General features: G+C 66.4%; 54 protein-coding genes and 2 pseudogenes (1 of these 56 cut by a window edge). 21 read left to right on the top strand and 35 right to left on the bottom strand.

Features of this window, described 5'->3' with window-relative positions; all coding sequences use genetic code 11:
- Window positions 1–5: 5 nt before the first annotated feature.
- From ACWPWT_RS02120 to ACWPWT_RS02100, 5 genes and pseudogenes are all read right to left on the bottom strand, one after another.
- Window positions 6–1982, bottom strand: coding sequence for an autotransporter outer membrane beta-barrel domain-containing protein (locus tag ACWPWT_RS02120; protein ID WP_454278365.1), 1977 nt, complete (start codon window positions 1980–1982; stop codon window positions 6–8).
- Between the two features lie 21 nt (window positions 1983–2003).
- Window positions 2004–2075 (bottom strand): annotated as a pseudogene (locus tag ACWPWT_RS02115) (hypothetical protein); the annotation flags it as partial.
- Window positions 2076–2123: 48 nt separating this feature from the next.
- The gene (locus ACWPWT_RS02110; RefSeq protein ID WP_454278364.1) at window positions 2124–4742 is read right to left on the bottom strand and encodes a beta strand repeat-containing protein; all 2619 of its coding nucleotides are present in this window, start codon (window positions 4740–4742) and stop codon (window positions 2124–2126) included.
- Window positions 4743–5109: 367 nt separating this feature from the next.
- Window positions 5110–5280 (bottom strand): annotated as a pseudogene (locus ACWPWT_RS02105) (IS5/IS1182 family transposase); the annotation flags it as partial.
- 159 nt (window positions 5281–5439) lie between these two features.
- Window positions 5440–5955 carry a DUF4142 domain-containing protein gene (locus tag ACWPWT_RS02100; protein WP_454278363.1) on the bottom strand — a complete coding sequence of 172 codons (516 nt, stop codon included), beginning with the start codon at window positions 5953–5955 and terminating at the stop codon, window positions 5440–5442.
- Between the two features lie 176 nt (window positions 5956–6131).
- On the opposite strand from ACWPWT_RS02100, the gene ptsP reads away from it, so the two are divergent.
- The 7 genes from ptsP to ACWPWT_RS02065 all read left to right on the top strand — a co-directional run bounded on the left by ptsP (window position 6132) and on the right by ACWPWT_RS02065 (window position 15624).
- On the top strand, window positions 6132–8405 hold the full coding sequence (ptsP, locus tag ACWPWT_RS02095; RefSeq protein WP_454278362.1) for a phosphoenolpyruvate--protein phosphotransferase: 2274 nt from the start codon (window positions 6132–6134) through the stop codon (window positions 8403–8405).
- Window positions 8406–8475: 70 nt separating this feature from the next.
- The gene (locus tag ACWPWT_RS02090) at window positions 8476–9459 is read left to right on the top strand and encodes a helix-turn-helix domain-containing protein (RefSeq protein WP_454278361.1); all 984 of its coding nucleotides are present in this window, start codon (window positions 8476–8478) and stop codon (window positions 9457–9459) included.
- A gap of 87 nt (window positions 9460–9546) precedes the next feature.
- Window positions 9547–10488 (top strand): tetratricopeptide repeat protein, encoded by a 942-nt coding sequence (locus tag ACWPWT_RS02085; RefSeq protein ID WP_454278360.1) that lies wholly within the window; start codon window positions 9547–9549, stop codon window positions 10486–10488.
- A 220-nt stretch (window positions 10489–10708) separates the two neighbouring features.
- Window positions 10709–11701 carry a tRNA lysidine(34) synthetase TilS gene (gene tilS, locus ACWPWT_RS02080; RefSeq protein ID WP_454278359.1) on the top strand — a complete coding sequence of 331 codons (993 nt, stop codon included), beginning with the start codon at window positions 10709–10711 and terminating at the stop codon, window positions 11699–11701.
- Window positions 11702–11884: 183 nt separating this feature from the next.
- Entirely contained in the window at window positions 11885–13852 is a 1968-nt protein-coding gene (gene ftsH / locus ACWPWT_RS02075) for an ATP-dependent zinc metalloprotease FtsH (RefSeq protein ID WP_454278358.1), read from the top strand.
- Between the two features lie 225 nt (window positions 13853–14077).
- The gene (locus tag ACWPWT_RS02070) at window positions 14078–14959 is read left to right on the top strand and encodes a dienelactone hydrolase family protein (protein WP_454278357.1); all 882 of its coding nucleotides are present in this window, start codon (window positions 14078–14080) and stop codon (window positions 14957–14959) included.
- A gap of 35 nt (window positions 14960–14994) precedes the next feature.
- The gene (locus ACWPWT_RS02065; RefSeq protein WP_454278356.1) at window positions 14995–15624 is read left to right on the top strand and encodes a glutathione S-transferase family protein; all 630 of its coding nucleotides are present in this window, start codon (window positions 14995–14997) and stop codon (window positions 15622–15624) included.
- Between the two features lie 21 nt (window positions 15625–15645).
- Here ACWPWT_RS02065 and ACWPWT_RS02060 read toward each other — a convergent pair whose 3' ends face one another.
- The 3 genes from ACWPWT_RS02060 to pgi form a co-directional block, all read right to left on the bottom strand.
- Entirely contained in the window at window positions 15646–15813 is a 168-nt protein-coding gene (locus ACWPWT_RS02060; RefSeq protein WP_261270006.1) for a hypothetical protein, read from the bottom strand.
- A gap of 160 nt (window positions 15814–15973) precedes the next feature.
- Complete coding sequence (gene gorA, locus ACWPWT_RS02055) at window positions 15974–17323, bottom strand: glutathione-disulfide reductase (RefSeq protein ID WP_454278355.1); 1350 nt, start codon at window positions 17321–17323, stop codon at window positions 15974–15976.
- A 244-nt stretch (window positions 17324–17567) separates the two neighbouring features.
- A complete protein-coding gene (gene pgi / locus ACWPWT_RS02050; RefSeq protein WP_454278354.1) occupies window positions 17568–19058 on the bottom strand; it encodes a glucose-6-phosphate isomerase in 1491 nt (496 codons plus the stop codon).
- Between the two features lie 331 nt (window positions 19059–19389).
- On the opposite strand from pgi, the gene ACWPWT_RS02045 reads away from it, so the two are divergent.
- Window positions 19390–20148 (top strand): energy transducer TonB, encoded by a 759-nt coding sequence (locus tag ACWPWT_RS02045; protein WP_454278353.1) that lies wholly within the window; start codon window positions 19390–19392, stop codon window positions 20146–20148.
- 40 nt (window positions 20149–20188) lie between these two features.
- Here ACWPWT_RS02045 and ACWPWT_RS02040 read toward each other — a convergent pair whose 3' ends face one another.
- Window positions 20189–20779 (bottom strand): N-acetyltransferase family protein, encoded by a 591-nt coding sequence (locus ACWPWT_RS02040; RefSeq protein ID WP_454278352.1) that lies wholly within the window; start codon window positions 20777–20779, stop codon window positions 20189–20191.
- Between the two features lie 218 nt (window positions 20780–20997).
- On the bottom strand, window positions 20998–22962 hold the full coding sequence (gene sppA / locus ACWPWT_RS02035; RefSeq protein ID WP_454278351.1) for a signal peptide peptidase SppA: 1965 nt from the start codon (window positions 22960–22962) through the stop codon (window positions 20998–21000).
- A 226-nt stretch (window positions 22963–23188) separates the two neighbouring features.
- Between sppA and groES the strand changes: the two genes are divergently transcribed.
- Entirely contained in the window at window positions 23189–23476 is a 288-nt protein-coding gene (gene groES / locus ACWPWT_RS02030; protein WP_261270023.1) for a co-chaperone GroES, read from the top strand.
- A 53-nt stretch (window positions 23477–23529) separates the two neighbouring features.
- On the top strand, window positions 23530–25173 hold the full coding sequence (gene groL / locus ACWPWT_RS02025) for a chaperonin GroEL (protein ID WP_454278350.1): 1644 nt from the start codon (window positions 23530–23532) through the stop codon (window positions 25171–25173).
- A gap of 516 nt (window positions 25174–25689) precedes the next feature.
- Here groL and ACWPWT_RS02020 read toward each other — a convergent pair.
- Genes ACWPWT_RS02020 through ACWPWT_RS02010 form a run of 3 tightly spaced genes read right to left on the bottom strand, consistent with a single transcriptional unit; the run spans window position 25690 to window position 27669 of the window.
- Window positions 25690–26430, bottom strand: a complete 741-nt coding sequence (locus tag ACWPWT_RS02020; protein WP_454278349.1) for a DsbA family protein — start codon at window positions 26428–26430, stop codon at window positions 25690–25692.
- A gap of 28 nt (window positions 26431–26458) precedes the next feature.
- A complete protein-coding gene (locus ACWPWT_RS02015) occupies window positions 26459–27154 on the bottom strand; it encodes a thioredoxin domain-containing protein (RefSeq protein ID WP_454278348.1) in 696 nt (231 codons plus the stop codon).
- Window positions 27154–27669, bottom strand: a complete 516-nt coding sequence (locus ACWPWT_RS02010; RefSeq protein ID WP_261269997.1) for a DUF721 domain-containing protein — start codon at window positions 27667–27669, stop codon at window positions 27154–27156. Before ACWPWT_RS02010 ends, ACWPWT_RS02015 begins: the two co-directional genes overlap by 1 nt.
- A gap of 26 nt (window positions 27670–27695) precedes the next feature.
- Here ACWPWT_RS02010 and ACWPWT_RS02005 point away from each other — a divergent pair, with 26 nt between their 5' ends.
- From ACWPWT_RS02005 to nudC, 3 genes are read left to right on the top strand one after another with little or no spacing between them, the layout of a single operon-like run.
- On the top strand, window positions 27696–28745 hold the full coding sequence (locus ACWPWT_RS02005) for an A/G-specific adenine glycosylase (protein ID WP_454278347.1): 1050 nt from the start codon (window positions 27696–27698) through the stop codon (window positions 28743–28745).
- Between the two features lie 8 nt (window positions 28746–28753).
- Window positions 28754–30073: a serine hydrolase domain-containing protein gene (locus ACWPWT_RS02000; protein ID WP_454279872.1), complete on the top strand. Its 1320-nt coding sequence runs from the start codon at window positions 28754–28756 to the stop codon at window positions 30071–30073.
- Window positions 30070–30921 (top strand): NAD(+) diphosphatase, encoded by an 852-nt coding sequence (nudC, locus tag ACWPWT_RS01995; RefSeq protein ID WP_454278346.1) that lies wholly within the window; start codon window positions 30070–30072, stop codon window positions 30919–30921. The genes ACWPWT_RS02000 and nudC overlap by 4 nt, the downstream gene beginning before the upstream one ends.
- 126 nt (window positions 30922–31047) lie before the next feature.
- Here nudC and ACWPWT_RS01990 read toward each other — a convergent pair whose 3' ends face one another.
- On the bottom strand, window positions 31048–31938 hold the full coding sequence (locus ACWPWT_RS01990; RefSeq protein WP_454278345.1) for a prephenate dehydratase: 891 nt from the start codon (window positions 31936–31938) through the stop codon (window positions 31048–31050).
- Window positions 31939–32066: 128 nt separating this feature from the next.
- On the opposite strand from ACWPWT_RS01990, the gene ACWPWT_RS01985 reads away from it, so the two are divergent.
- The 3 genes from ACWPWT_RS01985 to ACWPWT_RS01975 all read left to right on the top strand — a co-directional run bounded on the left by ACWPWT_RS01985 (window position 32067) and on the right by ACWPWT_RS01975 (window position 34792).
- Entirely contained in the window at window positions 32067–32774 is a 708-nt protein-coding gene (locus tag ACWPWT_RS01985; RefSeq protein ID WP_454278344.1) for a c-type cytochrome, read from the top strand.
- A gap of 40 nt (window positions 32775–32814) precedes the next feature.
- On the top strand, window positions 32815–33822 hold the full coding sequence (locus tag ACWPWT_RS01980) for an NAD(P)H-dependent flavin oxidoreductase (protein WP_454278343.1): 1008 nt from the start codon (window positions 32815–32817) through the stop codon (window positions 33820–33822).
- A 151-nt stretch (window positions 33823–33973) separates the two neighbouring features.
- On the top strand, window positions 33974–34792 hold the full coding sequence (locus tag ACWPWT_RS01975) for a shikimate 5-dehydrogenase (protein WP_454278342.1): 819 nt from the start codon (window positions 33974–33976) through the stop codon (window positions 34790–34792).
- Window positions 34793–34814: 22 nt separating this feature from the next.
- Here ACWPWT_RS01975 and ACWPWT_RS01970 read toward each other — a convergent pair whose 3' ends face one another.
- A complete protein-coding gene (locus ACWPWT_RS01970) occupies window positions 34815–35216 on the bottom strand; it encodes an EVE domain-containing protein (RefSeq protein WP_454278341.1) in 402 nt (133 codons plus the stop codon).
- A gap of 141 nt (window positions 35217–35357) precedes the next feature.
- Here ACWPWT_RS01970 and ACWPWT_RS01965 point away from each other — a divergent pair, with 141 nt between their 5' ends.
- Both ACWPWT_RS01965 and ACWPWT_RS01960 read left to right on the top strand, forming a co-directional pair.
- Complete coding sequence (locus ACWPWT_RS01965; protein WP_454278340.1) at window positions 35358–35732, top strand: hypothetical protein; 375 nt, start codon at window positions 35358–35360, stop codon at window positions 35730–35732.
- Window positions 35733–35809: 77 nt separating this feature from the next.
- Window positions 35810–36091 (top strand): DUF3297 family protein, encoded by a 282-nt coding sequence (locus ACWPWT_RS01960; RefSeq protein ID WP_261269987.1) that lies wholly within the window; start codon window positions 35810–35812, stop codon window positions 36089–36091.
- Window positions 36092–36400: 309 nt separating this feature from the next.
- Here ACWPWT_RS01960 and ACWPWT_RS01955 read toward each other — a convergent pair whose 3' ends face one another.
- The 4 genes from ACWPWT_RS01955 to lipB form a co-directional block, all read right to left on the bottom strand.
- Window positions 36401–38263, bottom strand: coding sequence for an ABC-F family ATP-binding cassette domain-containing protein (locus ACWPWT_RS01955; RefSeq protein ID WP_454278339.1), 1863 nt, complete (start codon window positions 38261–38263; stop codon window positions 36401–36403).
- Window positions 38264–38440: 177 nt separating this feature from the next.
- Window positions 38441–39148, bottom strand: a complete 708-nt coding sequence (locus ACWPWT_RS01950; RefSeq protein WP_454278338.1) for a hypothetical protein — start codon at window positions 39146–39148, stop codon at window positions 38441–38443.
- Between the two features lie 248 nt (window positions 39149–39396).
- A complete protein-coding gene (locus ACWPWT_RS01945) occupies window positions 39397–39654 on the bottom strand; it encodes a hypothetical protein (RefSeq protein ID WP_454278337.1) in 258 nt (85 codons plus the stop codon).
- A gap of 68 nt (window positions 39655–39722) precedes the next feature.
- Window positions 39723–40397, bottom strand: coding sequence for a lipoyl(octanoyl) transferase LipB (gene lipB, locus ACWPWT_RS01940; protein ID WP_454279871.1), 675 nt, complete (start codon window positions 40395–40397; stop codon window positions 39723–39725).
- Window positions 40398–40574: 177 nt separating this feature from the next.
- Between lipB and ACWPWT_RS01935 the strand changes: the two genes are divergently transcribed.
- Window positions 40575–41429: a hypothetical protein gene (locus ACWPWT_RS01935; protein WP_454278336.1), complete on the top strand. Its 855-nt coding sequence runs from the start codon at window positions 40575–40577 to the stop codon at window positions 41427–41429.
- Window positions 41426–42178 carry a hypothetical protein gene (locus ACWPWT_RS01930; protein WP_454278335.1) on the top strand — a complete coding sequence of 251 codons (753 nt, stop codon included), beginning with the start codon at window positions 41426–41428 and terminating at the stop codon, window positions 42176–42178. The genes ACWPWT_RS01935 and ACWPWT_RS01930 overlap by 4 nt, the downstream gene beginning before the upstream one ends.
- Here ACWPWT_RS01930 and ACWPWT_RS01925 read toward each other — a convergent pair.
- The 7 genes from ACWPWT_RS01925 to petA all read right to left on the bottom strand — a co-directional run bounded on the left by ACWPWT_RS01925 (window position 42162) and on the right by petA (window position 47649).
- Window positions 42162–42755 carry a GNAT family N-acetyltransferase gene (locus ACWPWT_RS01925; RefSeq protein ID WP_261269980.1) on the bottom strand — a complete coding sequence of 198 codons (594 nt, stop codon included), beginning with the start codon at window positions 42753–42755 and terminating at the stop codon, window positions 42162–42164. The genes ACWPWT_RS01930 and ACWPWT_RS01925 overlap by 17 nt on opposite strands.
- Before the next feature lie 5 nt (window positions 42756–42760).
- A complete protein-coding gene (hemF, locus tag ACWPWT_RS01920) occupies window positions 42761–43600 on the bottom strand; it encodes an oxygen-dependent coproporphyrinogen oxidase (protein ID WP_454279870.1) in 840 nt (279 codons plus the stop codon).
- Between the two features lie 56 nt (window positions 43601–43656).
- Window positions 43657–44112 (bottom strand): tRNA (cytidine(34)-2'-O)-methyltransferase, encoded by a 456-nt coding sequence (locus ACWPWT_RS01915; RefSeq protein ID WP_454278334.1) that lies wholly within the window; start codon window positions 44110–44112, stop codon window positions 43657–43659.
- Window positions 44112–44648, bottom strand: coding sequence for an adenine phosphoribosyltransferase (locus tag ACWPWT_RS01910; protein WP_454278333.1), 537 nt, complete (start codon window positions 44646–44648; stop codon window positions 44112–44114). The genes ACWPWT_RS01915 and ACWPWT_RS01910 overlap by 1 nt, the downstream gene beginning before the upstream one ends.
- A gap of 235 nt (window positions 44649–44883) precedes the next feature.
- Window positions 44884–45732, bottom strand: a complete 849-nt coding sequence (locus ACWPWT_RS01905; protein ID WP_454278332.1) for a cytochrome c1 — start codon at window positions 45730–45732, stop codon at window positions 44884–44886.
- A gap of 30 nt (window positions 45733–45762) precedes the next feature.
- Window positions 45763–47046 (bottom strand): cytochrome b, encoded by a 1284-nt coding sequence (locus tag ACWPWT_RS01900; RefSeq protein WP_454278331.1) that lies wholly within the window; start codon window positions 47044–47046, stop codon window positions 45763–45765.
- An 18-nt stretch (window positions 47047–47064) separates the two neighbouring features.
- Window positions 47065–47649 (bottom strand): ubiquinol-cytochrome c reductase iron-sulfur subunit, encoded by a 585-nt coding sequence (gene petA, locus ACWPWT_RS01895; RefSeq protein ID WP_261269974.1) that lies wholly within the window; start codon window positions 47647–47649, stop codon window positions 47065–47067.
- Window positions 47650–47961: 312 nt separating this feature from the next.
- On the opposite strand from petA, the gene ACWPWT_RS01890 reads away from it, so the two are divergent.
- Window positions 47962–48474 carry a hypothetical protein gene (locus tag ACWPWT_RS01890; RefSeq protein WP_454278330.1) on the top strand — a complete coding sequence of 171 codons (513 nt, stop codon included), beginning with the start codon at window positions 47962–47964 and terminating at the stop codon, window positions 48472–48474.
- Between the two features lie 3 nt (window positions 48475–48477).
- Here the strand turns inward: ACWPWT_RS01890 and ACWPWT_RS01885 are convergent, their stop codons facing one another.
- From ACWPWT_RS01885 to radC, 9 genes are all read right to left on the bottom strand, one after another.
- Window positions 48478–48927 carry a MaoC family dehydratase gene (locus ACWPWT_RS01885; protein WP_454278329.1) on the bottom strand — a complete coding sequence of 150 codons (450 nt, stop codon included), beginning with the start codon at window positions 48925–48927 and terminating at the stop codon, window positions 48478–48480.
- Between the two features lie 12 nt (window positions 48928–48939).
- The gene (locus ACWPWT_RS01880; RefSeq protein ID WP_454278328.1) at window positions 48940–50292 is read right to left on the bottom strand and encodes an alkaline phosphatase family protein; all 1353 of its coding nucleotides are present in this window, start codon (window positions 50290–50292) and stop codon (window positions 48940–48942) included.
- 86 nt (window positions 50293–50378) lie between these two features.
- Complete coding sequence (locus tag ACWPWT_RS01875; RefSeq protein ID WP_454279869.1) at window positions 50379–50771, bottom strand: BLUF domain-containing protein; 393 nt, start codon at window positions 50769–50771, stop codon at window positions 50379–50381.
- Window positions 50772–50850: 79 nt separating this feature from the next.
- Window positions 50851–51951 (bottom strand): redox-regulated ATPase YchF, encoded by a 1101-nt coding sequence (gene ychF / locus ACWPWT_RS01870; RefSeq protein WP_454278327.1) that lies wholly within the window; start codon window positions 51949–51951, stop codon window positions 50851–50853.
- Between the two features lie 220 nt (window positions 51952–52171).
- Window positions 52172–52366, bottom strand: coding sequence for a hypothetical protein (locus ACWPWT_RS01865; protein ID WP_261269969.1), 195 nt, complete (start codon window positions 52364–52366; stop codon window positions 52172–52174).
- 156 nt (window positions 52367–52522) lie between these two features.
- A complete protein-coding gene (locus tag ACWPWT_RS01860) occupies window positions 52523–53125 on the bottom strand; it encodes a TIGR02466 family protein (protein WP_261269968.1) in 603 nt (200 codons plus the stop codon).
- A complete protein-coding gene (gene pth, locus ACWPWT_RS01855) occupies window positions 53122–53697 on the bottom strand; it encodes an aminoacyl-tRNA hydrolase (RefSeq protein ID WP_261269967.1) in 576 nt (191 codons plus the stop codon). The genes ACWPWT_RS01860 and pth overlap by 4 nt, the downstream gene beginning before the upstream one ends.
- A gap of 84 nt (window positions 53698–53781) precedes the next feature.
- Complete coding sequence (locus ACWPWT_RS01850; RefSeq protein ID WP_454278326.1) at window positions 53782–54747, bottom strand: glycosyltransferase family A protein; 966 nt, start codon at window positions 54745–54747, stop codon at window positions 53782–53784.
- Window positions 54748–54823: 76 nt separating this feature from the next.
- Window positions 54824–55256 carry the 3' portion of a RadC family protein gene (gene radC / locus ACWPWT_RS01845; RefSeq protein ID WP_454278325.1) on the bottom strand. It continues 257 nt past the right edge of the window, so 433 of the gene's 690 nt are visible here — the last part of the coding sequence; the start codon falls outside the window, past its right edge; the stop codon is at window positions 54824–54826.

Raw genomic sequence — 55256 nt, 5'->3', positions numbered from 1 at the left:
CGACGTCAGAATGCCAGCGTGATCGCCGCCTGTGCGCCGTGGTCGCTCCACTGCGATGCGAGACTGCCGGCATAGGACACGCGAACCCGCGCCCGACCGATTTCGGCTTCGATCCCCGCGTCCATGATCGCGGCGTCTTTGGGGAGCGTCGCGCCCGCAATCCGAAATGGGTTGCCGCCCGAGACGAAGCGATTGTCGGTCACCGAGGCCAGATCGCCCCAGCCATGCTGCCATCCGCCACGGCCTATGATTCGCGTACCACTGCCGACGGGAATGCGGACATTCGCTCCGGTCGTCATGAAGCGGGTTTCCATCCCGTGTCGGCGAACCGCGAGAGCCGCGACACCGCCCGTTTCGGTGAAGCCGTCGGATACCACGCGGACCTGCGCGAGCTGGACGAAGGGCGCGAAGTCGAGCGGGCCGTTCGACAGGTCATAGGAAACGCCGCCGAAGATCTGTCGGGTCGTGGCGTCGTATCGGCCACGCTGCACGGTCGCGCCGCCGAAGTCGACGCGGCGATCAGCATGGACGCGGTGCCAGGTCGCGCTGACGCCAGCCTGGAATTGCAGCGAGTCGCGTCCGTATCCGACGACCCCGGCCACCCCCCAGCCATCGGCCGCGGCATAGGCAGCACGCGGACCGGCCGCCTGGTCGGACCGTGACACCGTCCCGGCGACACCAACGAAGGCGCCGTTCGCGGCATAGCCGACACCGAGCACGGCTGCGCTGCTTTCCATTTTCGTCGCGACGGACTTCGCCTTGCCCCATCCCGTCTTCGTCGATGCGATCGGAAAGACACCCTGCGCGGACGATATGGGCGCGGAAGCGGCCATCGCATCGCGAACGCTGCGTGCATTGCTGACCAGGGCGGCAGAGGTGCTGGCATAGATGTCGCCGGCCAATAGATCGAACGACTGGCGGGCCGTATCGGCGGATTGCACCAGCACCCGGTCGAAGATCGGGCTGTCGGCGCCTAACGTCTCCACGGCATTCGCGGTCGCAGCCTGGTTCGGCGTCGCGGCGACGGCAGAGAAATCGATGTCGTTGCGCGATAGGACCAGCGTCACCGCCGTCGCGCCATAGGTCAGCCGGGGCGACAGGAACGCCAGGTTCGACGTGACGACACCGAAGGTGCCGTTGATGCCGCCCGCGCTGGTCAGGACGGTGTATTCGGTGCGCGGCTGATAGGTTCCGTTTTCCGCGAGCACTTGGACGCTTGCGGTCCGTGCGATCGTCGTCACGCCGGTCGCATCGATCCGGTCGGCTCGACCGGCCGCGTCGACCTCGACTTCGAATACCGATCCGGCGCCGAACGTCAGGTTGCCGGCCACCGTCAGTCGACCGATGGAATTGCCCGGGCCGATCCGGCCGCCATTGGCGGACGTGCTGCCGACGGACCCGTTTCCGCCAAGCGTACCGCCGCTTTCCAGTTGGACGGCGGAAACCAGCGATCCGTTTGCCTTCAGTACGCCGCTCTCGACGGTCGTGGTCCCGGTGAAGGTGCTGGCGCCCGTCAGGTTCAGCGTCCCGCCACCGCTCAGGCGAAGGTTGCCGGTGCCGGCAATGGTTCCGGCAAATGTGCTCGACGCGCTCTGGTTGATCGTCAGGTCGCCGCTGCCGAGCGCGACCGTGCCGCCGGATGTCCCGGACAGGCCGGCGATGGTCTGGTTTCCGGCCAAGGACAAGGTGCCCTGTGACACGTCGAACTTCGCCGATGGTTGGACCGCGCCGGCAAGGACGACCGACCCACCGAAAACCTGTGTGGTTCCGGTAAAGTTGTAGGCACCGGAGAAGGTCAGGACGCCGTTGCCGTATTTCTCGAGCTTGCCGGTGCCGGAGAATGCGCCCTTGAAATCGTAACTGTCGCTGCGGGCGAAGACGAAGCTGCCGTTGTTGACCAGATTGCCCGTGAAACTGCCGCTGGTGCCGCCGTCGCCGAGGATGAAGCTGCCGCTGCCGGACGTCGCGACATCGCCCGCCATCGTCCCGGTTAGACGCAAGGTGCCGTTCGAAATGCTGGTTCCGCCACTATGCCGCAGAACGTCGCCCGCAACATTTAGCGTGCCCGAGCCGATCAGCGATACGGCGCCAGTCCCCGTGATCGACGACAGGTCGGTGCCGAGCTAGACCGTGTCGGCGAAGTTCAGGACCAGTCGCCCGTCGTTGCGAATGAACTCGGCTTGCACCGGCAGCACGCCGGCGCTGCCGGTAACCGAATTCATCTGCAATGTGGCGTTCGCAGCGATAGTCAGGCCCAGGACGCTTCCGACCTTGCCGCCGGTGTTCCAATAGCCCTGCGAGACATTGAGCGCGGTGAAACCATCCAGTCGCTCGACGATCTGTGGCCCGACCGATTGCGTGCTGGTGCCCAGCAGCGTTACGCTGTCGTTGCCGCCGCCGCCTGAGATACCGCCGAATATCTTCGATCCGGTGCGAAGGAAGACCTGATCGTCGCCGCTGCTTAGACGGACGCCCAGAAAGTCTTCGAACTGCCCGATAGTACCGGAATTGGATAAAATCGTCGGAGCGCCGGTGACGATCGATGGTGCGGCCGCGCCATAAATCGTTCCGCGATTGTCGATGTTCCCGCCGCGGCTTGCGACGATTGCCGACGTGCCGTTGCTGATGATCGCACCGTCATTGACGATCTTCACCTCGTCCCGGCTTTGCAGTGCCGTGCCAGCCGAAATGATGGCTCCGCTGGAGAGATTTTCCAGCGTAAGGCTTCCTGACGCATCGATGCCCAAGGCGCCGGCTTCGATCATGCCCGAATTGCTGATCGTCCCCGACGCCAGGTTGAACACGACGCCCGAACCATCGCGGCTGTAGATGTTCGAGCTGTTCGTCAACGTACCGGTCTTGCCCGATTGCTGCTGGTTGGACAGGACCACTGCTGCCGTGCCGCCTTCGATCCGGCCGCTATTGTTGATGTCGCCGCCGCCGGCCAGCAGGATGCCGTATCGCGCGCCGGCGATGCGACCGCTGTTCGTGATCGTCCCGATCTGCGCGCGACCGCTGTCGACGCCGGGATACCATTGCAGCTGAATGCCATCGGTCGTCGTTCCGTCCAGGCCTTCGATCACGCCGGTGTTGCGGATCGTCCCGCCGCCGAAGATCGCGAGCGCGTCGTCGGTGCGACCGCGGATCGTGCCGCTGTTGGTAATGTCCGTATCGACCGACACCCACGCCAGCCGCGTCGTGCCGTTCGCGTCGGTCACCGGCAGTTGGGTGGTGACGATGCCGTGTTCCTGGCCCTCGATCAGCCCGGTGTTGCGGATGACCGCGGTCGACTGCACGCGGACGCCAGCCTCTTGCGCTTCCGATGTCGTGGCACGCACGCCGGTGCCGATGATCGATCCTGCATTGTCGAGCACCAGCTTGCCCGCCTGCGCTATTAGGCCACTGCCCGATCCGGTCAGGCTATTGCCGGCGTCCACTGAGACGGCCAGCGCGCCGCTGCCGTTCAACAACGCGCCGGCGAACCGTTCTCCGCCGGATGCCGCCACGGCCCCACGGACCTTGAGATCGATGGTTCCACCCGCTGTTGTCGCCAGATCGATCGCATGGGCGGCCCCACCGGAGGCTTGAACGGCGGCCACGGTCGCCTGCAGCGCGCCGCTCGTCGCCCGCATCCGCACGCCCGACGCGCCGGCGCCGGACGTGCGGATCGTGCCGGTGCTGTCGACCCGGCCGCTGCCACTGGTCGATACGGCAAAGATGCCGTGCGCATTGCTGCCGGATGTAGTGACGTTCTGGCTGGCGATCGTCACGCCGCCCCCGTCGCCGCGACCATAAACACCGATGCCGTCGCTGCCGCTGGTGGATACGGTGCCGCTCTTGATCGTGGCAACGCCGGTCGTACTGGCCGCTACGCCCCACGCGGACACGCCGGCGACCGTCGTGGTACCGGCGTCGATGGTAATCGCCCCGCCGCCCGTCGAGATGCCGATCACGCCATCGGCCGTGATTTGACCGTTCAGTATATCCCGCCGCGCGGTCGAGGTTGTGCCCGCTACGATAGAAATGTCGCCGGTGCTGGTCCGTGCGAACACTCCGACGTCGCCGCCGGTGCCGACCGTCGTGGACGCGGCATTGATGCGAACGGCCCCCGAAGCACCGTATATGACGATGCCTGGCCCGTTCGGCGTCGTAATGCGGTCGCTGTCGATGTCGACCCGGTCGCCGGCCCAAACGTAAATGCCGGCGTTCCCACCATTTTGGCTACTCGTCGTGATCGAGCCGCTCTTGATGCTGATCGGACCCCGATGATCGACGAGGATGCCCATGCCGCCAGCACCATTGACGCTGATCGACTGACTGACGATCGAAAGCATATCCGTGCCGCCGCGCGCGGCGCGCAGGCCAAATCCCGGGCGAACGGCGTCAGCGACGACAATACCGGACGAATTGACACCCTCTGTTGAGATCGAGCCGCTCGCGACGTTGATGGTGCCTGCATAAGCGGTCTGACTGTCAAAACTTCTGACGAAGATGCCCGGTTGCTGGCCCTGCGTCGTCGTGATGCTTGTGCTGTCGACCGTGACGGGGGCCGTGGCCGGGCGACTGCGCGCATCCACGGCGATGGCCTGACCGCTTTGCGCCACCGCCGAACCCGGCGACAATAGCGTTCCGCAAAGCGCGCTGCCAGCGAGCAGGGCGGCCCCGAGCGATCGCGTACGCTGCGAACCGAAGAATATGTTGCGGCTGCCGTCAGGAACCGACGTGGCCGATGGGCTGTGCATATCAATCCCCCCGCAAAAGCTGGAACCAGGAGCGCGCTTTGGCTTGCCTGGTTCGCAATGCTGGATGTGATATTGCTGCCCACATGTGGCGTCATATCTCGATCAGGATATTGACCGAACATCTAGCGGAAATTCTTGAATCGTCCTGTGCGAGCAAGAGCTTGCTTGTCGCTGCCTTGCAAGGGCCAGCTTCGGTTGTCGGCCGCAACTCTGCGGACTCTTTTAGCCGGATGTGAATTCACTCGATCGCACGCTGTCCCAGCAGGGTCCCGTACGATCCGATCGTGTTGAAGACGTTGGGGTGCAGAAAGGAGGCAAGCTGCGGCTGGGTTGCACGGTACAGCGCCGACCGGCTCAGGCGGGTAGTGGCTATGTCGCGGGCCCCTTCGTGGATCGAACGGATGACCTTGCGCACGGGCATGTTGGGCGTTCAGCGATCCTGCAGGGTGCAGCCGCCACAGTCCTGCTGTCGCGCGCGATAGCGGATGAAGCCGTCCTGGCCGACATCGTGCCGGACGGTCACGAAGTTGCAGTTCCTAGAATGCTAGACGGTGACTCATCCGCGTTGGGCGTGGGATGGGGGGCGCAGCTGACCGCACGACCTGGGGGTGCGGATGCTGGCGCTGGGTGCCGATACCATTTTACCATCGCTTCGCGGCGTTCCCTCCCCTGAGCCAGGCTCGGGGAGGGGGCAGGCTCAGGGCTGCATCTGTTGCAGCATCTGGATATGTTGCTGCACGATCGGCACCGCGCTCTGCGCGCTGGTCTTCAGCGCGGGCTTGTCGCCATTCGCGGCGAAGCTCTGGTGCAGGTCGAGCGCGGCCTGATGCGCGGGCAATTGCTGGCCGATATATAATCGGTCGAAGTCCTGGGCGGAGGCGCGGCGCAGTTCGCCGATCGACGCCTCGGCAGGGCCCAGCCTGGGCGGCGTGGCCGACAGGCCGTCCTGCTTGGCGGCGCGGACGGCGGCGGCGGTCGTCTTCTGATGGTGGTCGATCATCATCTGCGCAAATCGCCGGACATCGGCGTTACGCGATTTCTGCAGCGCGATGCGGCTGGAGGTGATCTCGTACAGATCGCTTGTCCCGGCGGCCTTCACATAGGCGTCGGCTTGCGCCTTGGCCTCTGCGGGCGGCGGCGGAGGTGGGGTCTGCGCGATGGCCGGGGCAGCGGTGACCCCCAGGGCAAGCGCGACGGATAGGATCTTGGGCATGATGCTCTCCCGTGACGAATAGCCAAACCAACCGGCCGCACTCGCCGCTGTTCCAGATAAATATCTGAGATATAATGCAAATCAGCATCTTTATTTGGGGTGCCTGCGACATTGAACCCCGGCGCTGCGATATTAGCACATGACACCGCCGCATCCCGTCTGTTAGCCCTGTCGCCATGCCCGTTTCGGCCGCCGCATCCGCCCGCGAGATCCTCGTTCGCCTGCACGACGTCATGGCGTCGCGCACGCCCGCTCAAGCCAAGCTGAACCAGGTGGTTCAGATCATCGGCGAGGCGATCGGCAGTGAGGTGTGCTCCATCTATCTGCTGCGCGAGGGCGTGCTGGAACTGTTCGCGACCCGCGGTCTGGCCGAAGAGGCGGTGCACGTCACCAAGATGGCGCTGGGCGAGGGGCTGGTCGGCACCATCGCCGAGGATGTCGAGGTGCTGAACCTCGACGAAGCGGCCAGCCACCCCGATTTTGCCTATAAGCCGGAAACGGGCGAGGACCGGTTCCATAGCTTTGCGGGCGTGCCGATCATCCGGCGGGAACGGGCGGTGGGCGTGCTGGCGGTACAGCATACCGACCCGCGCAAATATGCCGATGTCGAGATCGAAGCGCTTCAGACTGTCGCGATGGTGCTGTCCGAGCTGATCGCCAATGCCGGGCTGATCGATGCGGCGGGCGCGGCGGGCGCGCGGCCGCAGATGACCGCCTCGATCCGCTTGAGCGGCCAGAAGCTCGTCGACGGCATGGGCAGCGGGTTCGCCGTCTATCACCAGCCGCGCATCGTCATCGAGCATACGGTCGCCGAGGACATCGATGCCGAGCGTCGCCGCGTCTATGCCGCCTTCGACAAGATGCGCGAACAGATTGATCGCATGGCGCGCGAGGCGGAGTTCGGTGTCGGCGGCGAGCATGTCGAGGTCATCGAGACCTATAAGATGTTCGCCTATGACGAAGGCTGGGCCCGCCGGATCAACGAGGCGATCGACAGCGGCCTGACCGCCGAGGCCGCGATCGAACGCGTGCAGCAACGTACGCGCCAGCGGATGCGCCAGATTGACGATCCGCTGCTCGCCGACCGCATGCACGATCTGGAGGACCTGTCCAACCGGCTGCTCCGCATCGTGTCGGGCCAGATGGGCACGGCGGCGCAACTGGGGCTGCGACAGGACACGATCCTGATCGCGCGCAATCTGGGGCCCGCCGAGCTGCTGGAATATGACCGTCGGCGGTTGAAGGGTGTCATCCTGGAGGAAGGGTCGCTGACCGCGCATGTCATCATCGTGGCGCGGGCGATGGGCGTGCCAGTGCTGGGCCGGGTCAGCGATGTCCGCCGCCAGATTGCGGATGGCGACCAGTTGCTGCTCGACGTGACCGAGGGCAGCGTGCTGGTCCGTCCCACCTCCGCGATGGAGGAGGCGTTCGAGGCCAAGCTGACGCTGCGCCAGAAACGGCGAGCGGCCTTCGCGGCTCTGCGTGACGTGCCGCCGGTGACGAAGGACGGGCACCGCGTCACCCTGATGGTCAATGCGGGTCTTCGCGACGATGCCGCCGCGCTCGACACCACGGGCGCGGACGGGATCGGCCTGTTCCGCACCGAATTCCAGTTCCTCGTGTCCGCCACCCTGCCGCAACGTGAGCGGCAACAGCGGCTGTACCGCGACGTGCTGGAGTCGGCGGGCGACCGTCCCGTCGTGTTCCGTACCATCGACATCGGCGGGGACAAGGCGCTGCCCTATCTCAACACCGCCGATGGGCATGAGGAGAATCCGGCGATGGGCTGGCGCGCGCTTCGCCTCGCGCTGGAACGGGACGGGTTGATGAAGGCACAGGCCCGCGCGCTGATCGAGGCGGGGGCGGGGCGGACGCTCCACATCATGTTCCCGATGGTGTCGGAAGCCTGGGAGTTCGACGAGGCCAAGGCATTGTTCGAGGCGCAGCGGGCATGGCTGGGCACGCGCGGGCGCCGCCTGCCACTCGATGTCCGTTACGGCGCGATGCTGGAGGTGCCGGCGCTCGCCGAACAGCTCGACCTGATCCTGCCGAATGTCGATTTCCTGTCGATCGGCACCAACGACCTGACCCAGTTCCTGTTCGCCGCCGATCGCGCCAATCCGAAGCTGGCGGAGCGCTATGACTGGCTTAGCCCGTCGATCCTGCGCTTCCTTCGCCGCGTGGTCGATCCGGCGCGTGCGGCGGGGGTGCCGGTGGCCGTCTGCGGTGAAATGGGCGGGCGTCCGCTGGAGGCGATGGCGCTGATCGGCCTGGGCATCGAACGCCTATCGATCACCCCTGCGGCGGTGGGGCCGGTCAAGGCGATGATCCGCTCGCTCGACCGTTCGGCGATCGCCGAGGAGATGGCGCGGCTGCTCACGCATCCCGTTCGCGACATGCGTGGGGCGCTTGGTGCCTGGGCTGCGACGAACGGTGTGGAATTGGCCTGACCCTGGCCGGGGCCCCGCGTTGACTTGAGCCCGGGGCTCTGAAAGAACGACCGCGATCATGGGGTGGGCCATGGTCACTTCGGAGTTGAGAATGGACGAGGTCAATCCCGGCCACGATGCCGCACCAGCGGCACCTGCCCGCGCCGGTGACGTCCTGCGCATGGCGCGTGAGGCGCAAGGGCTATCGCTGGGCGATATCGGCGCTCGCACGCGCATCCCCAGTCGCCATCTCGCGGCGATCGAGGCATCCGATTATCAGAGCCTGCCGTCGGCCACCTATGCGGTCGGCTTCGCCAAGGCCTATGCCCGTGCCGTCGGGGCGGACGAGGTTGCGATCGCCCATGCGGTTCGCGCCGATGTCGATCGCCTCGGCCGTCGCACGACCGAATATGTGCCGCAGGATATTGCCGATCCGGCCCGCGTGCCCTCGCGTGGCCTGGCGATCATCGGCGTCGGGCTGGCGCTGGCGGTGCTGATCCTGGCGGGGCTGTGGTATGGCACCGACCTGTTCCGCCGCGACCGCACCGCGCAGGAAGTTCCCGCCGCGACCCCGCTCGCCAATGCGACCGAGGCGGCACCCGCGCCCGCGCCAAGCCCGACGCCGGTAACCGGCGGCAAGGTCGTACTGACCGCCAAGGGCGAGGTGTGGCTGCGGGTCTATGACGCGGACAACAAGACGCTGAAGATCGGCACGCTCCAGCCGGGCGAGCAATATGAGGTGCCTGCGGATGCCAACGGGCCGCTGTTGAATGTCGGTCGTCCCGACAAGCTGACCGTGACGCTGAACGGAACGGCGCTGCCGCCGCTGGGCGACGGATCGCGTGCAATCAAGGATGTGCGACTGGACTCCAGCGCGATTGCGGCGCGGCTGTCGGGGGCGCCTGCGCCTTCCGCGACCACGACGAGCCCGGCCCCGAGCCGTAATGCACCGCGCGACCGGCCGGCGCGGCGCTCCTCCACGACGGGGGCGGGCGATGCGGGTGGCGCAACCCCGGCCGCAGCGGCACCTGCGCCGTCGCCGACGACCGCCGCCACGGCTCCGGCGGATTTGTAAGGGGCCTTGCTTTCAGGCTGGAGACAGCCGCGACGGGGTAGGATATTCCCGTCCTTTCAACACCATGCCCACCGGGGGGTGAAGCCGATGCGTAATCTTTTGCTGGCCGGGGTCGCGGCCGTGATGATCCTGCCGACCGCCGCCACCGCGCAGTCCAATGTCGAGGGCCGCGTCGGCAAGCTGGAAAGTGAAATGCGCGCGGTCCAGCGCAAGGTCTTTCCGAACGGAGCGGGGGGCTATGTCCAGCCCGAGATCACCGCGCCCCAGACCCAGGCACAGGCCCCCGGCGTGCCCGCCACCAGCGCGATCAGCGACCTGACCGCGCGCGTCACCTCGCTGGAAGAACAGATGGCGAGCCTGACCGGCCAGATCGAGCAGAACGGCTTTCGCACCCGCCAGCTCCAGGATCAGTTCGACGCGTATAAGCGCGGCACCGAGGCGCGGCTGAAGGCGTTGGAGTCTGGCCCCGCGCCGATCGCGCCAGCGGGGCAGAGTGCGCCGCTCGACCCGTCCGAGCCCGCCGCGCCCAGCGGCCCGCGCCCCGGCAAGACCCCGGCGGCTGCATCGGTCGTCACCGGCGATACCGCCTCGACCACTCCGGCAGCGGGTGGTGCGGCGGTCGACAAGCCCTCGACCGGCGATCCGGCGGAGGACGCCTATCTCTATGGCTATCGCCTTTGGACCGCCAAGCGCTATGCCGAGGCGGAGACCCAGTTGAAGAAGGTGGTCACCGACTATCCCAAGAGCCGTCGTGCCAGCTATGCGCAGAATCTGCTGGGCCGCACCTATCTGGACTCGGGCAAGCCCAGCCTGGCGTCGATGGCCTTTTACGAGAATTACAAGAAATTCCCGGACGGCGAACGTGCGCCCGACAGCTTGCTCTATCTGGGCCAGGCGCTGACCAAGCTGAACAAGTCCGCCGATGCCTGCAAGGTCTATGACGAACTGACCGACGTGTATGGCGCGAAGATGTCGGCATCGATGAAGACGCAGGTCGTCAGCGGTCGAAAGGCCGCCAAGTGCGAGTGATCGCATAATATTCTCGCCTCGAAAGGGGGCGGGGGACTGGCGGAGAGGCATGGCGGGTGCAGGCTTCCGGCGCGGCGCTGACAACCCCTCTACCCTGTTGAACAAGAGCCCCCTGGCTTGTGGAGGGGGATTGGATCGGGCGGGCCGCTCGTAAAATCTCTTGCGCCCGTCCCCCGGAAGGGCCAGAGCGCCCACGTCCCTGACCAGTTTTGAGAGCATCATGGCCACCGATGCCACGGCCGTCGATCAGATTGCGCGCTTCGCCGCCGATCTGACGCTTCTTCACGATCCTTCTTGCCATGCCACGCCGTTGCTGCTGGCCGTATCGGGCGGGCCCGACAGCATGGCGATGCTGACCCTGGCGGCGGCGGCCTTTCCTGGGAAGATCGCCGTGGCGACGGTGGACCACGGCCTTCGTCCCGAGGCGGCGGACGAGGTGCGGATGGTGGCGGAGCATTGCGCCGGGCTGGGCGTGCCGCACCATGGCCTGCACCCCGCGACGCCGATCGCGGGGGCGAGCATCCAGTCCCAGGCGCGGGACGTGCGCTATGCGTTGCTTGCGGCGCAGGCGCGCGCACTCGGTGCACCGGTGATCCTGACCGCGCATCACGCGGACGATCAGGCGGAGACCTTCCTGATGCGCGCGGCGCGTGGGGCCGGGCTGTCGGGCCTCTCGGGTGTGCGGGCGCGTACGGTGATTGCGGGGATGACGATCTTGCGGCCGCTGCTCGACTGGCGGCGGGCCGAGTTGCGCCAGATCGTCCGCCGGGCGGAGGCCCCCTTTGTCGACGATCCTGCCAATCACGATCCGCGTCACGATCGCACCCGGTTCCGCCAGTTGCTCGACGGACATGAGTGGCTGGGCGTGGCGCAGCTCGCCCGCGCGGCGCAGCAATTGGCCGAGGCGGACAGCGATCTTCGCGCTACCGTCGACTGGCTGTGGGAAGAGCGGGCGAAGATCGATGCCGACAATGTCCGCATCGATGCCGCGAATCTGCCGCGCGAACTGGGCCGCAGGCTGGCCCGCCGCGCGATCGGAACGGTGCACGTTGCCGCGGCGATCGAGGCGCCCGGCTGGACCGAGGGCGCCAATATCGAGAAGTTGCTCGAGTCGCTTTATGAAGGTCGCCGCGCGACCCAGGCCGGTGTGATCGCGAGCGTCCGATCGGGGGTATGGCGCTTCCGCCCTGCCCCGCCTCGCAGGACGGGGTGATTCCCCAGGCGGCGTAGGTGGGGCGAGGCGGAGGGGCGCAAGGCTTGCCGCTTTGGAAGCTGTTTCCCCCGCGCTTGCCGACGGTGGGAATAGTCTCGGTCCGCCGATCACAATGATCGGCGTTGTTCCATTGCCATTAACCTCGTCATGCCTATCTTGGAGCATGAAAGGTATCCGGCACCGATGAACGATAACGACAAGCAGCAGAGCCCCGATCCCAATGGGGGCGGCAACCCCTGGATGAAGAGCCTGTTGATCTGGGTGGGCATCCTGATGGCGCTCGCCCTGTTCGTCAGCCTGTCGGGCGCGGGATCGTCGGCGCAGAGCGGCAACCAGATCGAATATTCGACCTTCCTCGACAAGGTGGACGAGGGGACGGTGAAGACCGCCGTCATCTCGCGCGATTCGATCACGGGCACGCTGTCCTCGGGTGAGCGGTTCAAGACCACGCCCGTCCCCGATTCGCAGCTCATTCCACGCCTCCGCAAGGAAGGGGTAACCTTCACCGCCAAGACCGAGGAAGCGCCCTCGGTATGGATGCTGATGCTCTATAATTCGCTGCCCTTCATCCTGTTCATCGGTATCGCCTTCTTCGTTCTGCGCCAGATGCAGAAGGGCGGCGGCGCCAGCGGTGCGATGGGCTTTGGCAAGAGCCGCGCGCGGATGCTGACCCAGAAGGAAGGCAAGGTGACCTTCGACGATGTGGCCGGCATCGACGAAGCGCGCGAAGAGCTGCAGGAAATCGTCGAGTTTCTAAAGGACCCGTCGAAGTTCGCCCGGCTGGGCGGCAAGATCCCGAAGGGCGCGCTGCTGGTCGGCTCGCCCGGTACCGGCAAGACGCTGCTCGCCCGCGCGATCGCGGGGGAGGCGGGCGTGCCCTTCTTCACCATTTCGGGTTCGGACTTTGTCGAGATGTTTGTCGGCGTCGGCGCCAGCCGCGTGCGCGACATGTTCGAACAGGCCAAGAAGAGCGCCCCCTGCATCGTCTTCATCGACGAAATCGACGCGGTGGGCCGCCATCGTGGTGCGGGTCTGGGCAATGGCAATGACGAGCGTGAGCAGACGCTGAACCAGCTTCTGGTCGAGATGGATGGTTTCGAGGCCAATGAAGGCATCATCATCATCGCCGCGACCAACCGTCCCGACGTGCTCGACCCCGCGCTGCTGCGTCCTGGCCGCTTCGATCGCCAGGTCGTGGTGCCGCGCCCGGACATCGACGGCCGCGTGAAAATCCTCGAAGTCCATATGAAGAAGGTGCCGCTGGCCCCCGACGTCGACGCTCGCGTCATCGCGCGCGGTACGCCGGGCTTCTCGGGCGCGGACCTCGCCAATCTCGTCAACGAGGCCGCGCTGATGGCGGCGCGCAAGGGCAAGCGCCTGGTCGCGAATGCCGAGTTCGAGGAGGCCAAGGACAAGGTCATGATGGGCGCCGAGCGTCGGTCTATGGTGATGACCGAGGACGAGAAGCGGATGACCGCCTATCACGAGGCGGGCCATGCGATCATCGCGCTGCACGAACCGGCGTCGGACCCGATCCACAAGGCGACGATCATCCCGCGCGGTCGCGCGCTGGGCATGGTGATGCGCCTGCCGGAGCGCGACTCGTACAGCTACCACCGCGACAAGATGTACGCGAACCTAGCGGTCGCCATGGGTGGCCGTGTCGCTGAGGAGATCATCTTCGGTTACGACAAGGTGTCGAGTGGCGCGAGCGGCGACATTCAGTACGCCACGGGGCTGGCGCGCGACATGGTCACCAAATGGGGCATGTCGGACAAGGTCGGACCCGTGGAATATGCCCAGCCCGAGGGCGAAAGCTTCCTGGGTTACTCGTCGAGCCAGCCGGTGCGCATGTCCAACCAGACTGCGCAGTTGATCGACGACGAGATCAAGTCGATCGTCGAGGGCGGCCTGCATCGCGCCAAGCATGTGCTGACCGAGCATGTTGATCAGCTTCACCTGCTGGCGGGGGCGTTGCTCGAATATGAGACGCTGTCGGGCGACGAGATCAAGAAGCTGATCGCGGGCGACGATATCGGTCGCGACGATCCCAAGGCCAAGACCGTGCCGATCGCGAAGGCGGGGACTTCGATACCCAAGACCCGTCGCGGCACGGGGCCGTTCGGCTCGCCGAGCCCGCTGGGGGCCTGATTATCCTGCAAGTGACGAAAGGGCCGTTCCCAAGAGGGAGCGGCCCTTTTCGTTTGGGCGGCTCCGTGGCCTTGACGCCGCTCGGGCTGAACGGGTTCGGAGGCCCGGTGGCGAGGATGTCGATCGACCCTAGCCCTCTGAACATACGCGGTTTACAGTTCCACCACCGGCCACAAATACGCCACCGCAAACGGCGGAACGGTTGGCCGAAGGGAGGAAGTCCGCATGACCGATGCGTTGCACGACCAGGCCGTCCGGATTTACGACGCCTTCACCCATGAGCATCACGACCGCCGAACCCTGCTGCGCCAGATGACCGCGCTGGCGGGGTCGGCCGCGGCGGCCGAAGCGCTGATCCTGGGGATCGCCGCCAGCCCGGCGGCGGCGGCGATCGTCGATCCGCATGACACGCGCCTGCGCATCGACCGGCGAGAGGGCATGGAGGCGGGCGCACGGTCGGCAGCCTATATCGCGGCCCCCAAGTCCATACGGAAGCGTTTGGGCTCCGTCTTGGTCATTCACGAGAATCGTGGCCTGACCCCGCATATCGAGGATGTGACGCGCAGGCTGGCGCTGACCGGTTTCCACGCCATCGCGCCCGACCTGCTCGCGCCACAGGGCGGGACGCCCGCCGATGAGGATCGGGCGCGCACGCTGATCGGCTCGCTCGACTATGATCTGGCATTGGCCCAGGCGCGTGCGATGATGGCGCATGCGGCGGCTGACGCATCGGGCACGGGGCGGGTCGGTGCGGTCGGATTCTGCTGGGGCGGTGCGTTCGTCAACCGGCTGGCGGTGGCGGCGGGCGCTGCCCTGGCGGCGGGCGTGGCCTATTACGGGCCAGCCCCCGCGCCGGCGGAAGCGGCGAAGGTGCAGGCCCCGCTCATGCTCCATTATGCGGGCAAGGACGCGCGGGTGAATGCGACGGGCGAACCCTGGGTCGCGGCGCTGCGAGCGGCGGGAAAGCCGGTAGAGGCGTACACCTATCCCGGCGTCGACCATGCGTTCAACAATGACGGTTCGGCCGAACGCTATAATGCCGCCGCCGCCAAACAGGCTTGGGACCGGACCACCGCCTTCTTGCACCGTCATCTCGACCGGGCATAAGCTTAGCGCAAAATGCCGCCCGCTGGAGAGACCCTATGACCGCCGACCTGACGCTCTATACCAACCCGCATTCGCGCGGGCGCATCGCGCGGTGGATGCTGGAGGAGACGGGCGCGGCCTATGACGTCGTGGTGCTCGACTATGGGACGACGATGGTGGCGTCCGAATATCGTGCGATCAATCCGATGACGAAGGTCCCCGCCATCGTTCACCGGGGGCAGGTGGTGACGGAGACGGCGGCGATCTGTGCCTATCTGGCCGAGGCGTTTCCTGATGCGGAACTGGCGCCGTTGCCCACCGAGAAAGCCGCCTATTATCGCTGGCTGTTCTTTGCGGCGGGGCCGTTGGAGGCGGCGACGACCAATCGCGCCTTCGGCGTGACGGTGACGCCGGAACAGCAGCGTATGGCGGGATATGGCGATTTCGATCGCGCGGTCGGCGTCATCAGCGATGCGGTGGCGAACAGCTCCTATATCGCGGGCGATCGCTTCACCGCAGCGGATGTCTATGTCGGATCGCAGATGATGTGGTTCACGCAATTCGGCCTGATGCCGAAGACCGATGCGATCATGGCCTATATCGGCCGCCTCCATGATCGCCCCGCGCATTTGCGCGCGACGGCGCTGGACGATGGCCAGGACGAGGGCGGATCGGCAAGCGGCTGACGGCGCGGGCGACGCGTCCGGTCACGCCGACTCGCGACGGCTTTCCAGCTCTTCCTTGGCGGCGCGCAGCATGTCGAGACCGGCGGCGATATGATTGCCCGCCAGCGGCATGTTCAGGGCGTCGGCGCCGTCCATCGCGGCCTGCGCATGAGAGATAACCAGTTCGAACGACATGATCTGATCACGCATCACTATTTCCAAGACGATCGGGCCGCAGACGATTGCCGGCCCTTGGCGCTACACAATGTCGCATGAATACACAGCGATAATGTTTCACGCGATATATAAATGGGCGTGAAGAGCCATCATATGCCCTGCGACGGGACAGTCGCAGGGCAAGGGGCAAGGTTCAGCGCATCAGCACCAGTTCTTCGGCCATGGTCGGGTGCAGCGCGACGGTCGCATCGAACTGCGCCTTGGTCAGCCCCGCCTTGACCGCGACGGCGGCGGCCTGGAGGATTTCGGGTACATCGGGGCCGATCATATGCAGGCCGACGACCCGGTCGGTATCGCCGTCGCACACCATCTTGTAGAGCGCCCGCTCGTCGCGTCCCGCCAGCACATTCTTCATCGGGCGGAAGTCGGAGGTGTAGACCCGTACCGAGCCCAGCTTCTGCTTGGCTTGGGCTTCGGTCAGGCCGACGCCCGTCATCGGCGGATGGCTGAACACGGCGGCGGGGATACAGTCGTAATCGACCTTGGTCGGCTTGTTGCCGAAGATGGTGTCGGCAAAGGCCTGTCCCTCGCGGATCGCCACGGGGGTCAGTTGCACGCGGTTGGTTACGTCGCCGACCGCATAGATGCTGGGGCAGGTCGAGCGATTGTCCTCGTCCACCTTGATCGCGCCCTGATCGTCCAGTTCGACCGCGGCGGTTTCCAGGCCCAGGCCATGCGTGTTGGGGACGCGCCCGGTGGCGAACATGACCAGGTCGACCTCGATCGGGGCATGGCCCGACATGGAGACCAACAGCGAGCCGTCCGCCTGCTTTTCGATCCCCTCGAACGTCGCATCGAAGCGGAAGTCGATCCCCTTCATCATCGAAATCTGGAGCAGCCGGTCGCGAATGGTCAGGTCGTATCCGCGCAGGATTTCCTTGCTGCGGTTGATCAGCGTAACGTGCGCGCCGAACTGGTGGAAGACGCCCGCGAACTCGTTCGCGATATAGCCCGCCCCTGCGATCAGCACGCGCTTGGGAATGCTGTCGAGATGGAAGGCCTCGTTAGAGGTAATGCCATGCTCATGCCCCGGACAGGAGGGCACGGCGGGGTGGGCGCCGACCGCGATCAGGATACGCTCGGCGGTCTTCTCGGTGCCGTCGGCCAGACGGACGCTGTGTGGCCCGGTGACGACCGCGCGCTGGTCGATGATCTCGACATCATGGCTTTCCAGCGTCTTCTTATAGGCGCCGTTCAGCCGATCGACCTCCGACAGGACATTGTCGCGCAGCGTTTCCCAGGAGAATTCGCACTCGCTGGGCACCTGCCAGCCGAAGCGGCGGGCGTCCTTCAGGTCTTCGGCGAAATGCGCGCCATAGACGAGCAGCTTCTTGGGCACGCAGCCGCGAATGACGCAGGTGCCGCCGACCCGATACTCCTCGGCCACCGCCACGCGCGCGCCATGTGCTGCCGAGACGCGCGACGCACGCGTACCTCCCGATCCCGCACCGATGACGAACAGGTCATAGTCATACTCAGCCATGGGATCGGTTTCTCCGGGAATGCAGATGCTCGGGTGTGTGACCCGCCTAAAAGCACAACGGGGGACGCCGAGCCAAGTTCAGCGTCCCCCTGACAGTGATCGAAAACTCAAAATTCCTTCCCCTGACGGGGAGGTGGCAGCGCGGAGTGCTGACGGAGGGGGGCTTCCACCAAGGTCTTTCCTTGCGGCACGCCCCCTCCACCAGCTTCGCTGGTCCCCCTCCCCGCGAGCGGGGAGGATGCGCTTAGCCGAACGCCCGCTTGATCAGGTCTTCGGTCGAGGGATCGAAATCCTGACCGCCCTGGTCCGCCGCCTTGGCCATTTCCTTGCCCAGCTCGACGCCAAACTGGTCGAAGCTGTTGATGCCAAGCAGCACCCCGTTCACGAACACGCGATGCTCGTAAAAGGCGATCAGCGCGCCCAGCGTGCGCGGGTCGAGCGTTTCGAGCAGGATGGTCAAGGACGGACGATCGCCCGAATAGCTGCGCGCGGGGTCATCGACCGTCTTGCCCTTCATCAGCGCGGCGCCCTGCGCAAAGGCGTTGAGCAGCAACTGGCGGTGATGCTCGTCGCTCAGCACGTCGCCCGGCTCGACCACCGCGATGAACTCGACGGGGACGAGGTGGGTGCCCTGGTGGAGCAGCTGGAACACCGCATGCTGCGCATCGGTGCCGACCCCGCCCCAGGTGATCGCGGCGGTGGGACGGCCGACCAGCTGGCCGTCGACGGTCACGCCCTTGCCGTTCGACTCCATCTCCAGCTGCTGGAGATAGGAGGGGAGGAGGCGCAGACGCTCGTCATAGGCGAACGGCGCACGCGTTTCGGCATGGCGGACCTGGGTGTAATAAAGGTCGGCAAAGGCGGCGAGCGCGGGCGCGTTCTGCGCCAGGTCGGTCAGGCGGAAATGGCGGTCCATCTCGGCCGCGCCTTCCAGCAATTCCTCGAATGCGTCCCAGCCCAGGCCGAGTGCGGCGGGGAAGCCGATGGTCGACCAGAGCGAATAGCGGCCGCCGACCGACTCGGCAAAGGACAGGATGCGCGTCTCGTCCACGCCCCATTCGACCGCCTTGGCGGGGTTGGCGGTCAGCGCGATGACGCGGCCATAGGGGTCTTCCACGCCGTGCTCGGTCATCCACTGGAGCGCGGAGGTGGCGTTGAGCATCGTCTCGGTGGTGGTGAAGGTCTTGGACGCGACGACCAGCAAGGTGGCGGCAGGGTCGAAGCGCTTGAACACCTCCTCCAGCGCCACGCCGTCGACATTGGAGACGATCGCGACGTCATAGCGGTCGCTGTCGCGGCCCAGCGCGTCGACCAGCAGGTCCGGGCCCAGCGCTGAGCCGCCGATGCCGATGTGCAGCACGTGGCGGATCGGGCCCAGCGCCTCGGCCTCGATCGCGTCGATGAGCGCGCGCATCCGGGCGTGCGACTGGCGGGCGGTGGCGACGCTTTCGGGATTGCCTTCGCCACGCTCGGCGGTGTGCTCGACCGCACGACCCTCGGTGACGTTGACGACCTCGCCGCCGAACAGCGCGTCACGCTTGGCAGCCAGGCCGCTGGCCTTGGCGAGTTCGGCGAAGGCGGCGACGGCCTCTGGCGTCAGGTGGGTCTTGGACCAGTCGAAATGGATACCCGCCACGTCCAGGCTGAGCGAGGCCAGCCGATTGGGATCACTCGCGAAAAGATCGAGAAGCGGGGTCTGCGGAAGCGATTCGATCGTCGACCAGTCGGCAGCCATGATGCTTGTTCCTTTCTAGCGTGCCCCCAAGGGGTTCACCCATGGCGTTAGACAAAGCCGGGCCGCAAAGCCAAGCCTTAGATTGGTATGGTCGAGACAGGAAGGGACGCATAACGGGCAGAAATTTACGATTTCGGTTGGGCGGCGGAAACCGTCATGTCATCCTCTCCGCCGATGGGCCGGTTCGGTCGTCCTGATGGGAGAGGGAATGATGCGCCGTCGAATGGCTATGGCGTCCGCAGGGATCGCCGCGATTCTAGGGGTGGTCGCGCCGCCTATTCTGTACGCCGCGGAACCCAAGCCGCCCATGACGCCGACATCAAAGTGGAATATGAACTACGCCCCGACCGAATGCCGCCTGTTGCGGACCTTTGGCGAGGGTAAGGATCAGATTTTGCTCCAGATCGCCCGCTATGATCTCCGGGACGAGCTGGAGATGGCGCTGGCCGGACCGCATATCCCGCCCACCGACGATAACGTCCCCGTCACGGTGGCGACGACGACCTTCGCGGAGGTTCCCGGCATCCAGGCGCAAGGTTTCGCTGCCATGCGCAACGTGCCGTCGCAGCTGCGTTTCCGCCCCGATATCGATCTTCCCAAGGCGCTGCGCAGCGATGTCGCGGCAGGCAAGCCGACGATGCTGACCATCAATTTTGTCCGGCGCTACAATATCCAACTCGACCTGGGATCGATGAAGGGCGCGCTCGGCGCGCTGGACCAATGTTCCGACGACCTGATCGCGTCCTGGGGTCTTGATCCCGTACAGCAGCGGCAGCTCAAAACCGGACCCGAGCCGCGCGAGAGCCCGCTGAAATGGTTCCGGCCGGACGATTATCCGGCGGGGCTGAGCCAGATGGGGATGGGCGGCGCGGTGATCATTCGGCTGCTCGTGGGAGCGGACGGCAGCGTCGAGAAATGCGTCGTGACCAAGGCGGGCGGCGACAAGGCCTTTCAGGACGCGACGTGCGAGGCCGCGACGAAGCGCGCCAAATTCAGTCCCGCCATCGCCGCCGACGGCCAAGCGGTCAGATCCGTATGGATCAAGCGGATCAACTGGAAGCCGGGCGGGTCGTTCTTCGTGTTTCGCTGACGCATGGCGGCGGGCCCATCGGGCCCGCCCTGCCACAGGGTCAGCGGTGCTTCACCGCCACCGGGTCCCGCACCACGCCGACATCAGCGAATCGCTTCGGCTCGGCGGGGTGGGGCGCGGGTTCGGCCAGTTCGCGCTGCCAATAGCCGACATCGATCCAGCGGCCATGCTTGTGACCGACCTCGCGGAAGACGCCCGCACGGCGGAAGCCGACCGCCTCGTGCAGCTTGATCGATCCGTCATTGGGCAGCGCGATCACGCCCATCGCCTGGGTGAAGCCTTGCGCGGTCAGCGTGTCGACCAGCGCCTCATAGAGCAGCCGCCCGATGCCCGAACGCTGCGACACGTCGGCGACATAGATCGTCGTCTCCACCACCCAGCGATAGGCCTCGCGCTCGCGGAAACGCGCGGCATAGGCATAGCCGATCACCGCATCCTCCCGGCCCTCTTCATCGGCCAGCGTCGCGACGATCCAAGGATAGAGACCGTCCGCCCCCTCCATCCGCGCGCGCATCGCATCGGCATCAGGGGCCTGGGTCTCGAAGGAGACGACGCCCGCCAGGACATGGGGTGCATAGATGGCGGCGATGGCGGCGGCGTCATCGGGGCGGGCGGCGCGGATGGCGATCATGGGGGCAGCGTCTCCAGTAGCGATGGGCCTGCCTAGCGCGGGGACCGATGCTTCGGAAGAGGCCAACGTCCTTTGCCTCTTTGCGCTAAACCCCTCCCGCCATTCGCACGGAGCGAAGTCGAAGTGCACGCCCTGCGCTTTGCGGCGAGGGGATTCCCTTGGCCTTCGACTTCGCCCAGGCTGAACCGATATGGGGAATGAGGGCGCCGGGGATCAGATCAGAGCCCCAAGCGCGCGATCACCATATCGAGCAGCCGCTGATCGCCGACCTTCGCCATCGGTCCCATCGCGCCGCATTCCAGGCAGCGTGCCTGCACCGACCCGCCACGCACCAGGCGCGCGACATCGCCCAGCGCGCGTGCCGCGACCGCACGGCGTTCGGCCGCAGCGATGGCGAACACATCGCCACCCTGCTGGCTGTCGTCATCGTCGCTCCCGAAACCTTCGGCCAGCATGGCGGCGAAGCCGGGCTTCTTCTCCAGATATTCCGGATAGACCTTGGCGGGGTCCAGCTTGGCCCGGCGGGCGGCCTCGGCGATGGCGTCGGACAGGTTGCCGAAGCGGTCGACTAGGCCGATCTGGCGCGCGGTGCCGCCGTCCCACACGCGGCCTTGCGCGATGGTGTCGACCTTTTCCGGCGTCATGTGCCGCGACTGGGCGACGCGGGTCAGGAACTGGCGATAGCCATTCTCGATGCCGGCCTGCAGGATCGTATCGAGCATCGGCGTCGTGCCGCCCCAGACGTCGGGCTGTCCGGTCAGCGGGGTGGTCTTCACTCCGTCGGTGGTCACGCCGATCTTGGCCAGCGTGTTCTCGAAGGTCGGGATGATGCCGAAAATGCCGATCGACCCGGTGATCGTCCCGGGCTCGGCAAAGATCATGTCACCCGGCGTCGAGACCCAATAACCGCCCGACGCGGCTAGGCCGCCCATCGAGACGATGACCGGCAGCTTCTGCCGCTTGGCCTCCAGGATCGCCTGGCGAATCTGTTCGGACGCCAGCACCGAGCCGCCCGGCGAATCGACCCGCACGACCAGCGCCTTGAGCGATTTCTTGGCCAGACCGTCGAGCAGTGCCTTGGACACCGTTTCGCCCGCCGCCGAGCCGGGGCCGGCTTCACCATCGACGATGTCGCCCGCGATGGTCAGCACGCCGATCGCATCCCCCTTGGTGGGCAACGGATTGGCGCGCACCCAGGATGCGTAAGAAATGGTGCGGAACGCGCCTGCGGGCTTGTTCGACTCGACGCCCGCGATCTGGGCCACGCGCTTGCCGAACGCCATGCGGTCGCCCAGCTTGTCGACCAGTCCGGCCTTCAGATTCGCGTCGGCGATACTGCCGTTCGCCGCCAGCACCGCACGGTCGGGCTGCGACAGGAAGCCATCAATCTGTGCCTTGGGCCGGGCCTTGGCGACGGCCTCGCGCCACTGGGCGAACAGAGTGCCGTACAGCGCCTGCGACGCGGCGCGCGCGTCGGGGCTCTGGTCGGTGCGGATATAGGGCTCGACGAACGACTTGAACTTGCCGACGCGATAGACATGGGTGTTGACGCCCAGCTTGTCGATCAGCCCCTTATAGTAAAGCTGGTTGCCGCCCGGCCCCGCGAACAATGTGCCGCCCAGCGGATTGACCCAAATCTCGCTGGCGTTCGACGCCAGGCGATAGGCTCCGTCGGTATAGGCGGTGGCATAGGCCAGCACCGGCTTGCCGCCCTTGCGGAAGCGCGCGATCGCATCGCCCACCTCCTGCAAGGTAGCCGGATAGGCGCCGCCGAACGCGTCGAGGTCGAGCACCAGCACCTTGACCCGAGCATCGCCCTTCGCCGTATCGATCGCGCGGACCACGTCGCGCAGGCGATATTGGCGTGGCGTGTCGCCGCCCGACAGCAGCGCGAGCGGGGCGATCGTCTCGGGCTGTTCGACGATCGGGCCGTCCAGCTTGAGCAGAAGCGCGCCGTCGGTGATCGGCTTGGTACCCGGACGCGCGTTCAGCGCCGCGAAGATCAGGCCGAAGAACAGCAGCATCGCCGCCAGCACCAGGAAATCCTTGATCCCGACCAGCAGCCGCCACGCCGCCTTGACGATCCGCCAGCCGCTGCGCTTGCCGCGTTTGCGCCCCGGTCGGCTGAAATCCTGGTCGAGCGGGGAGGCGGGCGGATAGGCGTCTGCGCGGGCGTCGGTCATCCCACATGGCTAGCCCAGCCGTGATAACGGGGCAATGGCCCGTATTGTGGGGCCAATACAGGCGCACTTCCGCCAGGATTTTGTTCCCGCATTCGGGGCGGTCCGTCGAAATTTTTTGTTCGGGGTCGTTGACGGGCTGAACCGGCGTTCACATATCCGGGGCGTTGGCACTCCCACCCGGCGAGTGCCAGAAAAGTGTAACAAGCCAGATTAAAGGGACATGGCAATGAACTTTCGTCCGTTGCACGACCGCGTTCTCGTCCGTCGCGTCGAGGCCGAGGAAAAGACGGCTGGCGGGATCATCATCCCCGACACCGCCAAGGAAAAGCCCCAGGAGGGCGAAGTCGTCGCCGCCGGTTCGGGCGCGAAGGCCGATGACGGCAAGGTCACGCCGCTGGACGTCAAGGCCGGCGACCGCATCCTGTTCGGCAAGTGGTCGGGCACCGAGGTGAAGGTCGATGGCGAAGACCTGCTGATCATGAAGGAATCGGACATTCTCGGCATCATCGGCTGAGCCTGATCCTTCTCCCGTTTTTCTGACAATTCCAGATCGAAAGGGTAGCCACCATGGCAGCCAAGGAAGTCAAGTTTTCGCGCGACGCGCGTGAGCGCATTCTGAAGGGCGTCGACATCCTCGCCGATGCCGTCAAGGTCACGCTGGGGCCGAAGGGCCGCAACGTCGTGATCGACAAGTCGTTCGGTGCCCCGCGCATCACCAAGGACGGCGTTTCGGTCGCTAAGGAAATCGAACTCAAGGACAAGTTCGAGAACATGGGCGCCCAGATGGTGCGCGAAGTGGCGTCGAAGACCAACGACATCGCCGGTGACGGCACCACCACCGCGACCGTCCTCGCTCAGGCGATCGTCCGCGAGGGCATGAAGTCGGTTGCGGCCGGCATGAACCCGATGGACCTGAAGCGCGGCATCGACATCGCCGTCGCCAAGGTGACCGAGGACATCAAGTCGCGCTCGAAGCCCGTTTCGGGCAGCCAGGAAGTTGCCCAGGTCGGCATCATCTCGGCGAACGGCGACCGTGAAGTCGGCGAGAAGATCGCCGAGGCCATGGAAAAGGTCGGTAAGGAAGGCGTCATCACCGTCGAGGAGGCCAAGGGCCTCGAATTCGAACTCGACGTCGTCGAGGGCATGCAGTTCGACCGTGGCTACCTGTCGCCCTACTTCATCACCAACCCGGAGAAGATGACGGTCGAACTCAACGACCCGTACATCCTGATCCACGAGAAGAAGCTGTCGAACCTGCAGGCGATGCTCCCGATCCTGGAAGCCGTCGTCCAGTCGGGCCGTCCGCTCCTGATCATCGCCGAGGACATCGAAGGCGAAGCGCTGGCGACCCTGGTCGTCAACAAGCTGCGTGGTGGCCTGAAGGTCGCAGCGGTCAAGGCACCGGGCTTCGGCGATCGTCGCAAGGCGATGCTGGAAGACATCGCCATCCTGACCGCAGGCGAGCTGATCTCGGAAGACCTGGGCATCAAGCTCGAGTCGGTCACCGTCGGCATGCTGGGCACCGCCAAGCGCGTCACGATCGACAAGGACAACACCACCATCGTCGATGGCGCGGGTGATGCCGAAGCGATCAAGGGCCGCACCGAGGCGATCCGCGCGCAGATCGAGAACACCACCAGCGATTACGACCGCGAGAAGCTCCAGGAGCGTCTGGCCAAGCTCGCTGGCGGCGTGGCCGTGATCAAGGTCGGCGGTGCGACCGAGGTCGAGGTGAAGGAGCGCAAGGACCGCGTCGACGACGCGCTGCACGCGACCCGCGCGGCCGTCGAAGAGGGCATCGTCCCCGGCGGTGGTACGGCGCTGCTGTACGCGACCAAGGCGCTGGACGGCGTCAAGGGCATCAACGACGACCAGACCCGCGGTATCGACATCGTTCGCAAGTCGCTGACCGCGCTGGTTCGCCAGATCGCTCAGAACGCCGGCCATGACGGTGCGGTCGTGTCGGGCAAGCTGCTTGACCAGAACGACACCTCGTTCGGCTTCAACGCGTCGACCGACACGTATGAGAACCTGGTTGCTGCCGGCGTGATCGACCCGACCAAGGTCGTCCGCACCGCGCTCCAGAACGCGGCGTCGGTGGCCGGTCTGCTCATCACCACGGAAGCCACCGTGGCCGAGCTGCCGGAAGACAAGTCGCCCGCCATGCCCGCCGGCGGCGGCATGGGCGGCATGGGTGGCATGGACTTCTAAGTCGGGTTTCACGAACCGGCGGGGCTTCGCCTCGCCGGGGACCGGACCGGCCTGTCCTTGCGGCACAGCCAAAAGAAAGGGCCTGGGGAGCGATCCCCGGGCCCTTTTCTATGTGCCCTGCACGCCACCCCCATTCAGCCTGAGCGAAGTCGAAGGCCACGGGACTCGCTCGGGGTTGCAGGCGGGGCATGCACTTCGGCTTCGCTCGGTGCGAACAGGGTGGGATGAGAATGGCCATTCCATAGACGTGAGGCGAATGGCGTGACCATGACTGTTTATGCCACCCCGGCGAAGGCCGAGATCCAGTAGCGGTTCGGCTGATGGCGCGTTACGCAATGCCAAGAGTGCGCTGTCGAAGGGTGTGAGTAGGCCTTCCACGCGACGTCCGACGTCCCCCCGAACGTAACGCAACTGGACCCCGGCCTTCGCCGGGGTGGTCTTCGTTTGGTGGAAAACAAAAAATGGCGGCCGGACCTTCGCCCGACCGCCTTTCCTTTGACCCGAAAGCCGTGCCGCTTACGCGCCAGCGTTCTTCAGCGCCGCCTGCACGTCCGACCAGCTGATCGCGCCCTTGAGAGGCTTGCCGTTCAGCAGGAAGGTCGGGGTGCCGGTCACCGTGCCGTCGGCGCCGCGATCCTGGGTCTGCTTGGTCAGGCGATCGATCTGCGTCATGTCGCTCAGGCACTGGCGCGCCTTGGCTTCGGGAATGCCGCGCTGCTTGACGAAGTTGATCAGGTCCATCTGATCGGCCAGCGCCTTGATGACGTCGACCGGCTTGGCGTTCTGGAGCTGCTGCTGCATCGCGGGCGACATCGCCTGCAGCTTGTCGTTGAAGCCCTGCTGCGACTGGTACATCTGTTCCAGCACCGGGAAGAAGGTCGCCTCGCCCGCGCAAATGCCGAGCAGCGCGGGCGGCAGGTCGGGCGCGCCGTGGATCAGGAACTCGCGGAATTCCCAGCTTACCTTGCCCGATTTGACATAGGTGTTGGTCAGCGGCTCATAACCCTCGCGCGCGAAGGCGCCGCAGGCCGGGCACAGGCGCGAGCCATATTCGACCAGCTTGATGGGTGCATCGGGATTGCCCATCACATAGCCCTCGGCGGTCTTGCTGACGACCTGGGTCCAGTCCTTGCCCGCGGGGGCCGCGATGGCGGGCAGCGGCGAGGCGGCGGGGGCCGTGCTGTTGGCGTCGCCATTGCCACCGCCGCAGGCGGCCAGCGCGAGCGGAAGGGCGAGAAGGAGAAGACGAGACTTCATCGACATATGCTCCGAGGAAAAGAAGAAATTAGCGGGCGCCCGCCGCGCGCAACAGCGGCAGCAGCTTTTCCCAGGTGAAGACGCCCATCGCCTGCTTGCCGTTGATGAAGAAGCCCGGCGTGCCCTCGATCGTATCGGGCGCGGAGGTGGTCAGCGCGATCACGCGGTCGGTGGCGGCGCGGTCCGACAGGCAGGTCGTGATCTGCGCATCGCTGAGCCCCGCGCTCTTGCCGATCGCGGTCAGGCCGGAGCCGTCCGCCTCCGCACGCATCTGCGCGGCGGGCGGATAGGCGCCGATGCGCTGGGCATTGGCCTGATCGAATTCCATGCCGCGCTTCAGCCAGTCCCGCTGCTGCGCGAAGATCGTGTCGGTCAGCCCGGCGAACTTCGGCGCGCCCCCGCAACGCGCGATCAGCGCGGCGGCGAGGTCCAGACGGTCGCGGATATAATGGCGAAGCTCGATGCTGGTCGATCCCGACCGGACCATCTGCCCCTTGAGAATGGGGGCCGATTTGACGGTGAAGTCGGCGCAGTGCGGGCAGGTGTAGCTGACATATTCGACCAGCTTCACCCGCGCGGCCGGATTGCCGATGACATAGGCACCCGCTGGCGTCTGGGTGATGTGGGTCGTCCAGTCGGTCCTGGCTCGCGCCTGCGCGGCATCGGCGGCCCCGGCGGCGGAGAGGGTAAGGCCGAGCGCGGCCAGCGACAGGAAGAGACGCATCACGACACCTTGGGAAGGCCGCGCGTCGCAGCGACGCCCGCGGCAAGCGATTCGAGCACGGCGCGAAGCTCCGGATCCGCGATCTGGCGCAGCCCGTCGCCCATCTCCGGCGGAATCGGCTGGGGCTTGGGCGGCGCGGCGCGGCGGGGGGCGGCCATCGGCAATTCGCCCTGCCGTATCTGCAATCGCGCGACCGCCGGATAGCCGAAGAAGCGATTCACCCGCTCGATGATCTCGGGGGCGATATGCTGCATCATCGGCGCATGGGCCCCGCGCACCACCAGGGTCAGCACGCCATTCTGTTTCTCACCCTGCGGAAAGCGAATCGATTCGGGCGCACTGGCGGTCGACAGGCGCGGGCCGACAATGTCGGGCCAACGGCTGACGATCGCGCTTTGGACGAAGCCGAAGCGGCGAAAGGCCGCACCGCCGATCGCGGGCAGCAGTTCGGATACCGCACGGGGGCGATTCGATCGGGGGGGCGGCTCCTGGGGGGCGCGGACGCGCTTGCTCATGTCGCGCTCCATGCCATAGCGGGCGGGTGGACGCCAAGCATTCATCATCATCCGATACGCCCGCCGCCCGGTTGCTCGCCTGGTACGACCGGCATGCCCGCGACCTGCCCTGGCGCAGCCGTCCGGGGGAGACGCCCGATCCCTACCGTGTCTGGCTGTCCGAGGTCATGCTGCAACAGACGACGGTGGCGGCGGTCGCGCCCCGCTTCACCGCCTGGACGCAGCGCTGGCCCGATGTCGCGAGCCTGGCGGCGGCGTCGGACGAGGACATCATGGCCGCCTGGGTGGGGCTGGGTTACTATGCGCGCGCGCGCAATCTGGTGAAGGCGGCGCGGGCGGTGGTGGCCGAGCATGGCGGCCGCTTCCCCGCGAGCGAGGCGGCGCTTCGCGCATTGCCGGGACTGGGGGCCTATACGGCGGCGGCGGTGGCGGCGATCGCGTTCGGCGAGCGCGCGGTGGTGGTCGACGCCAATGTCGAGCGCGTCGTCGCCCGGCTGTTCGCCATCCGAACCCCGCTGCCCGCCGCACGCCCGGCGATCCGCGAGGCGACCGATCGCATCACCCCGGACATGCGCGCGGGCGATTTCGCGCAGGCCATGATGGATCTGGGTTCGTCGATCTGCACGGTGAAGAAGCCGCAATGCCTGCTCTGCCCGATCGCCATGGATTGCCAGGCGCGGGCGGAGGGGATTGCCGAGACATTGCCCGCCAAGGCGCCGAAGAAGAAGCGCCCTTATCGCCACGGAACCGTCTTCTGGATCGAGCGCGAGGGACAGGTCTGGCTGGTCCGCCGCCCGGACAGGGGGATGCTGGGCGGTATGCGCGCGCTGCCCACCGGGCCATGGGAGGATGACCGCCCCGGACTGGTGGATGCGCCGGGCGGGGGGCCGTGGACCATGCTGAACGAGACGGTGGTCCACGGCTTCACCCATTTCGAGCTGGAATTGGCGCTCGCCAAGAGCGAGGGCGAACCGGATGATTCGGCGGCGGGTGAATGGTGGCCGATCGCCGAATTGGGAACCGCCGGCCTGCCCACGCTGTTCGCGCGAGCAGCCGATCGATTGAAAGGGGCCTGAAGCCGATGATGCGCCGTGTGATGATGACGGGCGGGGTGATGCTGACCCTGCTGAGTGCCACCGCCCCGGCGCAGGTCGCGCCGCAAAGCCGACCCCAGGCACGAACCGCCGTCCCGCTGCCCGCGACCCAGGCGTTGTTTGACAGTTATGTCCGCACAGGCAAGATGCCGGGCATCGTCGCCGCGATCGGGATTCAGGGCCAGCCGCCGGTGTTCGTGTCCGCCGGGCGGACGGGTATCGAGCCGAACGCGCCGGCCGTCACCCCCGACAGCCTCTGGCGCGTCTATTCGATGACCAAGCCGATCACCGCCATGGCCGCGATGATCCTGATCGAGGAGGGGAAGCTATCGCTCGATCAGCCGCTGTCCGACATCTATCCGGCCTATAAGCAGATGCGGGTGCTGACCAATCCGCAGGCTTCGCTCGACAGTCGCCCGGCGACCAAGCCGATCACCATCCGCGAGCTGCTGACCCATACCGCCGGGCTGGGCTATGGCTTCAATGCCAAGGGGCCGCTGCTCCAAGAATATGAGCGGTTGGGGCTGATGCCCTTTGCGGCGAATGCACAGGTCGAGGCCAAGGTCCGCCCGACCCGCCCCGCCACGCTCCAGCAATTCGCCGAGCGCGCCGCCACCGTACCGCTGGTCGCCGAGCCGGGGACGCAATGGAGCTATTCCATGAGCCTCGACATCCTGGCGGCGGTGGTCGAGAAAGTGTCGGGCATGTCGTTCGAGCGGTTCGTCCAGACCCGGCTGTTCGCGCCTCTGAAGATGACGTCCAGCTATTGGCAGGTGCCTGCATCGGCGGCGAACCGGCTGGTCAGCAACTATACTTTTCTGGGCGATACGATCGTGCCGGTCGATCCGGCGGCGACGTCGGTCTTTCGCCAGCCGCCCAGCTTTCCTTATGGCGGCGCGGGGCTGGTCATGTCGGCGCGCGATTATGACCGGTTCCTCCAGATGCTTCAGAATGAGGGCCAGGTCGACGGCGTCCGCGTGATGAAGCCAGAGACGGTGCGGCTCGCCATGTCGAACCTGTTGCCCCCGGGCGTCACCTTCGGCGGCGTCGCAGGAACGACGGGCGGCGCGGCGGGGACGGCGGCGATGGGTTACGGCGCGGGCGGTTCGGTGACGCTGGCCGACCCGCCGGGCGGACCGGGCAAGGGCCCCTATGGCTGGGGCGGGGCGGCGGGCACGGTGGCCTATGTCGATCCGACGCGGCATATGCGCGGGACGATCATGGTCAATTACTTCCCCGCCGACAAATATCCGCTGCGCCGCGATGTGGCGGCGGCCTTGTATCAGGATCTGGGAAGGGCGCGTCCGTGACGATCGGCTTTACCGGCGGGCGGCTCAATCGTGCCGATCCGCTGCGCCATGATTCCGAAGGCTTTGCGGCCGCGCTGGCCGACCCGGCGGCGCGGTTGCTGATCCTCGACGGCTATCAGCCCGAGATGGCGGACGGGCGGCTGGCATGGACCCGCGTCGCCCCCGAAGCGCAGCCCGAGGACCATGTCCTGTTGGGCATCGAGGATGGGGTACCGCATTTCGCGCGGCTGTCGCCGGAACCGGCGGTGGGCCGCTCGTTCGAGATGATCGCCGCGCTTCACGCGCTGGAGGCGGGGGAGGCGGCGACCTATGCGGCGGCACGCTCGGTGATCGACTGGCATGCGCGGCATCGTTTTTGCGCGCGGTGCGGCGCGGCGACCGAGCCGTTCCGGGCCGGCTGGGGGCGGCGGTGTCCGACTTGCGGCACCGAGCATTTCCCGCGCGTCGATCCGGTCGTCATCATGATCGCCGAGCATCAGGGGCGCGCCTTGCTGGGGCGGCAGCCCGCCTTCCCACCCGGGCGCTATTCGGCGCTGGCGGGCTTTCTGGAGCCGGGGGAATCGATCGAGGAAGCGGTCGCACGCGAATTGTTCGAGGAAGCGGGCGTACGGGTGGAGAATGTCCGCTACGTCGCCAGCCAGCCCTGGCCGTTTCCATCCTCGCTGATGATCGCATGCGTCGCGACAGCGGTGGATGACCGCCTGACCATCGACACGACCGAGCTGGAGGATGCGATCTGGGTTCCACGCGATGAGGTTCGCGCGGCTCTGGCCGGGGATTCGTCGCGCTTCGGCGTGCCGCCTGCCTATGCGATCGCGCATACATTGTTGGAGGCCTGGGCACAGTAAGCCTCCCCGGTACGGGGAGGGGGACCAGCGAAGCTGGTGGAGGGCGCGTACGTCAGGGGACGTCCTTTGTGGAAGCCCCCCTCCGTCAGGCCTGCGGCCGGCCACCTCCCCGTGCCGGGGAGGATATCATCCCCGCTGCCGCGCCTGGGCGTAGGTGCCGAGCATCCGCACCCATTTGCTGTGGAACCCCAGTTCCTCGATCGCACGGTCGAAGGCGGGTTCGCCGGGCTTGCCCACCACGTCGCAATAGAATTCGGTCGCTGCGAAGCTTCCCCCGCGCTGATAGCTTTCCAACTTGGTCATGTTGACGCCGTTGGTCGCGAAGCCGCCCAGCGCCTTGTAAAGCGCGGCGGGGATGTTCTTCACCTCGAAGATCAGGCTGGTCATCCACGGCCCTTCGCCGACCGGCGGCTGGCTGCCCCGCGCCAGCGCGACGAAGCGGGTCATGTTGCGCTCGCCGTCCGAAACATCCTCGGCCAGCAGGTTCAGCCCATAGAGCTTGGCGGCGCTTGGCGGGGCGAGGGCAGCGACGCACGGGTCGCCCATCTCCGCCACCCGCGCCGCCGCGCCCGCCGTATCGGCATAGGCGATGGGGCGGATGCCATGCGCCCGCAGCCAGTGGCGGCATTGGCCCAGCGCCTGCGGATGGCTCATCGCCTCGACCAGTCCGTCGCGCGAGCCCGTCGCCATCAGCGCATGGCGGATCGACAGGAAATGCTCGCCCACGATCGCCAGCCCGGATTCGGGCAGCAGGAAGTGGATGTCCGCCACCCGCCCGTGCAGCGAATTTTCGATCGGGATGATCGCGCGGTCCGCCTTGCCGCTCTTCACCGCATCCAGTGCGTCGGCGAAGTCGAAACAGGGCAGCGGCAATCCGTCCGGATAGGCCTCGATCGCGGCGACATGGCTGTTCGCGCCGGGCGCACCCTGAAAGGCGACGGCGCGTTGCGGCTCGGCCAGCGCGGCGTTCGTCATCGCCTCGACGATCGGGCGGGCGGGGGCGGCGTAGTTTTCCATGGGCCAGCGGCGTAGAGGCGGGGCGGCATGCGATCAAGACGGCAAGCCCAGAAGCAAAACTTGCCGTCCGCGAAAGCCGCACCTAAGGTCCGCGTTCAGGAGAGATATTGGCGGGGCAGCGAAAAGCGATGGACCTAAAGACCAATACGATCGCGGGATGGGTGCTGGGCGCGGCAGGCGTGGCACTGGGCCTTTCGATCGTCGGCGGCATGATCTTCCACGACGAACGGCCGGAAAAAATGGGCTATGCAATCGAGGGCGTCGAAGCCGAAGGCGGCGGAGGTGCCGCGGCGGAGGTGCCGATCGCATCGCTCCTGCCCACGGCGGACGCAGCCAAGGGCGCGGAAGTGTTCAAGAAATGCGCCGCCTGTCACACCATCAATCAGGGCGGCGCAAACGGTATCGGCCCCAATCTCTATGCCACCATGGGCGAGGCGATCGCGCAGGGCAAAGCAGGCTTCGCCTTTTCCGACGCGCTGAAGGCGGTCGGCGGCAATTGGGACTGGGACAAGATGAACGCGTGGCTGACCTCCCCGCGCAAATTCGCCCCCGGCACTAAGATGACCTTTGCGGGTCTTTCGAATCCGCAGGACCGCGCGAACGTGATCCTGTACCTCAACCAGCAGGGATCGAACCTGCCGCTGCCCGCGGCCCCGGCCGCGAAGGAACCGGCGGCGGGCGAGGCCCCGGCCAATGGTGCCGACGCGGCGGTCAACAGGGTCGAGGAAGACGTGCGCGGCGACACCGGATCGATCGCCAATACCGGCACCCCTGCCAAGGGCGCGCCTTCGGTCGATCCGCAGGCTGCGATCGAGGGCGCCAAGGCGCCCCACTGATCCGGTGCATTTCGCCGATCTGATCGCGCGCCTGCCCCTTATGCAAGCGCCTATGGCGGGGGTTTCCACCCCGGCCATGGCGGCGGCGGTGAGCGAAGCCGGTGGTCTCGGTGCCATCGCGCTGGGCGCGGGCGACGCGGATCGGGCCGCCGCGACGATCGCGGAGACCCGCGCCCGGACGGAGCGGCCGTTCAACGTCAATCTCTTCGTCCATGCCCCGCCCCGCCATGATCCGGCGCGCGAGGCGGCATGGCGCGAGGCGCTCCGCCCCGCCTTTGCCGAACAGGATGCCGAGCCGCCGGGCACGCTGCATAGCATCTATGCCAGCTTTGCCGAGGACGACGCGATGCTGGCCATGCTGGTAGAGATGCGGGCCCCGGTGGTCAGCTTTCATTTCGGGCTGCCCGATGTCGGGCGGATCGCGGCGTTGAAGCGCGCCGGATGCCTGTTGCTGGCGAGCGCCACCTCGCTGGCCGAGGCGCAAGCCGCCGAACGTGCCGGGGTCGATGCTCTGGTCGCCCAGGGTTATGAAGCCGGGGGGCATCGCGGGGTTTTCGATCCCGACGCGCCTGACGATCGGCTGGGGACATTGGCGCTGACCCGTTTGCTTGCGGCGCGGACGGCACGGCCGGTCATCGCGGCGGGCGGGATCATGGACGGTGCGGGGGTGTCGGCGGCACTGGCGCTGGGGGCAGTGGCGGCGCAATTGGGAACGGCTTTCATCGCCTGCCCCGAAAGCGCAGCGAATCCGGCCTATCGCGCGGCCTTGATGGGGCCGGGGGCCGCACACACGGTCATGACCCGTGCGATCTCCGGTCGGCCCGCGCGCTGTCTGCCCAATCGCTTCACCGCACTGGGCAAGCATGTGTCCGTCACGCCCCCCGATTATCCCATTGCCTATGACGCCGGAAAGGCGCTCCACGCCGCCGCCATGCTGCGCGGTGAGCATGGCTATGGCGCGCAATGGGCCGGGCAGGGCGCTTCGCTGGCACGGGCCATGCCGGCGGGAAATCTGGTGCGGGCCATCGCCGGCGAGATGCGGCGATAGGCTCTCTCCGCGCGGCCCATGCTGACCGCTGCATACCGGATCATCGGATGACGGGGTGCGCCAACGCAATGTCCTGACGCCCGAAGCCACGGGAAACCATCCGGAAAACAACGGGGATGCACCCGCCCCCGTCCTCCGCTAAACCCTGCCCATGACCACAAAGCCCCCCATCGGTCGCGACACGCGGCTGTGCATGTCGCTGTCGGCGCGTCCCGGCAATTTCGGTTCGCGGTTCCACAACCGGCTCTACGAGCTGACCGGGCTCGATTATGTCTACAAGTCGTTCAGCACCACCGATCTGGCGGCGGCGGTCGGCGGGATTCGGGCGCTGAACATTCGGGGCTGCGCGATCTCGATGCCGTTCAAGGAGGCGGTGATCCCGATGCTGGATGGCCTGGCCGGTTCGGCAGCGGCGATCGACAGCGTGAACACCATCGTCAACGATGATGGGCGGCTGACCGGGTATAACACCGATTATGCCGCCGTGGTCGAACTGATCGCCGACATCGACCGCGCGACGCCCTTCGTCCTGCGCGGATCGGGGGGCATGGCCAAGGCGGTGGCGGCGGCGCTGCGCGATTCGGGCTTCGACCGGGGCACCATCGTCGCGCGCAACGAAGCGGCGGGGCGGGGGCTGGCCGAGCTTTACGGCTTTGGCTGGGCCGCCGAATTGGGCGAGGGCGCGCCGCTGCTCATCAACGTCACCCCGATCGGCATGACCGGGGGCAATGCGGATCAGCTCGCTTTCCCCGAGACGATGATCGGCCACGCTGAGATTGCCTTCGACGTGGTGCAATATCCGCCCGAGACCCGTTTCCTCGAAACCGCCCGCGCCATGGGCAAGCGGGTCATCACCGGGACCCAGGTCGCGACGATCCAGGCGCTGGAGCAATTCATCCTCTACACCGGCGTCCGGCCGACGCCGGAGCAGGTGCGGGAAGCCGCGGACTACGCCCGCAGCCTGGGGTGATCCCCCTCGGTTCGCGACAGGATTACAGCCCCGCCATCGCCATCAGGAGCGTCCATTCCGCCTCGCCCACCGGTGAGACCGACAGACGCGACTGGCGGAGCATCGGCAGATCGGAAAGCCCCGCCTCCGCCTTCATGGCCGCCAGCGTGACGGCTTTGGGAAGCGCGCGGTCGGGCGCGACCTGCACCGAGACCCAGCGTCCATCCTCGCCATCGGCCCTGGCCGTGCGGGTGATCGTCGCAATGCCGACCGCCGCCTTGTCCTTGCCGCTGTGATAGAAGATCGCTTGGTCCCCTACGGCCATGCCGCGCAGATGCTTGGCGGCGGCGGCGTTGCGTACCCCGTCCCATTCGGTCGTCCCGTCGCGGACAAGATCGTCCCAACCGTAACTTTCCGCCTCCGACTTCAACAGCCAATGGGCCATGTCGCTGCCTTCTCCTGAACCCTGACTAAACGCCACATTCCACAGCCATTCAGCCCGATAGCATTAGGGAAGGCAACACGGACGCAATGCGGCGCGTTTTGCCATCAGGCGGACCGGGCGTTTGAGTATCGGAGGTTCGAGATGAACGGAATGTTGAAGAAGGTGGGGATGGGCGTCGCGCTGGCCGCGACCGCGCTGACCGCTGCGGCGCCAGCCGAGGCGCAGCGCTGGGGCGGCGGCTATTATCACCGCGATCGCGGCGGCGATGCGGTGGCGGGCGCGCTTCTGGGCGGTATCGTCGGCCTGGGTGTGGGCGCGGCGATCGCGAGCAGCAACCGCCCGCGCTATGTCGATCGCGGCTATTATTATGATCGCGGTTACGATCCCTATTACGCACCGCCGCCCCCGCCGCCGCCGGTGGCGTACCAGTATCGCAGCTATGCGCCGCGCTGCTGGAACGACTGGCGCTGGGATCCCTATTGGGGCCGCAGCGTACCGGTTCAGGTCTGTAACTAAAGCCTGTGGCGGCGTCGGATCACTCCGGCGCCGCTTTTTCTTGGCAGCACCCACGAGTCGGCGTTAAGGCGCCGGGCATGACCAATACCGTTCCCGATCGCCTGTCCACCAACCCGGACAGCCCCTATTTCGACCAGGACCTGCTCCAGCGTGGCGTGGGCATCCGCTTCAAGGGCAATGAGCGCCGCGACGTCGAGGAATATTGCATTTCCGAAGGCTGGATCCGCGTCGCGCTGGGCAAGAAGGTCGACCGCCATGGCCGCCCGCTGACCCTGAAGCTGACCGGCGAGGTCGAGGCGTGGATCGAGAATCCGGCGCAGGACGACGCCGCCGAGGATTCGGAAGAAACCGAAGCGTAATTACTGGGCGTACCCCGGCGAAGGCCGGGGTCCAGTTGCTGGGCGCTATCGAGGGTGGGGTGTCGTTGCCTCCCACTCGCCGGATAGCACGCCATCGACTTGCCCGAAACTGGGCCCCGGCCTTCGCCGGGGAACAGAAGGAAATTTGGGGAGGGCATTCCCCAAACCCCCGTTCAGGCTGAGCGAAGTCGAAGCCCACGGAGATCCCTTAGCGCACTTCGACTTCGGCGCGACGCGCCGAAGTTTATCCTGAGCGGTTGGCTTGCCAGCCCGCCGAAGGGCTCAGTGCGAACGGAGGAGGCGAGCGGCTTACGCCGCCTCCATCGCCTCGCCGGCTTCCATCCAGCGCGCTTCCGCATCGGCCAGCTTGTCGACCACCTCGGCGCGGCGCTTGTTGAGTTCGCCCATCGACAGCCTGGCATGGCGCGGTTCGGCCGCCGCCGGGTCGTTCATCGCCTTGTCCAGCGCCTCGCGTTCGCGGGTCAGCTTGGCCATCTCGTCCTCGATGCCACGCAGCGTCTTCTTCATCGCGTTGAAGCGTTCGCGCTGCTCGGCCGAGGCCTTCTTGCTCGCCGCACGATCCGCCTTGGAGGCGGCATCGCCCTGGCCCGCATCGCCCTTCAGGACGAAGGCGATATAATCGTCCAGCGACCCGTCGAACTCCTTCGCCGTGCCGTTGTCGACCAGCACCAGCCGGTCGGCGGTCATTTCCAGCATGTGGCGATCGTGGCTGACCAGCACGACCGTACCCTTGTACATGTTGAGCGCCTGGACCAGCGCCTCGCGCGCATCGACGTCGAGGTGGTTGGTCGGCTCGTCAAGGATCAGCATATGCGGCGCGTCGCGGGTGATCAACGCCAGCGCCAGGCGCGCGCGCTCGCCGCCCGACAGCTTGCCGACCTTGGTCGTCGCCTTGTCGCCCGAAAAGCCGAACCGGCCCAGCTGCGCACGCACCGCCGCCGGGGTCGCGCCGCGCATGATTCGGGTCATATGCTCCAGCGGCGTATCGTCGGTGTCGAGTTCTTCGACCTGATACTGGGTGAAGTATCCGACCCGCATCTTGCCCGACGAATTCATGTCGCCTTCCATCGGCGTCAACTGCGCGGCGAGCAGGCGGGCGAGCGTCGTCTTGCCGTTGCCGTTGCGGCCCAACAGCGCGATCCGGTCGTCCGGGTCGATGCGCAGATTCAGCCGCTTCAGGATCGGCGTCTCCGCATAGCCCACGCTCGCCAGGTCCAGCGTGATCAGCGGCGGGCGCAGCTGGTCGGGATCGGGGAAGTCGAAGGACAGCGACGGGTCGTTCGCCATCTCGGCGATCGGCTGCATCTTCGACAGCATCTTGGCGCGGCTCTGTGCCTGTTTGGCGGTCGAGGCGCGGGCCGAATTGCGCGCGATATAGTCCTGCAATTTGGCGCGCTGCGCGTCCTGATTCGCCTTGGCGGCGGCGAGCTGCGCCATCCGCTCGGCACGCTGGCGCTCGAACGAATCATAGCCGCCGGGGTACAGCGTTACCTTGCCGCCCTGGAGATGCAGGATATGGTCGACGACATTGTTCAGGAAGTCGCGCTCGTGGCTGACCAGCAGGATCGTCGCGCGGTAGGATTTGAGGAAATCCTCCAGCCACATCACCGCTTCGAGGTCGAGGTGGTTCGACGGTTCGTCGAGCAGCAGCACGTCGGGGGCCGAGAACAGCAGGGCCGCGAGCGCCACGCGCATCTTCCAACCGCCCGAATAGCTGGACAGCGGCCGTGCCTGCATCGCCTCATCGAAACCCAGGCCCTGCAGAATGCTGGAGGCACGGGCGGGCGCGGTATAGGCGTCGATCGCGATCAACCGCTCATAGATGTCGCCCAACTTTTCCGGATCGCTCTCGGTCTCGCTGCGCTCCATCAATTCGGCGCGCTCGATGTCGGCGGCCAGCACCGTCTCGAACGGGGTAGCGGTGCCGTCGGGCGCTTCCTGCGCGATATAGCCGAGCTTGGCGCCCTTGGGCATTTCGCAGGCGCCGTCATCGGCCTCCAACTGGCCCGCGATCACGCGGACGAGCGTGGACTTGCCCGCACCGTTGCGACCGATCAGGCCGACCCGGCTGCCGGGAGGAAGCGCGGCGGATGCGCCGTCGAGGATCGTGCGGCCGCCCAGGCGCACGGTGATGCCATTCAGATTGAGCATGGGCCGCGCCTAGCAAATTCCGGCGCGAAAGGGGAGGGGGCGCTTATCCGGTCCGCCAAGAGGCGGCGGCAGGTCGTCAGGACCGCCGCCAGCGACCCTCCGCAAGGGGCGTCACCGATGGGAGCGCCCCTGCGCCGCCGTTCCTCCTCCCCAGGCCACGCCCGGGGAGGACCCGGATCAGCGTGCGGCCAGGCTGGTGCCGCCGGCGGGGGGCCAGTTCTGCGCGCCGCACTTCTTGACGACCCACTGCGCCTTCTTGTTCCAACACGACGCATCGAGGCGCGGCATCGTCACGGCGACATGTTCGCGGCCGATATAGCGGGGGAAGCGCTGCTCGCCATAAGGGGTCAGGCTGTTCCGCAGTTCGCGCATCCGCTCGACCGCCAGTTCGCCCAGATGCCCGCGCGGGGTGAAGACCGCCGCATGCGCGATCGATCCCGCCGTCTGGCAGAAGTTCAACTGCGCGGCGACCGCCGCGAAGCTGGAATAGGTGCGCGTGCCATATTGGTCGAGCGCCATCTGCCCTTCGCGCGGGGTCTTGCTCGTCCGCTTGAAATAGGCGCCCAGCGTGTCGAACGCGCCCTTCAGCTCGACATCGTGATCCTTTAGGATCGCGTTATAATTGGCGACGGTCGAGAGCATCGGCTCGAACTGGCATTGCAGCGCCGCGACGTTGAGCGCCGCGCGCATGTTCCACAACAGGCCCGCGCGCAATTCCGCCGGGTTCGCGCCCGGAAGCGGCTGCCCGATGCCGGGCTCGTCACCCCGGACCGGCTTGCCTTCGAAATTATAGGACTGCAGGAAAAATTGCGCCGATGCGGGTGCCGCGGCACCCATCCCCCAAAACGCCACGCCGGCAACCAGCGCGGTACGCACCACCTTCATTGTGTTCCGATCCTTCCCCCGTAGGGCCTTCGAGCGTCCCGAAACATAACGCTTTACCGGTTTTTTCCCAAACGGAAATCGAGGGCCCAGCCCAGGGTTGCGATGAGCGGTGTCGTTACGGAAAGGTAGCGAAAATGGCGGACAGCCTGGGACTGGGAAAGGGCGGCGGGAGCCGGAATCGCCAACGAAAAGGGGCCGCCCGGTCGCCCGGACGGCCCCTTGCATGTCAGGGATGACCCCGACGATGATTACATCGCGTTGGTCGCGTTGGTCATCATCGTGTCGTTGGCCATCATCATGTCGTTGCCCATGGTGTCATTGGCCATCATGCCGCCGTCGACGGCGGTCATGTTGTCGGTGGCGGTGTCCATGCCCTCGGAGGCGTTCATTTCGGTGGTCATGTTGGCGTCGGTGGTGTTCTCGGTGTTCGAGCCGCAAGCCGAAACCGCGAGCGCCGCGCCGGCGATGATCGAGCCCGTCAGGACCTTGGAGATGATTGCACGCATTGGAAGCTCCCTTGATATTAAGGATTTGGAACGGCTTGCTGGCCCTATTACCCAAATCGGGGTGGACATTAATCGGATACCGCCCGGTCCTCAAGTGTCGTTTTATCGGACCCGCCCAGGGTCCTGAGGAACGCCGGAAAGGTGAACGCAAGCGCCTCGTCAAAGGTTTCCAACGACTTGACGCCGTTTAACGCAAAAAGACTGGTGACGGGAAACTCGGGCAGGCCGCACGGTACGATTCCGCCGAAATGCGACAAATCGGGTGCGATATTAATCGCGAAGCCGTGAAGCGTGACCCAGCGACGCACCCGAACGCCGATCGCGCCGATCTTCGCCTCCGTGCCGCCATCGCGTGTCCAGATGCCGACGCGTCCGTCCACGCTGAAGGCATTCACCCCCAGTCGGGCGAGCGCGGCGATCAGCCAGTCCTCCAGCCCATGGACGAATTGCCGCACGTCCCGCCCACGCCGGTTCAGGTCCAGCACCAGATAGCCAGTGCGCTGTCCGGGCCCGTGATAGGTGTATTTGCCGCCGCGCCCGGTTTGGAACACGGGAAAGCGCGGATCGACCAGATCGACCGGATCGGCGCTGGTTCCTGCCGTATAGACCGGGGGATGTTCGAGCAGCCAGACCAGTTCGCGCGCCTGCCCCTGCGCCACGGCGGCCGCACGCGCCTCCATCTCGGCCAGCGACTGGTCATAGGGCGTCAGGCCGGGGCTGATCCGCCATTCGATGTCGGGCATATCGGGGATGGGTGCGGGGCTTTGGGTCACGATCGCGGCTATCTGCGCCCGCCATCGCCATGATGCAAGCGGGGGCGATCAGCCCGTTGGCCGTCGCCATGGCGTTGCGCCCTGCGATGGGCTAGGCAGCGATCGATCGCCCGGACGGGCGAAGGCGTCCGGACCAAGGGAGGAACGATGACCGTCAGGATCGGATCGGTGTGGGACAGCACCCAGCAGGTATTGGCGGGCCGTGCCGGCATGTTGATACCCTTCGCCGCGATCGGCTTCGTGTTGCCCGGTATATTGCAGATTCTGATCCTGCCGAACGGCAGCGTTTCGCCGGCGGGCAATGTCTCCGGCCTGGGGCTGGTGCTGACCATCGTGTCGTTGGCGCTGGGAGTATGGGCGCAATTGGGGATCATGGCGCTGGCGACGCATCCTTCCACCACGACGGCGGAGGCGTCGCGCGCCGGATTCCAGCGTTTCCTGCCCGTGCTGGGACTGGCGCTGGCGATCGGGTTCGTGTTGGCGCTGGTGGCGCTGGTCCTTATCGTGGGGCTCGTCGCGTTTGGCTTCGACTTCACCGCGATGATGGCGGTCAACGGCGACCCGTCCCGGATGCCGCCCATGCCGGGCGGGGCGGCGCTCTTCCTGCTGGTCTATGCCCTCGTCATCGTGCCGCTGGCGCTCTGGCTGGCCGCGCGGCTGATGCTCACCTATGCGGTGGCCCTGAACGAGCGGGTCGGTCTGGGCGCGTTTCGCCGCTCGATTGCGCTGACGCGGGGCATGACCTGGCGGCTGATCGTCGTGTCGCTGCTGTTCCTGATCGTCATGTCGGTGTCGGGCCTGGCGGTGCAGGGCGTGGCGAGCGCCCTATTCGGTCTGGTCCTGGGCGGCGACAAGCTGTGGCTGGCGCGGGCGCTGACCGCACTATTGGGTTCGGTGGTCAGCGCGGTATTCATGACGCTGGCCTATGTCTTCGTCGCGCGTCTCTATGTCGCGACGGCGGGCGAGCAGGCGCTTCGAAAGGACGGTTCGCCGCAATCGTGATGGGATTGGATGTCATTGCGACCCTGCGGGACGCCTGGGGCCTGTTCCGCCGGGATCGTTCGTTGCTGCTCCGGCTGGCGGGGCCTTTCCTGTTCTGGCCCGCCTTCGCGCTGGGGCTGCTGGTCCCGACGCCGCCCTTGCCGGAGGAAGGCGTGGGCGAAGCGACGGCGCGTGCCTCGGTCTGGATCGACTCGGTCGGGCAATGGGCAAGCCATTATGGCGGCTGGTATTTCGCCAGCTATGTCGTCGGCCTGATCGGGACGGCCGCCTTGCTGGCCCTGTCGCTCAGCGGGGGGCGGGCGACGGTGGGCGAAGCGCTGCGTGGCGCCGTGGCGATCGCGCCGCGCTATCTGCTCGCGATGATCCTGGTCGCCCTGCCGGTCGGCGCGGGGATGCTGCTCTATATCCTTCCCGGCCTGTATGTTGCGGGGCGGCTGCTGCTCGTCGGGCCGGTGTTGCTGGCGGAGCGGCGGATGGCGGCGATGGCGGCGCTCGCCCGTTCGATCAAGCTGACGCGCGGCGTCGGGCTGCCGATGGCGGCGCTGTCCTCCTGCACCTATCTGGGCGGGATGATCGCGACACAGCCCTTTCTGACGCTGATCGATCTTTCCAAGGGCGATGGTCCGGGCAATCCGGTGGCGATCGCGCTGCTTCAGGCGGGGGCGGCGGCGGTCGCCATGGCGGCGGGCCTGGCGCAGGCGCTGATTGCGGTGGCCGCCTATCGCCGGCTGGTCAATCGACAGCTCTAAGCCGGGGGATTTGCGGCGCCGCGTCCTGGGGCAGCAGGCCTAGGTCGCGGGGATCCGAAAACGTCTCGATCGCCCGGCCAATGGCGGTGAAGCCCTGCCGCCGGTAGAAACCGAGCGCGGCGGGATGGTCGAGCGTACAGGTATGCACCCATACCCGCTCGACCGCCGCGGTCCAGGCGCGCATCAGGGCCTGCGCCATCAGCCAGCGGCCATGGCCTCGCCCGGCCAGTTCGGGGATCAGCCCGAAATAGGCGATCTCGCATTCGCCCGTCTGGCGGTGGTCGAGTTCGAGCAGGCCCACCTCGATCCCTGCCCGGTCGACCACGGCAAAGACCGAGACGGCGGGGTCATGGATGATCGCGGTCAGCGTCTCGTCGCTCATCACCAGCCGCGAAAACCACAGCCAAGGGGCACCGACGCGCGCGAACAGCGTCCGATATTTGGCGGGATCGGGCTGGACCCAGGCGACCAGGCTCAAGGGCGCCTCGGGCAGGGGGCGCGGCCGCGGCCGCTCGCGCATTTCGAGTGTGGTGACGATGGTCGCGACTTCGCCCGGATCGACGGGGATCAGCGCCATGGCTTTTACTCCCAGGTCGCGAGTGGGGGCAGGCTCATCAGGATGGCGTCGATATTGCCGCCCGTCTTGAGCCCGAAGAGCGTGCCCCGGTCATAGACCAGGTTGAATTCGGCATAACGCCCCCGCCAGGCCAGCATCGCCGCGCGGTCCGCCTCGGTAAAGGGCAGGCCCATGCGCCGCCGGACGATGCGCGGGAAGATATCGAGAAACGCCTCGCCGACATCGCGGGTGAAGGCGAAGTCACCCTCGAAATCGCGTTCCAGATGATCGTAGAAGATGCCGCCGACGCCGCGATGGACCTGGCGGTGGGGGATGTAGAAATACTCGTCCGCCCATGCCTTAAAGCGGGGATAATGGCCCGGATCATGGGCGTCGCATGCCGCCTTCAGGCGCGTGTGGAAATCCTCGGTATCCTCCGCGATCGGCAGGGGAGGGTTGAGGTCGGCGCCGCCGCCGAACCAGCGCTTGGTCGTTGTCAGGAAGCGGGTGTTCATATGCACGGCGGGCACATGCGGGTTCGCCATATGCGCGACCAGGCTGATCCCCGTGGCGACGAAACGCGGATCGTCGCCCGCGCCGTGGATCGTCTTGGCGAAAGGCCCCTCGAACGTGCCGCCCACGGTCGAGACATTGACCCCGACCTTTTCGAAGACACGGCCCTTCATCACGCCGCGCACCCCGCCGCCGCCGGCTTCCCCGCTGGGGTCGACGCGGTCCCAGGCGGTATAGGCGAAGGCGGCGTCCGATCCGGCCTCTCGCTCAATGGCTTCGAACTCGGCGCAAATCCGGTCGCGCAGGGACTCGAACCACTGGCGGGCGGCATCCTGCTCGGCGTCGAGGGCAATATCGGGGGTGCGGCTGGTCACCACGCGGTGGTTCGGGCCAGGGGCGGGGCGGGGGGTCACCCCGCGATATTGTCCCACCCCGTCTGGCGGCGCGCCTCCGCGAGCAAAATACCGCCGGTGATCGCAACGTTGAGCGAGCGGACGCCGTCGCGCATCGGCACGCGGACCCGGATATCGGCCGCGTCGTGCACCGCGCGCGGCACCCCGGCGCCTTCCGAGCCGAGAAGGATCACATCATCGGGCCGGAACGTCATCTCGGGAAGCGGCACGGCTCCCAGCGTCGTCGCCAGCACGATCCGCCCCGACGTCGCGCCGCGAAAACCGTCCCAATCGGCGTGGCGGACCACCTGCGCCATTGCCGCATAGTCCATCGCCGAGCGTGCCAGCGCCCGGTCCGAATAGGGAAAGCCCATTGGCTCGATCAGGTCCACGGCCACGCCGAAACAGGTGGCGGTGCGGATCAGCGTGCCGACATTCCCCGCAATGTCAGGCTCATAAAGCGCGAGCCGCATCAGTGACCCGGAAAGGCGATCAGCGAATCGACCATGATCCCCTCGGCGCGCAACGCCTCCGCACCGCCCAGATCGGGGAGGTCAAGCAGGAACTGAGCCTGGCTGACCACGCCGCCCGCCTTGCGCAGCAGCCGGAGCGCGGCGCGGGCGGTGCCGCCCGTGGCGATCAGGTCGTCGACCAGTAAGATGCGGGCGCCGGGGACCAGGGCGTCCTCGTGCATCACGATCCGGTCCTGGCCATATTCCAGCGCATAATCCTCCGCGATGGTGGCGCCGGGCAGCTTGCCGTCCTTGCGGATCAGCAGCACGCCCGCGTTCAACGGCACGGCCAGCGCGGCGGCGAACAGGAACCCACGCGCCTCGACCCCTGCGATCAGGTCGACGGGACCGCGCGTTGCCGCGACCATCCGCTCGATAGTCTGTGCGAAACCTGTCGGGTCGAGCAGCAGGGGGGTGATGTCGCGGAACTGGATGCCGGGCTTGGGGAAGTCCGGGATGGTGCGGATCAGGGCTTTCAGATCGTCATGGGCGTTCATGCGGGGCCTCATGGGCTTGCGGCGGGCAGGGGTAAAGGGGGCAGTCCAACCCTCCGTTCAGCCTGTGCCCGGTCGAAGGCTAAAGGAGTTCCTGTCCCAAGGGGGCGGTGGAGCGTGAGGGGCGTGGCCTTCGACTGCGCTCGGGCCGAACGAAGGCAGGGAACGCTCCTCACGATAAAAAGGGCGGCTTCCCCTCGGAAAACCGCCCCGGTCCCTCACCTTTTCAAATCCGGCCTCAATGTTTCACGTCGCGCCAGACATTCTGATACGCGCCCCAGGCCAGGAAGCAGAAGATCAGGATGAAGATCACCGCCCCGATCCCGGCCGCGTGACGCGATTCCAACCTGGGTTCGGCGGTCCAGGTCAGGAAGGCGGCGACGTCCTTCGCCATCTGGTCGCGGGTCGCCAGCGTGCCGTCAGTATATTGCACCTGCCCGTCCTGGGTCAGCGGCGGCGGCATCGCGATGTTGAGGTTTGCGAAATAGGGGTTGTAGTGCAGCCCCGTCGGCGTCTTGGCATCGGGGAATTTGCGCAGCAATTCGGCGGGCTGGTTGCGATAGGCATCGGGGCCGATCAGCGAATAGACGTAATTGGTGCCGTCATGCCGGGCCTTGGTCATCAGCGACAGGTCGGGCGGCAGCGCGTTGTTGTTCGCCGCACGCGCCGCGACCTCGTTGGCGAAGGGCGATGGGAAGCGGTCGGCTGGCACATTCTTGCGGGTCGTCGCCTCACCCGTCTCCGGGTTGATGCTGGGCTGTTCGATCACCCACTGGTTGGCGATCGCCTTCACCTCGGGTTCGCTATAGCCCAGATCCTTCAGGTCGCGGAACGCCACCAGCCGCAGCGAGTGGCAGGCCGCGCAAACCTCCTTATAGACCTGGAAACCGCGCTGGAGCTGGCGACGGTCGAACCGGCCCAGAATACCGTCCGAGGCCAGATGCGCGGGTTTCGGGTGAAGGTGGAACTCCTCCTCGGCGGTCGGCGCGGGCGGGTCGGAGACGAGCCCCGAGACGCTGCCCCACAGCGCGATCGCCAGGACCAGGGTGAAGGCCGCGCCGACCAGGAATGCGATGCCACGAACCATGTCGTCAGAATCCTCTCTTATCGGTTCGCGTCAGGCCAGGGCCGACTTGGTCGGTGCCGTGCCGCCATGTTTGGCCAGCACCGCCTCGGTGATCGAATGGGGCAGCGGGGCGGGCCGCTCCGTCCGCGCGATCCAGGGCAGGATCACCAGGAAGTGGAGGAAATAATAGGCCGCGGTGATCTGGCTGAGGATGATGAAGAAGGGCGTCGCGGGCGATCCCCCGCACCAGCCGAGCAGCAGCACGTCCGCCGCCAGCACCCAGAAGGCGACCCGCGCCTTGGGCCGGAAATTGCTCGACCGTACCGGCGAGCTGTCGAGCCAGGGGAGGAAGAACAGCAGCAGGATCGATCCGAACATCGCCAGCACGCCCCACAGCTTGGCGGGCAGGATGAAGTCGGCGGTGAAGGCGCGCAGGATCGCGTAGAAGGGCCAGAAATACCATTCGGGCACGATATGCGCGGGCGTCGAGAGCGGGTTGGCCGGGATGTAATTGTCCGGATGGCCCAGATAATTGGGGAAGAAGAACAACAGCCCCGCAAAGACCAGCAGGAAGACGCCCAGCCCCACCGCATCCTTGGCGGTGTAATAGGGGTGGAAGGGCACCGTATCCTGCTCGCCCTTCACATCGACGCCGGTCGGGTTGTTCGACCCCGGAATGTGCAGCGCCCAGATGTGCAGGATGATGACGCCCGCAATCACGAAGGGCAGCAGATAGTGGAGCGAGAAGAAGCGGTTGAGCGCGGCATTGTCCGGCGCGAAACCGCCGAGCAGCCAGATGCGGATGGTGTCGCCGACCAGCGGGATCGCCGAGAAGAAGCCCGTGATGACCTGCGCGCCCCAGAAGCTCATCTGCCCCCAGGGAAGCACATAGCCCATGAAGGCGGTCGCCATCATCAGGAGGAAGATGACCACGCCGAGCAGCCACACCATCTCGCGCGGGGCCTTGTACGATCCGTAATAGAGGCCGCGGAAGATATGGGTGTAGACGACGATGAAGAACATCGACGCGCCGTTGGCGTGGGCATAGCGCAGGAACCAGCCGGCGTTCACGTCGCGCATGATCCCCTCGACCGAGTCGAAGGCGACACCCGCATTGGCGGCATAATGCATCGCCAGCACCACGCCGGTGATGATCTGAATGGCGAGCGCGGCCCCCGCCAGCACGCCGAAATTCCAGAAATAGTTCAGATTGCGCGGCACCGGATACCCGGCCCCCACCGCATTATAGACGAGGCGCGGCAGCGGCAGCTTCTCGTCCAGCCAGCGCATGACCGGCTGCTTGGGTTGGTAATGCTTGGCCCAGGGAAAGCTCATGGTGTCGATCCTCTCCCTTTAGCCGACCGTGACGACGGTGTCGGAGTTGAAGTTATAGTCGGGCACGAACAGGTTCTTCGGCGCCGGACCCTTGCGGATGCGGGCGGCGGTGTCATAGGCCGATCCGTGGCAGGGGCAGAAATAGCCGCCATAGGGGCCTTTGTTCTCACCTTCGCCCGCGCCAAGCGGCACGCAGCCCAGATGGGTGCAGACGCCCAGCGTGATCAGCCAGTTCTTCTTGCCCGGCTTGGTCCGTTCCTCCAGCGTCTGGGGATCGCGCAGGTCGGACAGCGGCACGGCGTCCGCCTCGGCGATTTCCTTGGGCGTCAGGTTGCGGACGAACAGCGGCTGCTTGCGGAAACTGGTCTTGATCGCCTGGCCGGGTTCGATCTTGGACAGGTCGACCTCGGTCGTCGACTGCGCGAGCACGTCGGCCGAGGGGTTCATCTGGTTGATCAGCGGCAGGACGATCGCCAGTGCACCCACGCCCGCAAAGGACACGGCGGCGATGTTGATGAAGTCGCGGCGGCGGGGATCATGGACCTCTTCCTCGAATGGCTCCGGCGCCTCGCCGGGGGGTACGGTGTTCTCCGTCATCGCCATTCGTCCTGTCCCTCCACCTGGTTCGCGTCCGCAAACGATACGCCGTGACGGTCGTGCCGGATTGTCCCGGTCATGCGCCGCCCTCTCAACTGGTCCGTCCTTGATGAACGGTGTTTCAGGTTAGCCTTGCTTGACCTGTTTTGCCAATCCCCTTTGGACCCGTGTCCGGGAGCGCTCCGCCCGTTCAGGGGATATGCATGCGCTGCGGCGCAGGAACCATGGCGCGACGCGGCGGGTTGATCGTCGATCGACGCGGATGACGGACCCCTGCCGCACCCGCATGGCGACAGGCCAGGGATATGGAGAGCGAGGATGGGCCTCGGCAAGACGGGTTGGGCCGCGCTGATGGCGGCCGGTTTGCTGGCACTGGGCGGATGCACCGACGGCTATGGCTATAGCGGCGTCTCGGTCGGGTCCGGCTTCGGCGGCGGCTATGGTCCCGGCTATTATGGCGGTTATGGCGGCTATGGATATGCGCCGTCCTATTATGGCTGGTATAACGACTTTTATTATCCGGGCACCGGCGTCTACGTCTATGACCGCTATCGGCGGCCCTATCGCTGGAACGACGGACAGCGGTCTTACTGGGAGGGGCGGCGCAATGCATGGCGTGGCGGGCCGATCCGGGATCAGTGGCGTGGCTGGGGTCGTAGCGGCTGGCGTGGCGACAATTGGCGGGGCAATGGCTGGCGGGGCAACGGAGCGGTCGCGCCCGCGCCCGGCGTGCCGCGGGCCGAAGGATGGCGCGGCAATCGCGGGACGCCCGGCGGCTGGCGCGGCGGCCCGCGACCGGGTGGCCCGCGTGGTCCTCGCGGACCCCGCTGAGGCTCAGCCGGTCGGCCGCGCCCGGATCATGACGGTGGGGCGGAAGCGCGTGACCGCCACATCGTCCTGATTGTAGACCGTCAGATCGCTGACCACGAAGCCCATGTCCGGGCGGCTGGCCGAGCGGCGTGTTTCCAATACGCGGGTCTCGCAGCGTAGCGTATCGCCGGGATAGACGGGCTTCAGCCAGCGAAGCTCGTCGATGCCGGGCGAGCCCAGGCTCTGAAAGCCGATGTCTCGATAATAGGCGACGATCATCGCCATCGTCATCGACGCGGTGTGCCAGCCGCTGGCCGACAGCCGCCCGAAATGGGTGGCCGCCGCCGCTTCGTCGGACAGGTGAAAGGGCTGGGGATCATAGCGCGCGGCAAAGGCGATCACCTCGTCGCGATCGACATGGCGGGTGCCGAACCGTGCCACGTCGCCGACCACCATATCCTCCAGCCAGATCACGACCGTCCTCCCTTATCGCCGCAGAACGCGCCGGAAGGGGGAATCGGTTCCGTCCAGATCCTTGCCCGGCGGCAGACCGATCAGATCGCGCAGCAGCGGTGCAATATCGACATTGTCGAACGGCGCCAGTTTCATGCCCGCCCGAAAGGCCGGACCCTGCGCGATGAACAGCGCCGCCATGCTGGGGTCGGCATTGTCATAGCCATGGGTGCCACCGGCAAAGGGCTTTTCGGGGGGCTTGGCCTTGATGGTCCACCCCGCATCGGCAAGGCAGAAATACGGGGGGATGCGGGGGTTGCGGCCATAATGGAAGCGCGCCGGAATCTGTTCCTTGCGCCAGCAATCGATATGGTCGTGATGGCCGAGCAAACGGCGCTCCAGCGCCGCCTCATGCCCCGGCACCGCGCGCAGCGTGGCATAGGGGCCGTCCTCGATCAGCACAGAGTCGGCGGGATCGGTAAAGCGGTCGAGCGCCACGACCCGGTCGCTGGAAATCGCCGCCATGCCGTGATCGGCGACGATCACCAGATTGGCGGGCTGCCCCAGTTCGGCCAACCCGGCGAGCAATCGGCCGATCGCCTGGTCGACGCTCCCGATCGCGGCATTGACCACTGGTGAATCGGGGCCGCCCTCATGACCGGCGGTATCCACCTCATCGAAATACAGCGTCAGGAAACGGGGGCGGGTGGACGAAGGCCGACGCAACCAGTCGATGATCGCATCCACCCGCTGACGGTCGGAGACGCTCTGATTGAATTGCTGCCAATCATGCGGGCGCGTGCCGCCGGTGACCAGATGATGGCCGTCGTTCTGCATGGTGCCGCCCCAGGCGACGTTGGAGCCGGGCCAGAACATGGTGGCGGTCGGAATGCCTGCCTTTTCCGCCGCGACCCAGATCGGCTCGGCGCTGTTCCACCAATAGGGCTGGTCCGACGACATGGTGAAGCGCTCGTCGGGATGCTCCGTATCGGTGAAGCCGTTGGCGACGATCCCATGCCGGTCGGGAACCACACCGGTCACCAGCGTCCAGTGATTGGGGAAGGTCTTGGACGGGAAGGATGGGCGCATCGTGGCGCTCACGCCTTCCGCCGCCAGCCGCGACAAATGGGGCGTCAGACCCCGCCCCAGATAATCGTCACGGAAGCCGTCGATCGACACCAGGATCGTCACCGGCGCGCGGGCTTCGGAAGGGGAGAGACCGGGCTGGGAGCCTGAGGTCGGGACCGCTGCCATGGCGGGCGGCGTCGCGGCGCCGATGGTCGACAGCGACGGCGGCGTATAGGGATAGGCGCAACCGGCGAGCAGGGTCAGTGCGAGCGTGGCGAAGGGGAGTTTGGTCACGGGGTGAGGGTCCTTTCGGACCATCCCGATAACGCGGCCATGTCACAGTGGCGAGACTCGATGGAGCGCGGCGGTCCGTCGCCACCCCCGGCGGGGGCGATTCCCTGAGATCAATCCAACGGGAAGAAGCGGCGAATCTCGTCGTCGCTGTTGCGCAGCAGCAGGCGGAGCCGCGCCTGGGCGTCGCCCGGATGATCGCCCGGCAGGCCCGCCATTGCCCAGTCGCCGAATTCCGTCGCGTCGGTCAGGCGATCGTCGAGAATATGGATTTCGGTATGGCGCGGGTCGCCCTTGATCCGCTCGAAGGCGTCGCCGACGCTGTCGACCGGCCCTTCCAGCAATTGCAGATAGCGGCCCTTTTCGATCCACAGAATCCCGGAAATGCCGTCCATGCCGTTGTTGCGGCGAGAGACGCTGAGGATCGCCTGATGATCCGCACGACCATTATCACCCACGGCCAGGCTGCTATAGATAATGCGGCGAATCGGGTTAACCTGGATCATCATGACCAAGTAATGTGTGGAAAACGCACTGCAAGGTTCGATGCGCCGGTCGATCCGTTGCCGACCGGCGCATATTGGGTCAGACGTTGAAGCGGAACAGCATCACGTCGCCGTCCTGGACGACATATTCCTTGCCCTCGGCGCGCAGCTTGCCCGCATCGCGGGCACCCGCTTCGCCCTTGAACGCGATATAGTCGTCAAAGGCGATGGTCTCGGCGCGGATGAAGCCGCGTTCGAAATCGCTGTGGATTTCGCCCGCCGCGTTGGGTGCCTTGGCGCCGCGGTGGACGGTCCAGGCGCGGGCTTCCTTCGGCCCCACGGTGAAGAAGGTCAGCAGGTCGAGCAGCGCGTAACCGGCGCGGATCACGCGCGCCAGGCCGGTTTCGGCCAGACCCAGCTCGGACAGGAATTCGCCGCGATCCTCCGCAGGCATGGTCGCGATGTCGGCCTCGATCGCAGCCGACACGACGACGGCCTGCGCACCCTCGGCGGCGGCCTTTTCGAACACGGCTTGCGAATGCGCGTTGCCGTTCGCCGCGTTCGATTCCTCGACGTTGCAGACATAGAGGACGGGCTTGGCGGTCAGCAGCTGCGCCTGCGAAAAGACGCGCGCTTCCTCGTCATCTTTGGGCTTGGTCAGCCGCGCAGGCTTGCCCTCGCGCAGCAGGTCCAGCGTCTGGCCGAGCACCGAGGCGGCGATCTTGGCTTCCTTGTCGCCCTGCTGGCCCTTCTTGACGAAGGCCGGGACCCGCTTTTCCAGGCTTTCGAGGTCGGAGAGCATCAACTCGGTCTCGACCGTCTCGGCGTCGGCGATGGGGTCGACCTTGCCTTCGACGTGCGTCACGTCGCCATCCTCGAAGCAGCGCAGGACATGGACGATCGCGTCCACCTCACGGATATTGCCCAGGAACTGGTTGCCCAGCCCTTCGCCCTTCGACGCGCCGCGCACAAGGCCCGCAATGTCGACAAAGGCGAGCTGCGTCTCGATGATCTTGGCGGAGCCGGCGACCTCGGCCAGCTTGTACAGGCGCGGGTCGGGGACCGCGACATTGCCGACATTCGGCTCGATCGTGCAGAACGGATAATTGGCGGCCTGCGCCGCCGCCGTTTCGGTCAGCGCGTTGAAGAGGGTGGACTTGCCGACATTCGGCAGGCCGACGATGCCGCAGCGGAAACCCATGCGTCGCTTATCCTACAGGAAGGGGAAAGTGTCCCTCTAGCGACGATGGGGATATTTCTCAACCGATGGCGGACGTCCCCCGCCCTCGACCACCGTCGTTCGGCCCGAGCGGGGCGAAGGCCATGCGGAACGCTTGCCGCGAGGGCATCTGGCCCAACCGTCATCCCTTGGCCTTCGACGTCGCTCAGGCTGAACGGGTGGCGGAAAGGCGTCTAGGGTGTCAGGCGATCCCGACCATCATCGCAGCGGCCCAGGCCAGCAACATCACGCCCAGCGCACCCGAAAAGCCCATCAGCACCAGACCCATATAATGGAGCATCGGCGGATTGGCCCGCTTCGCCTTCTTGTTGCGGCCAAGGCCCGACAGCACGAAGCTCGCCAACATGCCGAAGGTGAAGACAGCGAATTCGATCATCGGGAATAATGTCCGGGCTAAGGATGCGGTCGGACAGCCCTTAATCGAGATAAGTTAACGGCACGATATGGGCGCGACGAAACGCCCTCCATGCGCGTTCAGCCGTTGGAACTTTACGGCTTGTCGCGGGTGGAGTGCTGCTCGTCGCGGCCGTTCCTAACGATAGTTGAAGCTGACGCTGATCCGCTCGCCCTTGGCGCCATTGGGCACCACTTCGTGTCGCAGCCAGCTTTCCCAAAGCAGAACGGTGCCGGGCTCGGGCGTGGCGGTGGCGAAGGTCGCCAGATCGTCGGGCGCATCGGGGCGGCGGGGCGGGGCGGCCATCAGCATGGGCAGGCGCGGGTCCTCCAGCTTCAGCGCCCCCGATCCCGGCGGCATCGCGACATAGAGCGTGCCCGACACCACCGAATGGGGATGGATATGCGCCGAGTGATGCCCGCCGGGCTTCAGGACATTGACCCACAGGCTGTCGAGCTTGAGCTTGCGACCGCCCAGATCGAAGGCGCATTCCTCGGCGAAGCGCGCGACATGGCGATCCAGCTTCTTGCGCAGGTCGGCGAAGACCGGGTCGCGGATCGGCAGGTCGTTGAGCGAGGCATAGCTGGTATAGCCGCGATAGCCATGCTCCTTCGACCATCGCCGCCCGGCGCGATCGTCCTCGGCCAGCGCCCAGCAGCTCTGCTCGATCTCCTCGAGCAGGTCGGCATCGTCGAGATTGCCCTCATAGAGCAGCGACGCGAACAGGCGGCGGACGCTCATGCCGCATCCCCCAGCCGCAGTGCGATGTCGTTGACGAAGCGGACATCGTCGCCCTCGGCGAGCCAATGCGCCTCCGCCGCCACCGCACCGAGCAGGTCGGACAGTGGCTCGATCTCCGCCTTGGCGTAATTGCCGAGCACATGGCCGGTCACGCGGTCCTTATGCCCCGGATGGCCAATGCCGAGGCGGACGCGGCGGAAATCGGGCCCCAGATGCTGGTCGATCGAGCGAAGCCCGTTATGCCCCGCCGTGCCGCCGCCGGTCTTCACCTTGACGCGGAAGGGCGCGATGTCGAGCTCGTCGTGAAAGACGGTGAGCGCCTCGACGCCCAGCTTGTAGAAACGCAGCGCGTCGCCGACGCTTCGCCCGCTTTCGTTCATGAAGGTGGCGGGCTTGAGCAGCAGGATCTTCTGCCCGCCGATGCGTCCTTCCTGGGTCCAGCCCTGAAACTGCTTCTTCACGGGGCCGAAATCATGCACCTCGGCGATGGCGTCCATCGCCATGAAGCCGACATTGTGGCGGTGCATCGCATATTGCGGCCCCGGATTGCCCAACCCGGTCCAGACCTGCATCACATCTTCCTCTTCGCGTTACCGAACAGGCCCCTAGCATCGGGCGCGCCAGACGCAAAAACTGGCCGCGTCGGCGCGGGTCGCCTATCCTGCGAGCAGTCGGTCGATCGCTTGCGCGGTCAACCGGCGGTAGCTTGGGCCGGAATAACGGTACGTACCGATGAAATGGACGAACCGCTCGTCACCGGACGCCTTCTGCCGCCAGTAATTGGTATAGCGCGCATAGGGGAGCAGCCGCACTCCCGGTTCATTGGCCAGCAGGAAGTTGGACGTGACCTGCTCGCTGCCCCATTGCGACCAGATGGCGGGGCCGACCAGCGCTTCGGCGTGGCGGGAGAAGCGGGTGGCCTCGACCCGACTGGCCGGGCCGCCGCGCGCGAAGCCGGCAAAACCCGAACAGCCCCGCACATAATGATGGAGGGCCGCATCGGGATAGGAGGCCAGGCGCGACTCGATCATCCGCTGTATATGGGCGGGCGGGGCGGATGGGCCGTCTGGATAACGACGCGCGGTGAAGTCGGGCAGGGGCAGCAGCCCCGCCGCCTCCGCATCCTCGCCGCCCAGCAGGATGAAGTCGGCATTGGCAGCAATGGCCGAGCGGATCTCGGGCACATCGCCGATGGTGACCGTGTCCGAATCGAGCTGGATCACATAATCGCCTGCGCGCAGGTCGAGCAGGGTCAGCAGTCTTTCCCAGGTGCCGCCGCGCGGACATTGGCCGGTGTCGATCGTGCCGATGGGAATGATGTCGGGCGATCCGCAATGATGCGCCAGGACGCGCTTGTCGTTATCGGTCAGGCTGCCATCGTCGATCAGGACGATCCGCCCCATGCCCAGATGGCGATGGAGCGATTTTACCGCGACCAGATAGGGCAGCAGGACCCGCGAGCCGATCATCGACATCAGGACGACGCCGTCCTGCTGCGGGCGGATTGGCGGCGTGGCGAGCACCCGCCGCGCTTCGTGCAGATGTGCCCGCATCCGAACCTCGCGGACCAGCCGATCGCCAATGTGGCGTAACCTTTGGAACAGGCGGGCGGATGACATCATGGGTGAAGCGATGCGGCACCGTCCTTTCGATGACAAGCCGGTGGTGCAGGCGCCTGCGCCCATTTCGGCACGGCGATCAGATCAGGCCCTGCGCCCGCAGGCTGACATGCCCCGAGGTGCCGATGATCAGATGGTCATGCACCGCGATTCCCAGATTGCGCCCCGCCTCCGCGATGGCGCGCGTCACGTCGATATCGGCGCGGCTGGGCGAGGGGTCCCCGCTGGGGTGGTTGTGAACCAGGATCAAGGCCGCGGACCCGAACGCCAGCGCCCGACGGATTACCTCGCGGATATAGACCGGCGCCTGGTCGATCGAGCCTTCCCCCATCAATTCGTCGCGAATCAGCATGTTGCGGGTGTTCAGGTGAAGCACCCGAAAGCGTTCCACCCCATGATGCGCCATATCGGCATGAAGATAGTCGAGCAGGGCCTGCCAGTTGGATAGGACCGGCCGCTTCGCGGCCTCCGTCTGCGCCAGCCGCAGTGCGCAGGCCTGTACGATCTTCAGC

The sequence above is a fragment of the Sphingomonas sp. Marseille-Q8236 genome, assembly GCF_965112005.1.
The sequence above is the reverse complement of the archived record's forward strand: the minus strand, read 5'-3'. Positions and strand labels throughout refer to the sequence as shown.

Coding starts and splice junctions, on each gene's coding strand:
- ACWPWT_RS02120 (WP_454278365.1), bottom strand. CDS start 1,982: ATGGCGGGCGATGTCGCGACGTCCGGCAGCGGCAGCTTCATCCTCGGC.
- ACWPWT_RS02110 (WP_454278364.1), bottom strand. CDS start 4,742: ATGCACAGCCCATCGGCCACGTCGGTTCCTGACGGCAGCCGCAACATA.
- ACWPWT_RS02100 (WP_454278363.1), bottom strand. CDS start 5,955: ATGCCCAAGATCCTATCCGTCGCGCTTGCCCTGGGGGTCACCGCTGCC.
- ptsP (WP_454278362.1), top strand. CDS start 6,132: ATGCCCGTTTCGGCCGCCGCATCCGCCCGCGAGATCCTCGTTCGCCTG.
- ACWPWT_RS02090 (WP_454278361.1), top strand. CDS start 8,476: ATGGTCACTTCGGAGTTGAGAATGGACGAGGTCAATCCCGGCCACGAT.
- ACWPWT_RS02085 (WP_454278360.1), top strand. CDS start 9,547: ATGCGTAATCTTTTGCTGGCCGGGGTCGCGGCCGTGATGATCCTGCCG.
- tilS (WP_454278359.1), top strand. CDS start 10,709: ATGGCCACCGATGCCACGGCCGTCGATCAGATTGCGCGCTTCGCCGCC.
- ftsH (WP_454278358.1), top strand. CDS start 11,885: ATGAACGATAACGACAAGCAGCAGAGCCCCGATCCCAATGGGGGCGGC.
- ACWPWT_RS02070 (WP_454278357.1), top strand. CDS start 14,078: ATGACCGATGCGTTGCACGACCAGGCCGTCCGGATTTACGACGCCTTC.
- ACWPWT_RS02065 (WP_454278356.1), top strand. CDS start 14,995: ATGACCGCCGACCTGACGCTCTATACCAACCCGCATTCGCGCGGGCGC.
- ACWPWT_RS02060 (WP_261270006.1), bottom strand. CDS start 15,813: ATGCGTGATCAGATCATGTCGTTCGAACTGGTTATCTCTCATGCGCAG.
- gorA (WP_454278355.1), bottom strand. CDS start 17,323: ATGGCTGAGTATGACTATGACCTGTTCGTCATCGGTGCGGGATCGGGA.
- pgi (WP_454278354.1), bottom strand. CDS start 19,058: ATGGCTGCCGACTGGTCGACGATCGAATCGCTTCCGCAGACCCCGCTT.
- ACWPWT_RS02045 (WP_454278353.1), top strand. CDS start 19,390: ATGAACTACGCCCCGACCGAATGCCGCCTGTTGCGGACCTTTGGCGAG.
- ACWPWT_RS02040 (WP_454278352.1), bottom strand. CDS start 20,779: ATGATCGCCATCCGCGCCGCCCGCCCCGATGACGCCGCCGCCATCGCC.
- sppA (WP_454278351.1), bottom strand. CDS start 22,962: ATGACCGACGCCCGCGCAGACGCCTATCCGCCCGCCTCCCCGCTCGAC.
- groES (WP_261270023.1), top strand. CDS start 23,189: ATGAACTTTCGTCCGTTGCACGACCGCGTTCTCGTCCGTCGCGTCGAG.
- groL (WP_454278350.1), top strand. CDS start 23,530: ATGGCAGCCAAGGAAGTCAAGTTTTCGCGCGACGCGCGTGAGCGCATT.
- ACWPWT_RS02020 (WP_454278349.1), bottom strand. CDS start 26,430: ATGAAGTCTCGTCTTCTCCTTCTCGCCCTTCCGCTCGCGCTGGCCGCC.
- ACWPWT_RS02015 (WP_454278348.1), bottom strand. CDS start 27,154: ATGCGTCTCTTCCTGTCGCTGGCCGCGCTCGGCCTTACCCTCTCCGCC.
- ACWPWT_RS02010 (WP_261269997.1), bottom strand. CDS start 27,669: ATGAGCAAGCGCGTCCGCGCCCCCCAGGAGCCGCCCCCCCGATCGAAT.
- ACWPWT_RS02000 (WP_454279872.1), top strand. CDS start 28,754: ATGCGCCGTGTGATGATGACGGGCGGGGTGATGCTGACCCTGCTGAGT.
- ACWPWT_RS01990 (WP_454278345.1), bottom strand. CDS start 31,938: ATGGAAAACTACGCCGCCCCCGCCCGCCCGATCGTCGAGGCGATGACG.
- ACWPWT_RS01985 (WP_454278344.1), top strand. CDS start 32,067: ATGGACCTAAAGACCAATACGATCGCGGGATGGGTGCTGGGCGCGGCA.
- ACWPWT_RS01980 (WP_454278343.1), top strand. CDS start 32,815: ATGCAAGCGCCTATGGCGGGGGTTTCCACCCCGGCCATGGCGGCGGCG.
- ACWPWT_RS01975 (WP_454278342.1), top strand. CDS start 33,974: ATGACCACAAAGCCCCCCATCGGTCGCGACACGCGGCTGTGCATGTCG.
- ACWPWT_RS01970 (WP_454278341.1), bottom strand. CDS start 35,216: ATGGCCCATTGGCTGTTGAAGTCGGAGGCGGAAAGTTACGGTTGGGAC.
- ACWPWT_RS01965 (WP_454278340.1), top strand. CDS start 35,358: ATGAACGGAATGTTGAAGAAGGTGGGGATGGGCGTCGCGCTGGCCGCG.
- ACWPWT_RS01960 (WP_261269987.1), top strand. CDS start 35,810: ATGACCAATACCGTTCCCGATCGCCTGTCCACCAACCCGGACAGCCCC.
- ACWPWT_RS01955 (WP_454278339.1), bottom strand. CDS start 38,263: ATGCTCAATCTGAATGGCATCACCGTGCGCCTGGGCGGCCGCACGATC.
- ACWPWT_RS01950 (WP_454278338.1), bottom strand. CDS start 39,148: ATGAAGGTGGTGCGTACCGCGCTGGTTGCCGGCGTGGCGTTTTGGGGG.
- ACWPWT_RS01945 (WP_454278337.1), bottom strand. CDS start 39,654: ATGCGTGCAATCATCTCCAAGGTCCTGACGGGCTCGATCATCGCCGGC.
- lipB (WP_454279871.1), bottom strand. CDS start 40,397: ATGCCCGACATCGAATGGCGGATCAGCCCCGGCCTGACGCCCTATGAC.
- ACWPWT_RS01935 (WP_454278336.1), top strand. CDS start 40,575: ATGACCGTCAGGATCGGATCGGTGTGGGACAGCACCCAGCAGGTATTG.
- ACWPWT_RS01925 (WP_261269980.1), bottom strand. CDS start 42,755: ATGGCGCTGATCCCCGTCGATCCGGGCGAAGTCGCGACCATCGTCACC.
- ACWPWT_RS01915 (WP_454278334.1), bottom strand. CDS start 44,112: ATGCGGCTCGCGCTTTATGAGCCTGACATTGCGGGGAATGTCGGCACG.
- ACWPWT_RS01910 (WP_454278333.1), bottom strand. CDS start 44,648: ATGAACGCCCATGACGATCTGAAAGCCCTGATCCGCACCATCCCGGAC.
- ACWPWT_RS01905 (WP_454278332.1), bottom strand. CDS start 45,732: ATGGTTCGTGGCATCGCATTCCTGGTCGGCGCGGCCTTCACCCTGGTC.
- ACWPWT_RS01900 (WP_454278331.1), bottom strand. CDS start 47,046: ATGAGCTTTCCCTGGGCCAAGCATTACCAACCCAAGCAGCCGGTCATG.
- petA (WP_261269974.1), bottom strand. CDS start 47,649: ATGGCGATGACGGAGAACACCGTACCCCCCGGCGAGGCGCCGGAGCCA.
- ACWPWT_RS01890 (WP_454278330.1), top strand. CDS start 47,962: ATGGGCCTCGGCAAGACGGGTTGGGCCGCGCTGATGGCGGCCGGTTTG.
- ACWPWT_RS01880 (WP_454278328.1), bottom strand. CDS start 50,292: ATGGTCCGAAAGGACCCTCACCCCGTGACCAAACTCCCCTTCGCCACG.
- ACWPWT_RS01875 (WP_454279869.1), bottom strand. CDS start 50,771: ATGATCCAGGTTAACCCGATTCGCCGCATTATCTATAGCAGCCTGGCC.
- ychF (WP_454278327.1), bottom strand. CDS start 51,951: ATGGGTTTCCGCTGCGGCATCGTCGGCCTGCCGAATGTCGGCAAGTCC.
- ACWPWT_RS01865 (WP_261269969.1), bottom strand. CDS start 52,366: ATGATCGAATTCGCTGTCTTCACCTTCGGCATGTTGGCGAGCTTCGTG.
- ACWPWT_RS01860 (WP_261269968.1), bottom strand. CDS start 53,125: ATGAGCGTCCGCCGCCTGTTCGCGTCGCTGCTCTATGAGGGCAATCTC.
- pth (WP_261269967.1), bottom strand. CDS start 53,697: ATGCAGGTCTGGACCGGGTTGGGCAATCCGGGGCCGCAATATGCGATG.
- ACWPWT_RS01850 (WP_454278326.1), bottom strand. CDS start 54,747: ATGATGTCATCCGCCCGCCTGTTCCAAAGGTTACGCCACATTGGCGAT.